Source organism: Sphingomonas sp. SKA58 (assembly GCF_000153545.1).
Lineage (GTDB): Bacteria > Pseudomonadota > Alphaproteobacteria > Sphingomonadales > Sphingomonadaceae > Sphingobium > Sphingobium soli.
In genome coordinates this window covers 500409-555376 of sequence record NZ_CH959306.1, presented here as the reverse complement: position 1 = coordinate 555376, position 54968 = coordinate 500409, and the positions used below count along the sequence as shown (strand labels likewise).

Below are 54968 nucleotides of genomic sequence, written 5' to 3'. Positions count from 1 at the left end.
AGTGGAGGCGCCTGCCTTGCTTTCAGGCCCGGCATGGACACAGTGCGCGCATGTCGAATCCCTTGCTCCGTATCCTCGCGCTTCTCGCGCTGCTGCTCGCCCCCCTGTCGCCCGCCGCCGCGCAGGAGCGCGGGCCGTTGCTGCTCGCCGCCGCGAGCATGCAGGAGGCGATGACCGCTGCGGCTGATGCCTGGGCCGCACGCGGCCATCCGCGCCCCGTCCTCTCCTTTGCAGGGTCCTCCGCGCTCGCGCGACAGATTCGCGCCGGAGCCCCCGCCGACCTGTTCCTGTCCGCCGACGAAGACTGGATGGACGATGTGGAAAAGGCCGGCTTCGTGAAGCGCGGCACGCGCGCGGACCTTGCCGGCAACCGGCTGGTCCTCGTCCGCCCGGCCGGCAGGCGCGTGTCGCTGCGTATCGGCCGCAACATGCCGATCGCGCGTGCACTGGGCAAAGGCCGGCTCGCCATGGCCAACCCCGACAGCGTGCCCGCCGGCAAATATGGTAAGGCGGCACTGACCGCGCTGGGCGTCTGGCCTTCGGTCGCACCCAAGGTCGCACGCGCCGATAATGTACGCGCCGCGCTGGCGCTGGTGGAACGCGGCGCGACGCCGCTCGGCATCGTCTATGCAACCGACGCGCGCGCCAGCAATGGCGTGTCGATCGTCGGCGCCTTCCCCACCGGCAGCCATCCGCCGATCCGCTATCCGCTGGCGCGCCTGGCCGGCAGTCGGCACCGGGATGCGGAGGCTTTCCGCCGCTTCCTCCTGTCCCCGACCGGCCACGCGATCCTCGCGCGCTATGGGTTCAGCGCACCGTAAGCCTTATTTCTGGCAGGCGATGATGGCGGCGATCACCGCCAGCGTTTCCTGCGGGTCGCGCACGCGCACCGTGTCCAGGCCCAGTTGCTTGGCCGGATAGTCATTGCCGCCCGGAAAGATGGCGTCGCCAATGAACATCATCGCGTCCAGCGCGATCCCACTGGCATCGCGCAATTTGCGCAGGCCATAGGCCTTGTCCACGCCCTCGCGCGTGATGTCGATGGACGTCGCGCCGCCCATGTTGATCGACAGGCCGGGGAGGCGCTGACGCAGATCGGCCTGAATGAGCTTGCGCTTGGCGAAATCGGGGTCCCACGATTCCTTGGCGTGGATGGGCGCCTGCTGGCCCAGCGCGGAAAAGGTGATCTGGCTGCCACGGTCCTCGATCCGCTCGCCCCAAATCTGCTCGGGCACGAACCCGGTCGCGGCCAGCGCCGCGTCGAACGCCGCCAATATCTTCGCTTTCTGCGCGGCATCGAACAATTCGGCATAGACGGCCGACCAGCCATCCGCGCCATATGTATACAGCTTGGTCCCCGTCGTCGGCATCAGCCACAGGCGTGACCGGTCCGCGCGCGCCGGCAGGCGGCTCGCCACCTGCTTGTCGAATTGCGGCCAGTCGCCGCCCGAAATGACCGCAACATGCGCGACGGTCAGCAGGTCGGCCAGCGCCTCGGCCATATCCGATTCCAGCGGCTGCTTGCTCAGCGCCAGGGTTCCATCAAGGTCGAAGGCAATCAGAGATTTCATGGCGCTGTCCCATCCAAACGGGCCTATCGTCCCGGGCGCGCTACACTAGCGCGCCGATGCAGTGCAACCGCGCTAATTATGGTTGCGCTTGCTTGACGCGCGAACGGCAATCGCCCAACCACCGACGATGAATTTTACCCTGTCACCGCAGGACTGGACGGTCATCGGCCTGTCGTTGAAGGTCAGCTTGGTCGCGGTAGCGGTCATGTTGCCGATTGCCTTCGCACTCGCCTGGATATTGGCGCGCTGGCGCTTTCCGGGCAAGCTGCTGCTTGACGCGCTGGTGCATCTGCCGCTGGTCGTGCCGCCGGTCGTCACCGGCTGGCTGCTGTTGCTGCTGTTCGGCATCAACGGCCCGATCGGCAGCCGGCTCGACCAATGGTTCGGCGTCACCTTGTTGTTTCGCTGGACCGGGGCGGCGCTGGCCGCTGCGATCATGGCGATGCCGCTGATGGTGCGCGCGATGCGCTTGTCGATTGAATCGGTCGATCGGCGGCTGGAACAGGCGGCGCAGACGTTGGGCGCTTCGCCGCTGCGCCGCTTCCTGTCCATTTCGCTGCCGCTATCCTTGCCGGGCATCTTTGCCGGCGCGATGCTGGGCTTCGCGCGTTCGATCGGGGAATTCGGTGCGACTATCACCTTCGTATCCGACATTCCCGGCGAAACCCGCACCTTGCCCATCGCCATCTATGCCGCGCTTCAGGTGCCCGGCGCCGAAGCCGCCGTGAGCCGCTTTGCGATCATTTCCGTGCTGCTGTCGTTAGGCGCGCTTTTAATCTCGGAACTGCTCGCCCGCCGCGCGACGCAGGGACGCATGCCCCATGTCCTTTGACCTGCGCCTGCGCCGCCGCCTGGGCGACCGCACCATCGCGCTCGACTGCATCGCCGACGCGCGTCTGATCGCGCTGACCGGCCCATCGGGCGTTGGCAAGACCAGCATCCTCAACATGGTCGCCGGCCTGCTCGCCCCCGATGAAGGCCATATCCGCATCGATGGCGAAACCTTGTTCGACAGCGCGAGCGGCATCGACCGGCCAGCCGCAGACCGCCATGCCGGCTATCTGTTTCAGGACCTGCGCCTGTTTCCGCATATGCGCGTGGATCGAAACCTGCGCTACGGTCGCCGTCCGGGCGGCGCGCTGTCGGAAGAGGACGTGCTGGCTTTTCTGGGCATCGGCCACCTGCTCCACCGCATGCCGTCCACTCTGTCGGGTGGCGAAGCGCAGCGCGTCGCCATCGGCCGCGCCCTCCTCTCCGCCCCCCGCTTCCTGCTGATGGACGAACCGCTGACGGGGGTCGATCGCGCTCGCCGCGCGGAAATATTGCACCTGATCGAACGCGTGCGCGACGAATTGCGCCTGCCCATTCTCTATGTGACGCATGATCTGCGCGAAGCGGAACGGCTGGCCCATCGCATCGTCGAAATGCCCGAAGGATGAGGTCGCCAGCACAAAAACACCGTGACAGCGCCCCTTTTGCCCGCCATCAGGATCGCATTTTGAACGGATCTACCCCCTCTTGAACCACGCGGACGACAAGAACGAATCTACAGCGTCCCCCGAAGCGGCGCTTGCCGCTCGCCTCGACGCCATTGAGGCCAGGCTTGCGGATAGCAGCAGTCAGCTCGATCAGGTGCAGCATCTGGTTGAGTTGGTCCTCGCGGAAACCCTGTCACGCCGGCTTGACGGCGCACCCGGGTCTGATGCGGCCATCCAATGGTCGACAGCGGGCTTCCCTGTGCTTCCCCGCAATGTCCCGGTTTATTTCGGGTCCGGCACGAAAACGTGCGAGCCCGATCCCGACGTATACCTTGCAAGCGGCTGGCATGTGCGCGAACCTTGGGGCGTATGGGGCAGCAATTCTATCCACGCATTGCGCTTCGCGCTCGACCGCTGGCATGGCGGCTATGTAACGGTTAGTCTCTCTTTATTCTGCTTTCTGGCAGACGGCATGGACCGCCCCCAAGTCGATATAAGCGCCAACGGCTATTTTCTGGGATCTCATCAGCTTGACGCAGTGCACCGGGTTGTCCGGTTGCGTCTCCCCCCTTCCTGTATCGGTAATGGAGATATTCTGCTCCAGTTCCAGCATGAGGCGCCTGTCAGCCCGGCATCTCACGGCATCGTGGTCGATCCGCGTATGCTGGGAGTCGGCCTTGTCATGCTGTCCGCAGGCTAGAGGATAAAAAGACGCACTGTTCGAGGCGTATCGCAATTGCGAATAGCGCGACTTTGCGGCAAGTGCGAAATCCGGTCGACATATATATATACCGCTTGGACGAAGCGGATCTTCATATCATCCCTGCGTCCATCGGTGGCGCGCGGATCAGCTAGGGAGCGAAAGAGAAGGCACATGGCCAATCTGATCATTACCGGGGGCGCAGGCTTTATCGGCGCGAATTTCGTCCGCCACTGGCGCAAGGTGTCTCCCAATGACGGGATCGTCGTGCTCGACGCCCTGACCTATGCGGGCAACCCCGCCAACATTGCAGACGTACCGGACGTTTCCCTGGTCGAAGGCGACATCTGCGACACCGCGCTTGTGTCGCAACTCATTGCCGATCACGATGTCGACACCATCGTCCACTTTGCCGCCGAAAGCCATGTCGACCGTTCGATCACGGGCCCCGACGCCTTCGTCACCACCAATGTCATCGGCACCCACAGCCTCCTGAAAGCCGCCAAGGCCGCCTGGCTCGACAAGGGCACCGGCCGGCCCCACCGTTTCCATCATGTCTCGACCGACGAAGTCTATGGCACGCTGGAACTCGATGATCCCGCGTTCAGCGAATCCACGCCTTATGCTCCCAATTCGCCTTATTCCGCGTCGAAGGCGGGGTCGGACCATCTGGTGCGCGCCTATCACCACACCTATGGCCTGGAAACGACGACCAGCAATTGCTCGAACAATTATGGTCCCTACCAGTTTCCCGAAAAGCTGATCCCGCTCTTCACGCTCAATGCGCTGTCGGGCAAGAATCTGCCCATCTATGGCGACGGCATGAATATCCGCGACTGGCTGCATGTCGAAGATCATTGCATCGGCATCGAACTGATCATGCGCAAGGGCCGGATCGGAGAGACCTATAATGTCGGCGGCGGGCAGGAACTGCCAAATATCGAGGTTATCAAGGAAATCTGTCGCGGCGTTGACGAAGCCTTTGCGCGCAATCCCGCACTCGCGTCGGTATTCCCCGATGCGCCGGCCGCCCACGGCCGCCCGTCGGCCGAACTCATGACCTATGTGCAGGACCGCAAGGGCCATGATCGCCGCTACGCGATCGACGAAACGAAGATCCGCAGCGAACTGGGCTATGAACCTTCGCGCGATTTCCCACAGGGCTTTGCCGATACGCTCAACTGGTTCCTGGACAATCAGGACTGGTGGCGTCCTCTGGTGGCGCGCGCCGCCCTGGCTGGCTGATCCTTCAATCGCCGGGCAGGCCACGCAGGACCATCGATGACGCTCGATATCATTCTTCCCATTTATCGAAACGTCGACATGGTCCGGGCTTGCCTGGATTCTCTTGTCCGGAATCTCGACGAGATCCGCGATCACAGTCCCCGCCTGATCGCGATCAACGATTCGCCCGATGATCAGGCGGTCGATGCCTATCTGCGTCAATGTCATGCCCAAGGCCTGATCGACGTCCACATCCGCAATCCCGAAAACCTCGGCTTCGTGCGGAGCGTCAACAAGGGATTGGCGATGGCGCGCCGCGACCGGCGTGCTGCCCTGCTCGTCAACAGCGACACGCTGACCTATCCCGGCACATTGTCGGAAATGCTGGCCGTGCTGCATGCCGACCCGCAGATCGGCTTCGTCTGCCCGCGCTCCAACAATGCCGCGCTAGCGACCTTTCCGCCCGCGCCGCATAATCTGTCGGGCATCGCGACGACGCCGGAAATCTGCCATATCGCCTGGGAATCGGTACACCGGCACCTTCCCCGCTACAGCTTCGCGCCGACCGCCGTCGGCTTCTATCTGCTCATTTCAGGGCAGGTGGTCGCCAATTTCGGCTATCTCGATGAGGATTTCGGCGTTGGCTATGAGGAGGAAAATGACCTCGTCATGCGGGCGGGCAAGGTCGGCTTTCGCGCCGTGCTCGCCAATCACGCCTTCGCTTATCATGCCGGTTCAGCCTCCTTCAAGCTGCACGACATTGACTATAAGGGCCAGCAACAGGCCAATCTGCGCATGATCGATGCGCGCCATCCTGAATTCCTGCCCCTGGTCTGGGCGCATGAAGCATCGGCTGAATATCGCGCGATCGCCCAGATGGCGAACCTTGTGCCGACTGTCGACAGCAAGCTCAAGATCGCACTCAATCTGCTCAGCGTCGGCCATCATCACAATGGCACCAACGAACTCATCATGAACTTCGTCCGCTGGTTTGATCGCCAGCCGCAGGACGGGTTCGAACTGCATATTATCTGCAAACGGTCCGTCGCAGAATTCCATGGCATCGACCGCCTGGACCATGTGCGGCTGCGTACCGATGCGACGCCGGGCTATGCCGTGTCGATCTTCTTTGGCCAGCCCTTCGAACTCGACCAGATCAGCGTCATGGAGCATCTCGCCCCGGTCAATATCTATGGCATGCTCGACGTCATTGCGCTCGACTGCGGCAATCTGCGCGCGGACAATGACGTGCAAACCCTCTGGTCCTATGTGGCGCGCAACGCCAACGGCCTCTTCTTCATCAGCCGGTTTTCGCAAGAAACATTCCGGCATCGCTTTCCCCGGCGCTTTGGCGCGCAGGTCCATACCCGCCTTCTGCCTACCCGCCCCTCGGCCTACGCGGCGCGCTATGAAGGACTGGAACTGCGCCGCGACCATGCGCTGGTGCTCGGCAATCATTTCGCGCACAAGGCATCAAGCGCATCTGCCCGTATCCTAGGCGAAGCCATCCCCAGCCTGTCGGTCCTTGTCATGGGCAAGGGCGGCGATGACATGCCCTCCAACGTGCGCCAACTTCACGCCGGCGTCATTCCCGACGTCGAGATGAACGAGATTTTCGCGTCCAGCAGCGTCATCATCCTGCCTTCTTATTATGAGGGCTTCGGCCTGTCGGTGATGCACGCGCTGGCGCTCGGCAAGCCGGTGGTCGCCCGCGACATCCCTGCCACGCGCGAAATCCTCGCGACCTTCAGCGCGGTGGAGGGCGTCTTTCTCTATTTCAACGACAGCGACCTGCCCGACGCCGTGCGCCAGGCCGTCGAATGCGAACAGGCGCGCGTGGTGGAACAGGACGGGGCTGACTGGGACGACTGGTCGCGCGACCTCTTCGCCTTCGCCACCGGCTTGCTCGACCGGTCCGACATTTGCGACCAATTGATCGCCCGGATTGAAGATGGCGACATGCTCCGCCGCCACAGCGCAGCCAAGGACGGCACGGCGCCTTCTGGCGCAAGTGGCGGTCCGGTCGCGCTCAATCTCGCGCCGGCCGCGACGGTCGATCTGCCGGCCATTCTTGCGCTCGACGGCGACGCCTTCATTGAGGCCTTCTATATCCAGATACTGGGCCGTCGTGCCGATCCCGCCGGCCTCGACCATCATCGCGCCCTCATCGCCAACGGCATGACCAAGGAAGACATGCTGCGCGCCATCATGGAATCGCCCGAGTTCAAGGACCGTCGCGCGACCATCACCGTGATCGGCGCCGACCGCCTCGACAAGAAAGCCAAACGGCGACGCAAGCTGCTGTCGCTGGGCTGAAGCCGTCGCGATTGGGCGCGCTTGCACCAGCCCAAACAAAGCACTTGACCACCCGCCTGCCGCCGCCTATCTGCGGCCTCCCGAGCGGGAAACCGCTTACGATCGGTGCCCGATCGTCTAAAGGTAAGACTACGGACTCTGACTCCGTCAATTGAGGTTCGAATCCTCATCGGGCATCCAGATTTTCCTCCTCCTGACATCCAGGCGCTTGGCTGTGGTATCCATGCGCCCGCGTCATCCCGCTGACGGCCGTCAGGCCGCTGAGCGCGCGACCGGGCGGGTTTCTGACACATCGGCAAAGGACTCAACGACGCTTCCCGCCGCTATCTTCCGTTCGGCCCTGCGAACGGGCATGACGAGAAGGTCGAAATAGGAGCGCGGCGGCCGCACATCCTCGAGTCCCACTGCAGGATGTTCGTCCGGCGCAGGAAAATGGGCGGTGCCGAACAGTTGATCCCAGATCGAAAAGACGGGCGCGAAATTCTTGTCGAAATGCCGCGTCTCGACACTGTGATGGATGCGGTGGAACCTGTTATCGACCAGCAGCCAGCGCAACGGCCCGACATGAAGCCGGGTCGAAGCGTGGATGAAGAAATTCCAGAAAGCGACCATGACCACCGCCAATGCCGGCACGGCGACGCCTTTCAGTCCCAGTAGGCTGAAGGGCAGGATCTTGAAGAAGAATTGGCAGATCAACTGCACCGGGTGTGCATAAGTATGGGCTGCATGTAGCTGCGTGGGCGCATGATGCACGGCGTGGAACGACCACAGGAAGCGGTGTTCGAACCGGTGTTCCCAATAATTGCAAAAGTCCCAGAGCAGGATAAGCGTCGTCAGCAGCAACCAGTCGGGCATCCACCGCAGGTCGATCAGGATCGGGCATTCGATGAAGCGCCAGAAGGCGTGAAAGGGCGGCACGATGAACGCGGCCGACACCGGCAGCGCCAGGACGAAGAGAGCGCCTGGCAGCCGATCGCGCAAGCTGAGTTCCTCGCTCGGAAATAGCATCTCCACCAGCACGCACAGGCACAAGGCGAGCAGGAATGGCACGGCCATCCACAGGCTCGCTGCAAGAATGAGTCCCAGGTCAGTCCATGACAACGCCATGGTTCCGCCCTATCCGCCAGACATGTAGATGGCGTTAACCCGCCCGAAGCCCCGCGAAGCCGACTTTGAAGGGCCGATAGCCAATCACTTTGAATTCGCGCGATTCACCACGCCGCCCTCATGCCGCGCTGCCGTGAACCACGTCCATGCCGCGCCGCCGGCGACGCGCGGGGCGGGTCAGGGGCAGCACTTCGGACGGGTCCTTTTCCAGCCGCTCGACCGCATTGTCGACCAGCATCTGCAAGCCCTCGTCGCTCAACAACCCGCCGCGGATCAAGCAGCGATCCTCGAGCACACGGCGGAACGCGGAATAGAGCGTCATGTCGGGCTGGCGCGGCGCACCCCAGAAACTGTCGAGGCTGGTGTGATGCACGATGCCAGGCACCTTGTAGACCGCGTGGCCCAGCACCACGACCGGCTTGGCGCTGTTAAGCGCCAGCGTGCCCACCGTGCTGTTCACCGTCACGACGCCCAGCGATGTCTGCACGACCTCGGCAATGTCCCAGTCAGAGAGATAATGAAGCCGATCGCCGACGCCATAATGGGCCGCCAGCTTGCGCGTCAGCCGTTCCCAGCCGACCAGTCCCGGATCGAGCGGATGGCGCTTGACCAGCAACGCGACGCCCTGGGGCGCATGTTCGGCAAAGCTCTTGATGACGAAGCGCAGCGCCGCGCGCATGTCGCCGAAGGGCGAATGGACGCGAATCTGATAATCGGAATTGAGCTGCAGCGGCAGGGTGAAATAGGGCTGGCCCTTGACCGCCTCCCATGTCGCGGCCGACCGCTCCGCCTCGCGCTGTCCCATCAGCAGCTTCCAGCACCAGGCGACCGATTCCAGGATGAAACTATGCGGCCTGTGCGTGCGATAATAGGGAAAATAGGGCCGCATCAGCGCCGACGACAGGCCATTGCGCATCGTGTTGCGCGCCCGCGCCTGGAATGTCGAGGGCACCGGCGGCAGCGGCTCGGTCCGCTCGGGCAGGCCAGCCGCCTGATCGAGATACCATTGCGGATCGAGCGGCAGCGTCGAATTGCCGTTCACCCCGTCATCCTGCAATGTGAGGAAGTCGGGCCGGATATAGCCTTCCTCCATGCAATGCACCCGCAATCCGCGCAGCCGCGCCATGCCATGGGCCGATGTATGATAGGGTCGGCAGTCGCCGTAGAGGATAAGGTCGGTAACGCCGTGGTTGACGATAAAATCGTCAAAGAAGAGCGGCCAGTTGCGGAAGGTCCCGCGATAATCCGCGGCTTCTCCCGGCCAGTCAACCTTGTCGCCGCCATTGATGTTGATGCGCAGGGCGCGATGCCCCCGCGCCCGCAAGGCGTCGGCCAGCATCGCGAAATAGGGTCCGTGCGGTCCCTGCAGGAAGAGAAAGGTCTTAACCTGCGGATCAGCCATGAAAAAACTCTGCGGCCAAAGTCATAAATCTGCGCAACTTCCCCTGCATGGCCCGCACCCTGATAAGCCAAGTCACAGGCGGCGTCGACCCATTGGCTAAACGCTCCACCATCACTTCAGGCCCACAAGGCAATCCGGTCACCGGATCGAGATAGCGGGGATAGAGAATGAGTGCTGCAGCGACAAGCGCATCAATGGTGCGCTGTCGCCCACGACGGGGGCTTGGCTCTGCCAGATCGCGGGTGAGGCCCCAGCCGGCATAGAAGGGCATGCCGTGCACGGTCACCGCGCGACCCCGGATCAGCGCCTCGAACCCGGTGAGCGAGGAAAGCACATGCACCGCATCGACGGCCTGCACCAGGTCCATCAGCGATCCGCCGCTGTCGATCGCATCCGCATGGGCCAGGGCCGCCGCATCGGTCAGGTGGCCCTTGCGATGCCCGGCCTGCACGTCGGGATGGGGGCGATAGAGGATGAAGGCATCGGGTTCGGCGCGTCGCACGCGCTGGAGAAAATCGAGATTGCCGACCACCCCTGCGCCGCCCAGCCGCACCGACAGGTCATCGTCCACTTGGCCCACCGCCAGCACGGTACGCCGTCCTTTCGGCAAGGCGGGCAGCCCGCCGCCCTGCGCCCCATATTTGGTGACGCCCGACGCACAGATGCGCGCGCGCAGCCGCGCCGCCCGCTCGACCAGCGCGGGCGAAAAATCCTGCGTCGCGAGCAGCTTTTCCAGGTCATTGGGGCCGAGCGCATTATAATAAATGCCGCTGCGGTCGACCACGATGGAGCCAGGTGGATGGAGAGCCGCGCCCAAGCCACGCGAACGCAGGAAGCCATCCTCCACCCGCGCGACGGGAATGCCCTCCGCCTCTGCCTGTGCGACGATGGCGGCGGGCACGCGCGAAGGCCAGACCGCCAGCGCCCCGCCCTCGCGCTGCGCCTTGCGCAGGCCGCGCCGCGCCGACACAAAGGGCGGCGATCGCTCGCCGTCCCATAAAAAGGCCCGGATCGCCTCGCGCTTCCAGAAGGCCATGCCGCTCGCCGCCGATAGGCCGCGATTGCCGTCCAGATGTCGTCGCCAGTCGGCCAATTGCGCGATCGCCTGCGTGACATCGATCGTCCCACCGGAAAATGGGTCGCGATACTGCACCGCGGTCAGCCGGGCGCGCAGCGCCGTGTGCAGCCGCGCTGGCTCTACCGCCACGCCATCCGCTCCGATCACCGGCACGCCCATCAGCCCGGCGATCAGCGACCATTCATCCTCGGCACCGGCATGGATGGCCTGCGCGCCTTCGATCATGTGCCACGGGTCGCAGTCAGCGGGGAGCATGCGTCCCGCCACATGGGCCGCGCCCTTGCCGGGCAACAGGCCGATCTGATCCGAGTCCATTTCGACAAAAACGCGCGCGTCCAGCGGCGTTCCCACCCGCACCAGCCGCCGCACCGGATCAGGCCGCGCGCCCCAGAAGCAACCGCCCACGCGCGCGACGCGAAGCTGGTCCAGCATCCCCTCGGTGACATGAACCGCGGCGGTTCTATCGGCAGGCAGGGAGACGGCGGCGACAGCCGGGTCGACATTGGGGAAAGGCGGGGATCGCAGAAACGGGGTCATGCGCCATGACGGACCGGGATCGCGCATCCGTCCCGTTCCAGTCCCAAAGCGCGCCGCATCGTCATGCCTCACCCTTGGAGCAGGGGGGATGCAAAGGTCAAGGAACAGAGGCCGTTACTTCCTCGATCAGGTCGGTCACTATGTCGAAATAGTCACGCCAGGTCGGCGCGCGCCACGCGCTGATGCGCGCCTGCTGCGCCGCGCGCTCGGGCGAATCTGCCTGCGCATAGGCGCAGATCGCCCGCATCCATCCCAGCCCGTCCAGCGGATCCAGATAGTCCGGTGCATCGCCACCCACTTCGCGATGGGCGATGATGTCGCTGCAAATCACCGGCACGCCCGCCGCCAGCGCCTCGACCACCGGCATGCCGAAGCCTTCGGCAAAGGACGGCATCAGCATCGCGCGGGCATTGGCGACCAGCGCCTGCATCCGGTTGTCGGACACTTCGCCCGCCTCGATCACATGGCCGCGCAAAATGTCCGCGCGCTCCAATATGTCGATGACATTCTCATTTTCCCAGCCGCGCCGTCCGACCAGCACCAGCACCGGGGCCGCGTCGCCCATGTCCTCCACCAGCCGCCGCCAGATGGTGAGCAGCAGCAGATGGTTCTTCCGTGGCTCGATCGTCGAAATATAGACGAAATAGGGCCGCCTGGGCAGCGACTCGTCGCGCGCGCCGAATATGTCGGGCGCGTCCGCGCCGAAATGCGCGACCCGCACAACCCGACCGTCCAGTCCGGCGCCCAGATGCGGCGCCAGCGCATCGATCGTCGCCTGGCTGTTGCCGATAATGCCGGTTGCATAGCGGTCGATCGTGCGCACGCGGCGGCGATGCTCGTCCGCACCCTGCGGCCGGGCATATTCGGGATGGCTCAACGGGATGACGTCATGCACCAGCGTCACCAACTTGGCGCCCTCCGCGCGCAGGATCGCGCCCACTTGGCCCGCGTCGTCCAGATGGTGCGGCGACACCTGCAAATAGATGCGCGGCCCCTTCGCCTTGGGCACCGGGCGCGGCCGGGTCGCGAACATATGGCGGATGACCGCCGCCTTGCCCTCGCCGCCCGCGTCGCTGCGCGTATTGCGCCACTTGGCTGCGGTAAAGGCCAGGAACTGGCGCACCGCCGCATTGCTCAACCGCCCATAATAGCCGCCAGCGGGATGCACCGCCGCGAAGGACAGGCGATGGGGCATTCGCTCCAGCAATTCGCGGGCATAGACATATTCGACCCGGTCGATCCCGGTCGGCGCGGGGTGGAAAGCGCGCGACAGCAGTCGCGACACGTCCAGCACCACTTCACTGTCGCCACGCGCGCCATCGAAGCGGGGGCTGGCCCGCTTGGTGCGCAGCGCCAGCCGCGCGCCAGGGGCGTTGAAGGGACGCAGGGCCATCGGCTCAGCGTCCGCCGCTCAGATGTGACAGGCAGGCGGACTGCATCAGAACTGCGCGCGTATCTCTTGCGCCAGCGCTTCGAGCGCGTCGGGATCGGCCTTGCCGCCCGCGCCATGGGCGGCAAAGCCCTTGGGGTCGCCCTCCCATCTCGGCAGGATATGGACGTGCAGGTGGAAAATGGTCTGCCCGGCCGGCGCACCGTTGAACTGCGCGATCTGGATGCCGTCGGGGTTCAGCGCCTTGCGGATGGCGGTGGCGACCTTTTTCGTCGTCGCCATCACCTGGGCCAGCGCCTTGTCCTCCATTTCCAGCAGGTTCCGCGCCTTCGACCATTTGGAAATCACCAGCGCATGGCCGCGCGTCTGCGGCATGATGTCCAGGAAGGACAGCGTGTCCGCATCCTCATACAGCGCGGTCGACGGTATCTTGCCCTGCAAAATCAGGGCAAAGATATTCGCGTCGTCATAGGTGCCGTCGAGGCTCATGGAGTGCCCTTAGCTGATATAATGGGCGCTCGTCTTAGCAGCGACTTCCTCCGCCGTCACGCCCGGCGCCAGCTCAATCAGCTTGAACGGACTATCATGGTCGGGGCGCTGGAACACCGCCAGGTCGGTGACGATCATGTCGACGACATTAGTGCCGGTCAGCGGCAGGGTGCAGGCCGGGATGAATTTGGGATCGCCATTTTTGGACGTATGCTCCATCACGACGATGATCTTCTTGACGCCCGCGACCAGATCCATCGCGCCGCCCATGCCCTTGATCATCTTGCCGGGGATCATCCAGTTGGCGATGTCGCCATTTTCCGCGACTTCCATCGCGCCCAGCACGGTAAGGTCGATATGCCCGCCCCGGATCATCGCAAAACTGTCAGCGCTGGAAAAATAGACCGACTGCGGCAGCTCGCTGATCGTCTGCTTGCCCGCGTTGATCAGGTCGGCGTCCTCCTCGCCCTCGAATGGGAAGGGGCCGATGCCCAGCATCCCGTTTTCCGACTGGAGCGTCACTTCGACGCCTTGCGGGATATGGTTCGCTACCAGCGTCGGGATGCCGATGCCCAGGTTCACGTAGAAACCGTCCTTGAGTTCCTTCGCCGCGCGCGCGGCCATCTCGTCACGAGTCCAGGGCATCAGTTATCCTCCTTCGCAGGCTCAGCACTCAGCCTCGCGCGTTCCTCATCAAACCCCTGCCAGATACGGCGAAGGGCTTCGTCTTCAGAAATTTGACCCACAGCAGCATAAGCCTGCGCGGCGGTACAAACGCTTTCCGTGAGCAAAGAACCCAGCAGTTCTGGCCTCCACTTATCCAACATGCCCACCAAAACATATGAGCGGCCTTCATCCGGGTTGACCCAGAACCGAGCTAATTCAAATGCACCAGCACCGAGCTCAGAGTTATCAGAGATTCTTATGGCACCCGGATGCTCCGCCTTCTTGCGAAAGCCGATCATGGCCGACGTCCTTCGGGCGCCCACCTCTTGTCCATCGGAAATATGTCGTCGAACCCGCCCTTGAGGCCGCTGCCATAGACGGGATTGGGCATGACGAACCAGCCATTGCCCCACATGCCGGCGATCGGCAGGGTCATGGTCGCAGCGCGGCGCGCGGGCACGGCTTGCCCCGCATTGAACAGGTCGGAGAAATCACCCAGTTGGTCGCCGCCCATGGCGATGACGCAATATTTGGCGGCGATCGTCGCGCGGCGGCCGTCCTTGCGTGATCCCATGGCGTCGTCGCCGCTCAGATACAGCGTCTGGCCATGCACCGCCTCGCCCAGCCCCGCCGCGCGGATCGCGCGCGCGGTCGCATCGGCGTTGGCGGCCGACCGGTTGGTGTTGAAGATCACGGTTACGCCCATCTTGCGCAGCGCGCCAAGCACATGGTCCGCGCCCGGCACCGGCGCGACCGCGCCCTCCCCCGTCTTTTCCCACGCGTCCCAGTCGGCGGCGTTATAGCCCTTGCCGCTTGTTGCATCATGATATTCATAGCCGATGTTGAGCAGCACCGTTTCGTCGACGTCGAATACGGCAGCCAGTGGCTTGTCGCCGCACGGCACGAATGAGGGCGCGTTGAGGCTCGCGCCTTGCGCCAGCACCACGCTTTCGGACGGCCGCGCCTTCACCTTGGCCGCGACATAGCCCAGCAGCCCGTGCCAGGCCTGAACCGACAGCGCCGCGCCTTCACCCGACCCGTAGAGATATTGCATTCCCGCCGGCGGATTGGCGGGAGCGGCGGCAACGGGCGCGGGCGGCGCGCTCGTCACGCTCGCGCAGGCCGCCAGAGGCAAAGCGAGGAACGCCGCGCCAAGCCGCATACTTGCGGGCATCACGCCGCCTCCCGCTCCGTCACAGTGCGGAACTCGATCTTCTTGTCATAGGGCGCCCCTACGATCATTCGCTTGACGTAGATGCCGGGCAGATGGATCGCATCGGGGTCCAGGCTGCCGGTCGGCACCACTTCCTCGACCTCGGCGATGCAGACCTTGGCCGCCGTCGCCATCGGCTGGTTAAAGTTGCGCGCGGTCTTGCGGAAGATGAGGTTGCCGCTCTCGTCGGCCTTCCACCCCTTGATGATCGCGATGTCGGCGAAGATGCCGCGCTCCAATATATAATCCTGCCCGTCGAAGCTCTTGACTTCCTTGCCCTCGGCCACCTGCGTGCCAACGCCGGTCTTGGTGTAGAAGCCGGGAATCCCCGCCCCGCCAGCACGGCACCGCTCGGCCAGCGTCCCCTGCGGGCAGAACTCCACCTCCAGTTCGCCGGCCAGAAACTGCCGTTCGAATTCCTTGTTTTCCCCGACATAGGAGGAGATCATCTTCTTCACCTGCCGCGTGCGCAGCAGCTTGCCCAGCCCCTCGCCATCGATCCCGGCATTGTTGGACGCGATGGTCAGATCCTTGACCCCGGCATCGCGGATGGCGTCGATCAGCCGCTCTGGAATGCCGCACAGGCCAAAGCCGCCCGCGCAAATCTGCATCCCGTCGAACAGCAGCCCGTCCAGCGCAGCCGCAGCATCGGGGTAGAGCTTCTTCACCATGGGCGCTTCTCCTTGAATATGAACATGGGTCTAGGCGGTCGAAAGGATCAATACCAATGATTTGTTTTTTCGGATAAGCTAAAATAATGGCTATCAATCGTATCGCCTTCTATCATCTCGAAACGCTGCTGTGGATCGCGCGGCTGGGCACATTCGCCGCAGCGGCGGCGCGCCTCAACACGACGCAACCCGCCATTTCCGCGCGTGTGCGCGAATTGGAAAGCCATCTTGGCACCGCCCTTTTCCGCCGCGAAGGGCGCGCCATGGCGTTGACCCCCGCGGGCCGCGAACTGGTGCGCGAAAGCGAACCCCTCTGGGCGCGTTTCCAGACAGTGCTGACCGGATGCAGCGACATTGGCGGCGCGCGCGGGGTCGTGCGCGTGGGATCGGGGGAGATCGCAGCGGCGATCTGCCTGCCCGACTTCGTCACCGCGCTGGGCCGCGACCTGCCCAATGTCACGCTGGCAATCGACATCGCGCTGACCGTGGACCTGATCCAGCAACTGGCGTCGGGGCAGGCCGACATGATCTTCGGCGCAGGGCCGGTTGCGCACCCGATGCTGCGCTCGACACCGATCGGCGGCGTCGATCTTCTCTGGCTCGCCAGCCCCGCCATCGCCAGCGCGCCGCCGCCGCGCCCGCCGGTCTGGTCGCTGTCCAGCGCCTCGCCGCTCTATCACATCGTCAAGGATGCGCTGGCCACATCCCCGCTGGCCGACAGCCCGGTCAACCTGTGCAACAATGTGCGCACGATGATCGATATCGTGACGCGTGGCGGCGGCGTCGGCGCCTTTCCCGAAGCGATGGTGCGCGCCCATCTGGACAATGGCCGGCTCGTCAGACTGCCCGACATGCCGCCCTTGCCGCAGATCGCCTTTCACGTCGCCGTGCGCGCGGCCGAAAGTGATCCGCTGGTCCTCGCCATTTTCGGCCGGGCCAGCGGATTGCGGCTCTAGATCAGACCGGCGAGCGGGCTCGACGGGTCGGCATATAGGCGCTTGCCCATGCGCCCGGCGCGATAGGCCATGCGGCCCGCCTCGACGCCCGCCTTCATCGCGGCGGCCATCAGCACCGGGTCCTTCGCTTCGGCGATGGCGGTGTTCATGAGGACGCCGGTGCAGCCCAGTTCCATCGCCTGCGCGGCTTCGGACGCGGTGCCCACGCCCGCATCGACCAGCACGGGCAGCGTCGTGCCCTCCACGATCAAACGGATCGTCACCCGGTTCTGGATGCCAAGGCCGCTGCCGATCGGCGCGCCCAGCGGCATGATCGCGACGGCGCCCGCATCCTCCAGCCGTTTGGCCGCGATGGGATCGTCGACGCAATAGACCATCGGCTTGAAGCCTTCTTTGGCCAGCACTTCGGTCGCGCGCAGCGTCTCGACCATGTCGGGATAAAGGGTGCGCGCCTCGCCCAGCACCTCCAGCTTGACCAGATCCCATCCCCCCGCCTCGCGCGCCAGGCGCAGCGTGCGGATCGCCTCCTCGCCTGTGAAGCATCCCGCCGTATTGGGCAGGTAGGTGATTTTTTTGGGGTCGATATAGTCGGTCAGCATCGGCGCCTTGGGGTCGCTCACATTCACCCGCCGCACCGCCACCGTGACGATTTCCGCGCCCGACGCCGCGACTGCGGCCGCATTCTGTTCGAAGCTCTTATATTTGCCCGTCCCCACGATCAGGCGCGACGTGAACGCCTTGCCCGCGACCGACCAGCCATCATCGCCCGCGCCATCGCCGCCGCCGACGAAATGGACGATCTCCAGCTCATCACCGTCCTCGACCCGGACATCCGCCAGCGTCGATCGCGGCACCACCTCCAGATTGCGCTCGACCGCCACCTTTTCGGGCGTGAAGCCCAGTTCGCTCGCCAGTTCAGCGAGGGTCAGCCCCTCGCGAACGCGGCGATGTTCGCCGTTGATGCGGATGGAAATGGTGCCGTCTATGCTCACTATGCTGTCCCGATTGGCAAAGTGTCTCGACGCGGCGAGACAGGAAAGGCTATGGATTGCCTCGCATATAGGGGCGGCCCTGCCTCCGCCGCAACATCTGAAAAAGGGGACCGGACGTGGCCGACGCGCGCAAAATCTATGTGCTCAATGGGCCCAATCTTAACATGCTCGGCACGCGCGAGCCGGAGATTTACGGCTATGACACGCTCGACGACATCGCCCAGCGCATGGAGGACGCGGCCAATCGCGCCCATGTGGAAATCGACTTCCGCCAGTCCAATCACGAAGGCCATCTGGTCGACTGGTTGCAGGAAGCCCATGCGGAAGGCGCGCATGCCGTCATCATCAATCCCGGTGCCTACACCCACACGTCCATCGCGCTGCATGACGCGATAAAAGGCATCAGCGTGCCGGTAATCGAAATTCACCTGTCCAACCCGCATGCGCGTGAGCCTTTCCGCCACAAAAGCTATGTCGGCATGGCGGCGAAGGGCACGATCGCAGGCTTTGGCCCCATGTCCTACATGCTGGCGCTGGAAGCCGCGCTGGAATTATGATCCGACGCACGAAAGTTGCGCTTTGGCGTAAATACGCATAGGCGCTGGCGCCAGAAACAATATTCACCGGCCAGGGACTTCACATGACCGATAATCAGGAAAAGGGCGCAATGCAGGTCGATGTTCAGCTCGTGCGGGACCTTGCCGCCCTGCTCGACGACACCAACCTCACCGAGATCGAGGTGGAGGATGGCGACCGCAAGATTCGCGTCGCGCGCAAGGCCGGCGGCGCGGCTGCCGCTGTCTATGCGCCCGCGCCTGCCGCCCCGGCGGCCGCTGCGCCTGCCCCCGCCGCCGCGCCGGCTGCGCCTGCCGTTGCGCCCGAAGGCGCGCTGCCGCCCGGCACCCTGGTCAAATCGCCGATCGTGGGCACCGCCTATCTGTCCGCCGAACCGGGCGCCGCGCCCTTCGCACGCGTGGGATCGCAAGTGCAGGCCGGCGACACCGTCCTGATCGTCGAAGCGATGAAGGTCATGAACGCCATCGCCGCGCCGGTGTCCGGCACGGTCAAGACGGTGCTGGTCGATAATGGCCAGCCGGTCGAATATGACCAGCCGCTGATCGTGATCGAATAAGGCGCGCGACGATCATGGGCATTGAAAAGCTGCTGATCGCCAATCGCGGCGAGATCGCGCTCCGCATCCACCGCGCCTGCCATGAAATGGGCATCAAGACGGTCGCGGTGCACTCCACCGCCGACGCCGACGCCATGCATGTGCGCCTGGCCGACGAGGCGATCTGCATCGGCCCGCCGGCGGCCAAGGACAGCTATCTGAACGTTGCGGCGATCATATCGGCGGCGGAAATCTCGGGCGCGGACGCGATCCATCCGGGCTATGGCTTCCTGTCCGAAAACGCCAAATTCGCCGAGATCGTCGAAGCGCATGGGCTGGCCTTCGTCGGCCCCAAGCCCGAACATATCCGCACCATGGGCGACAAGATCGAAGCCAAGCGCACCGCCGGCGCGCTGGGCCTGCCGCTTGTCCCCGGTTCCGACGGCGCGGTCAGCGACCTTGAGGACGCCAAGGCGATCGCGGAGAAGGCGGGCTATCCCGTCATCATCAAGGCGGCTTCGGGCGGCGGCGGGCGCGGCATGAAGGTGTGCACCTCTCCCGACAGCCTCGAAACGCTGATGCAGCAGGCGGGCAGCGAGGCAAAGGCAGCCTTTGGCGACGCCACTGTCTATATCGAAAAATATCTCGGCAATCCGCGCCATATCGAAATCCAGGTGTTCGGCGACGGCAATGGCAACGCCATCCATCTGGGCGAGCGCGATTGTTCGCTCCAGCGTCGCCACCAGAAGGTTCTGGAGGAAGCGCCCTCCCCCGTGCTGAGCCAGGCCGAACGCGAACGCATCGGCGGTGTGTGCGCGAAAGCGATGGCCGACATGGGCTACCGGGGTGCTGGCACCATCGAGTTCCTTTGGGAAAATGGCGAATTCTACTTCATCGAGATGAACACCCGGCTTCAGGTCGAACATCCGGTGACGGAGATGATCACCGGCCTTGACCTGGTGCGCGAACAGATCCGCGTCGCGGAGGGCAAGCCGCTGTCGGTGGCGCAGGAGGACATACGCTTCACCGGCCATGCCATCGAATGCCGCATCAATGCCGAAGACCCGCGCACCTTCGCGCCATCGCCCGGCACCGTCACCAGCTATCACGTTCCCGGCGGCATGCATGTCCGCGTCGATAGCGGCCTGTATCAGGGCTATAAGGTGCCGCCTTATTATGACTCCATGATCGGCAAACTGATCGTCTACGGTCGCACCCGCGAAGGCGCGATCATGCGCCTGCGCCGCGCGTTGGAGGAATATGTGATCGAAGGGATGAAGACGACCATCCCGCTGCATCAGGCGCTGCTGACCGATCCCGATTTCCTCAACGGCGACTATACGATCAAGTGGCTGGAGGAGTGGTTGGCGCGGGAAGACGCGGCATGAAGGCCACCATCTGGCACAATCCCAAATGCGGCACGTCGCGCAAGACGCTCGCCATCCTGGAAGAAACGCCGGGCGTCGATGTCGAGGTGATCGAGTATCTCAAGACGCCCTATAGCCGCGACAAAATCACGCAGTTGATCGCCGACGCCGGCATGACCCCGGCCGACGCGATCCGCACCATGGGCACTGATGCGGAAGAACGCGGTCTCCCCGCGATGGCCCCCGACGCGATCCTGGATGCAATGGCGGCCAATTCTGCCTATGTGAATCGTCCCTTCGTCGAAACCGACAAGGGCGTGCGCTTCTGCCGACCGCAGGACAAGGTGCGCGAAATACTCTAGGCGGCACGCGGGCAAAGGCACGGCATCATGGCGCAGGACGGTCCGAAAATCGACGATGATGCGCCGGTGCCGGGCGTTGCCCCCTATGACGGACCGGCGGGCGGCTGGGGCGCGCTGCGCGGCGTGGCCGTCGCGATCAAGGACCAGATGGGGGCCAGCGCCGACACCCGCGCCCTGCTTCAGATGAACCAGCCGGACGGCTTCGATTGTCCCGGCTGCGCCTGGCCCGACCCGCGCCACACATCCTCCTTCGAATTTTGCGAAAATGGCGCGAAGGCCGTCACATGGGAAGCGACGCCCAAGCGCGTCGACCCGGATTTCTTCGCGAGCCACAGCGTATCGGACCTATGGGACTGGAGCGACCACCGGCTGGAGGATGCCGGTCGTCTCACCCATCCGCTGCGCTATGATCCGGCAACCGATCATTATGTCCCGATCGGCTGGGACGAGGCGATGGCGCAGATCGGGGCAGGTCTCAACGCGCTCGACCATGCCGACAGGGCAGAATTCTACTGTTCGGGGCGCGCCTCCAACGAAGCGGCCTTTCTCTATCAGTTGTTCGCCCGCGCCTTTGGCACCAACAATTTCCCCGATTGCTCCAACATGTGTCATGAGGCGACGAGCGTCGGCCTCGCCAAATCGATCGGCCTTGGCAAGGGGTCGGTGACGCTGGAGGATTTCGACCATGCCGATGCGATCTTCTGCATCGGCCATAATCCGGGCACCAACCATCCGCGCATGCTTTCGACACTGGCGGCGGCGGCCAAGCGCGGCGCGCCGATCATCGTCGCCAATCCGATGCGTGAACGGGGCCTGGAACGCTTCAAGTCGCCCCAGCACCCCACCGAAATGCTGGCCCCCGGCGCGACGCGGCTGGCGTCGGCCTATCATCAGGTGAGGGTCGGCGGCGACCTGCCGATGGTGCAGGGAATCATGAAGGCCCTGTTCGCCGCCGATGCCGCCGACCTGGCGGCCGATGGCGCGGGCCTGATCGACCGCACCTTCATCGCCGAGCATACCGTCGGTTATGAAGCCCTGCGCGCCGAGGTGGAGGCGCAGGACTGGGCCGCGCTCGAACAGGGCAGCGGCCTCACCCGCGCGGCGATGGAAAGCATGGCGCAGGTCTATGCCAAGGCCCGCAATGTCATCATCTGCTATGGCATGGGCATCACCCAGCATCGGCACGGCACGCAAAATGTGCAGCAGATCGCCAATATGTTGCTGCTGCGCGGCAATTTCGGCCGTCCGGGGGCGGGCATCTGCCCCTTGCGCGGTCACAGCAATGTGCAGGGCGACCGCACCGTCGGCATCACCGAAGCACCCGGCGAAGACATGCTGGCCCGGCTTGATGCCCGCTTCGGCATCACCAGCCCGCGCAAACATGGCCATAACGCGGTCGATGCTCTGGCGGCGATGGCATCGGGCGAGGCGCGCGCGCTCATCGCGCTGGGCGGCAATCTCGCCGTCGCCATGCCCGACCCGCAGGCCTGTTTCGCCGCCTTCCGCAAACTCGACTTGGCCGTCCATATTCTCACCAAATTCAACCGCTCCTGCCTGCTCCCCGCGCGCGAAACCATCATCCTCCCCTGCCTTGGCCGCACCGAACTCGACATGCAGGCGGGCGGCCCGCAATGGGTTACGGTGGAAGACAGCATGTCGATGGTCCACGCCTCGCACGGGCGGCTCAAGCCAGCCTCGGACGATCTGAAATCGGAACCCGCCATCGTCGCCGCCATGGCGAAGGCGACGTTGCCCGCCAGCCCGATCGACTGGGACGGCTTGGTCGCCGATTATGACCGCATCCGCGACGGGATCGCCGCGGTCTATCCCGACTTCCATGATTTCAACCAGCGCGTCCGCGTGCCCGGCGGCTTCCGCCTGACCGTCGGCCCATCCCAGCGCCACTGGCCCACGCCCGATGGCAAGGCGCATTTACTGACCGCTGGGGACGCGCCCGCGCAGGACGACCGGCTGATGCTCGCGACCATCCGCAGCCACGATCAATATAACACAACCATCTATGGCCTCAATGACCGCTATCGCGGCATCACTGGCCGCCGGGACATCCTGTTCATGAACGCCGCCGATATGGATCGGCTGGGCATCGCTCATGGCGACCGCGTCGATGTGGTGGCTGCGCCCGACCGCATCCTGCGTGGTCAAACCGCGATCCATCATGACATCGCCGCCGGATCTGTCGCTGCCTATTATCCCGAAGCCAATGGCCTGCTGCCGCTCGACGCGCATGACCGGCAAAGCGGGACGCCCGCCTACAAGACGATACCTGTCGATATCCGCCCGGCTGCGTAACGATCATGGCAATTTGCGGCTTGCTTTGACGCACGGAGGCCCTAGCTTCCGCGCCATGGCAAAGGGCAGCACGCAAAAAGCAGCATCGGCGACGGTCGCGGTCTACAGCCTGAAGGGGGGGGTCGGAAAAACGACGGTTTCCGTCAACCTCGCCTGGGCGTCGGCCTCTATTTCCAAACGGCGCACCCTGCTCTGGGATCTCGATCCGCAAGCGGCGTCCAGCTGGCTCCTGTCGACCGACCAGACCAGCCGCGACGCGGCGCAGGCCATCTTCAGCAAGGATGTCGAGGTCAAAAAGCTGATCCAGCCGTCCACCGTTCCGGGGCTGGACCTGATCGCCGCCGACACCTCGCTGCGCGGCCTCGATCACCTGTTCCGCGAAATGGACAAGAAGAAGCGGCTGGCCAAGCTGATCGAAAGCCTGGGCCGCGACTATGACCGCATCATTCTCGATTGCCCGCCGGGCCTTACCGAAACCAGCGAACAGGTGCTGCGCGCCGCCGACCTTATCGTGATTCCGGTCATTCCTTCGCCCCTCTCCCAGCGGGCAATGGGCGAAGTCGCGCGCTATCTCGTCCAGCGCGGCGGCGCCCATGCGCCGATCCTGCCGGTCTATTCGATGGTCGATCGCCGCCGCAGCCTGCATCGCGCCGCGCTGGAAAGCCAGACCGGCTGGCCCGCCATTCCCATGGCCAGCACAATCGAGCAGATGACCGTGCGCCGCAAGCCGCTGGGTGCCTTCGCGCCGGCATCGCCCTCGGCGCAGGCCTTCGCGTCGCTCTGGACGCAGGTCGAACGGCAACTGAGCGGGCGCTAAGGCGCGACCTGCGGGTCAGGCGGCGATGTCGTAGGGCCGGATTTCACCGGTCAGATACAGGTTGCGCGCCTTCGACCGGCTGAGCTTCCCCGATGACGTGCGCGGCAAGGTGCGCGGCGGCACCAGTTCGACCACGCAGTTCATGCCCGTGATCGCCCGCACCCGCTCGCGGATCTGGTCGCGCAAGCGCGATCGTTCCTCGTTGTCCGACGTGCGGCAATGAACCAGCACAGCGGGCGCTTCCTCGCCGCCGGGCGTCGTGATCGCGAAGGCGGCGATGTCGCCCTGCTTGAAGCCGGGCAGTTGCTCGACCGCCCATTCGATATCCTGCGGCCAGTGATTCTTGCCGTTGATGATGATCATGTCCTTGGCGCGGCCGACGATATAGAGATAGCCGTCGCTCAGATATCCCATGTCGCCGGTGTCGAGCCAGCCGTCGGCCATGCAGGCGTCGGTTGCCTCCTGATCGCGGAAATAGCCGACCATCAGGCTGGGGCCAGTGGTCCACACCTTGCCGATCTGCCGCTCGTTCATCAGGCCGCCATCCTCGTCGCGGATTTCCACGACCATGTCCTTGGCCGGCTTGCCGCAATTGACGATGGAGCGGAAACGCTGCGGCCGGCCTTCGGGCGCGGCGCCGCCCGACAGGTCGGTTTCCTCGACCAGTTCGACGATGATCCCCTCGCCCGGCGGCATGATGGTGACGGCCAGCGTCGCTTCAGCGAGGCCATAGCTCGGCAGGAACGCCTTGGGGCTGAACCCCGCGTCGGCAAAGGCATCCACAAAGCTCTGCATCACGTCGGGGCGGATCATGTCCGCGCCATTGCCCGCCAGCCGCCAGCGCGACAGGTCGAACCGGTCGGCCGCCTTGGTCTGGCTCGACATGCGCCGCGCGCAAATGTCGTAGCCAAAGGTCGGCGAATAGCTGATCGAGGTGCCCTCGTTCCGGCTGATGAGGTCGAGCCACGCCAGCGGGCGACGGGCGAAATCCTCGGTCTTCATGTAATCGGTCGACACCTGGTTGGCGACGACTGACAGGAAGCAGCCGACCAAGCCCATGTCATGATACCAGGGCAGCCAGCTGATGCATCGGTCGCTGTCCTGCACCTCCATGCCGTGGCTGTGGGCCGACAGATTGGACAGCAGCGCATGATGCGTCACCGCAACGCCATGCGGGAAACGGGTCGACCCGCTCGAATATTGCAGATAGGCGATCTCTTCGGGCTGCGCCTGCGGCAAGTCGCACGGCACCGCCTCGCGCGCGATGAAATCCTCGAAAGCGATGCTTTCGACCGCCTTTTGCCGGCCCGATTCGCCCGCCATCTCCTCCAGTTCCTTGGGGAACAGGAACAGCATCGGGTCGCAGCTTGTCAGTTGGACATTGAGCTGGTCGATATAGCTTTCCTTGCCGCCAAAGCTGGTCGGCAGAGGCAGCGGCACCGGCCAGGCGCCGGCATAGACGATACCGAAAAAGAGCATCGCGAAATCCGCCCCGGTTTCCGCTACCAACGCCACCCGGTCCTGCGGCTTGACGCCATGGGCGATCAGCCGGTGGGCGCAGGCGATCGCGTCGGCGCGCAACGCGCTGAACGGATAGGGGCGCGCCAGATTGCCGCGCGCATCATGGAAATTCAGGCCCCGCTTGCCCTGCGCGGCATAGTCCAGCGCTTCGCCCAGCGTCCCGAAATCGGAGAAGCGGCGCGGCAGATCATCAGTGGTCGGCGTCGGTGCCATCATCTCTTGCGAACCCGTCATATTGGTTTCACCCAATGTCATAAAATTTGTCAAAGGGCCGCCGCTAGCAGCTTTGGCGGCCCCATGCACCGGATAGTTGCATTCCAGCCTGGCTTTCTAGCCCATAAGGCGCGGTAAAATTCCGGCCCGACTGTGGCATAAACATGGCGCATCAGCCATGCTGGCGCGGTATGACCGGCAAACGCCCCCCTCCGCCGCTCGATGAGGATGCGCTGCGCGAACTGGCGCTGCGCCATGTGGCCCGCTTCGCGACCAGCCGGGGCAAGCTGCTCGCCTATCTCAACCGCAAGCTGCGCGAACGCGGCTGGGCGGGCGAGCGCCCGGCCGACCCACAGGCGCTGGTCGATCGCTTCGCCGACCTCAACTATATCGACGATGCAGCCTATGCCGTGATGAAAAGCGCGTCACTGGTACGGCGCGGCTATGGCGCGCGCCGCGTGGGCGAGGCGCTGCGCGCCGCCGGCATAGCGGAGGAAGACCGGGAGCAGGCCGACGCGCAGACCGCCCGCGACGCCTGGGCGGCGGCCGATCGCTTCGCCCGCCGCAAGCGCATCGGCCCCTATGCGACCGCCCCGCTCGATCCCAAACAGCGCGAAAAGGCGATCGCCGCCTTTCTGCGCGCGGGCCACGCCTATGCGCTGGCGCGCCGCTGGGTCGACGCCGCCCCCGGCGAAGTGATGGAAGAGGACGAATAGGCCTCCTCCCGGCGTTTCGACCCGGCACCGGAAACCCGCCTTACCTCTCTCGCCACAGCCCCCTTCCAATGTAGGATTTTCTTTGATCTACCCTGATCGATGAAGCCCTGCCCGCCTCATATAACCACGCCCGCGCCCACGCAGCCCCGTGTCGCTTCCCTGTCGCGTCGTGGTCGCTTCGCAGGCGCGTTGTGGTCGCTTCAACCCCGAAAAGCCCGACAACCGTGTGAACTTCGCTACGCCCGTCACCATCCGGGCTCAGGCGTCGCCCTTGCGCATCTTCGCCCGCCGCGCGAAGATGTTAAGCACCTCGACCAGCGTCGAAAAGGCCATGGCCGCGTAGATATAGCCCTTGGGCACATGCACGCCAAAGCCGTCGGCGATCAGCACCGCGCCGATCATCAGCAGGAAGCCGAGCGCCAACATGACGACGGTCGGGTTGCGCGCGATGAAATTGGCCAGCGGATCGGCCGCGATCAGCATCACCGTCACCGCCACGATCACGGCGATATACATGACCGCCAGATTGTCGGTCATGCCCACCGCCGTCAGGATCGAATCCAGCGAAAAGATCATGTCGAGCAGGATGATCTGCACGATGGCGCTGCCGAAACTCATCGTGACCGCGCTCTTCTTGTCCAGCACATCGTCGCCGCCATGCGGGTCGACATTGTGATGGATTTCCTTGGTCGCCTTCCAGATCAGGAACAGGCCGCCGGCAATCAGGATCATGTCCCGCCAGGAAAATTGCGTCTCGAATGTCGGCGCGCCATGGCTGTCGAGCGGCCCGCGCCAGCCAAGATCGAATACGGGCTGCGTCAGGCCCACGATCCACGCGATCATCGACAGCAACACCAGTCGCATCGCCAGCGCCAGCCCGATGCCGATGCGCCGCGCCTTGGGCCGCTGCGCCTCAGGCAGTTTGTTGGTCAGGATGGAAATGAAGACGAGATTGTCGATTCCCAGCACCACCTCCATCACCACCAGCGCGATCAACGCGGCCAGGGCGGTGGGATCGGTAAAGGCGGTGACGAGACTGTCCATGATGCTCCCCTGATTGTCCGACAACGCCACTGTTTCGGATCGGCAACGTATCGAAACGGCGATGACGCCTTATCGTTCCTCTGTTGCTGCTTGATGCCGGAACGCCGAGTTTATAAGGCTGGCACATCATTATCCGGGGGGATTTTTCCGATGCGTTTCATGTTCACGCTGGCGGGCCTTGGCCTTGCCTTGTCCATTTCTGCGCCGGGAAAAGCCGAGGTCTTTGAGATGGACGGCCATTTTCCCGCGCCCTTCCGCGAAGTCAGCCTGGCGCGCAGCATCGGCATCGACCGGATCGGCGGGCGTGACGGCATGGCCCTGTCGCTGGCCCTGGAACGGTTGTTGAGCAGGCGCGGCCCGGACGGCCGCCCCCATTTCGACCTCATTGCCCTGTCGCGCAACGGGCCGGACGCCGAAGCCATCGTCAGCGGCATGGCAGACGCCACCATCCGCAAGAGTGACGTCAAGCGCACGGTCGAGGAATGTGCGGACAAGCAGGCCAGCATCTGCCCGAAGAAGGAAAAGGTCGACATCACCTGCACGCAGGAAGTCGTCAGCTTCTCCTCCACCCTGCGGGTCGCGCGCCCGGACGATGGCCGCATCCTCTATACCCAGACACGGCCGCAATCCGACACGATCGTTACCTGCCCCAAGGACAAGAGCCCGCGCCATCCCAAGGACAGCATCGACCGGATGGTGCGCACGGCGGCGGATCGTTTCGTGGACGATATCGTACCGCGCCACGAACGCTACCGCATCCGCCTGCGGGAAGGGCGCGACGGCATGGACAAGGCGATGGGCCAGGCGTTCAGGGACAGCATTCGCCTGTCGCAGCGCGATCCGGCCGCCGCCTGCGCGCAATGGGATGGGATGAACCGCGATCGCCCCGGCCATCCCTCGCTGCTCTTCAACCTTGGCCTGTGCGCGGAACGGGACAGCGACTATGCGCAGGCCGAGCGCCTTTATGCTCAGGCGGGCAAGGCACAGGAGGATATCGACCGGGTGCGCGATCTGACCATCGGACGCGAAGACGCGCAGGCGCGCGCGGCCGATCAGTAAGGCGCGTGCTGGACTTGAACGCGGCGCTACCGTAGCGACGGCCTGTCCGCATCGACCTTGCGGACATCGACCGATAGTCTTTCACCCCTTTGCCAGAGGCGGGCCAATGACCAGAACCACCCTCACGCGTTTTCTGATCGAACAACAGCGCAACGCCAATGCCCTGCCCGCCGAATTGCGGCTGCTGATCGAAACGGTCGCCCGCGCCTGCAAGACGATCAGCCACGCCGTCAGCAAAGGCGCGCTGGGCGAAGTGTTGGGCAGCCTGGACAGCGAAAATGTGCAGGGCGAAGTGCAGAAGAAGCTGGACGTCATTGCCAACGAACTGCTGCTCGACGCCAATGAATGGGGCGGGCACCTGGCGGCGATGGCGTCGGAAGAGATGGAAACCATCTATCCTATCCCCAACCGCTATCCCAAGGGCGAATATCTGATGCTGTTCGACCCCATTGACGGGTCCAGCAATATCGATGTCGACCTGTCGGTCGGCACGATCTTCTCGGTGCTCAAGGCCCCCGAAGCCTGCGCCGGGCGCGATGTGACGGAGGAGGATTTTCTCCAGAACGGCCGGCATCAGGTCGCTGCCGGCTACGCCATCTATGGCCCGCAGACGTTGCTGGTGCTCAGCGTCGGCACCGGCGTCTATGAATTCACGCTGGACCGGGAAGTGGGCAGCTGGGTCATGACCGACCCCGACATGAAGATGCCCCAGGGCAAATGCGAATTTGCGATCAACATGTCCAACCGCCGCCAATGGTCGCCGGGTGTCGAACGCTATATCGACGAACGGGTGATGGGCGCCAAGGGACCCTGCGGCAAGGATTACAATATGCGCTGGACCGCCTCCATGGTGGCCGACGTGCACCGCATCCTCAAGCGCGGCGGCATCTTCATGTATCCCTATGATCATCGCACACCCGGCAAAGCCAAGCTGCGTCTGATGTATGAAGCCAATCCCATGGCCTATCTGATCGAACAGGCCGGCGGCGCGGCGAGCGACGGCTTCATGCCGATCATGGACGTCGCCGCGCGAGGGCTGCACCAGCGCGTGGGCGTGGTGCTGGGCGACACGGCCGAGGTCGAGGCCGTGGTCGCTTATGGTCGTGAAACCGAAGCCTTGGTGAACTGACAGGAAAATGATGGGGGAGAGCGCTGATCGAAAAGCGCTCGATCCCCCAGCCATGCCGCGCCTGCCGGTCTTACCGGCGGCTCCTCTCCAGAAACTGTTTTAGTGACGCGGCATGTGCGGGATTCGCTTACTCCAGCGCGATGACAAAAAAAAGGCTGATCCGAAGATCAGCCGATAAGTTTTTAGGAGAGGATGCCTGAAAGGCACAGCCCTTGTGACCCTGCGAAGGATTCTTCGCAACTGCGAAGAGCGATGGGCCGGTTGCAAAGCATGCAATCATGCGCTGGCGTGAAAGCAATTGGCAGGGCTTTTGAGGATATAGGGACGCCGATGCACGGACCAGTTCCCATAGCGGCGACAGACCATCCCCAGCGCTACCGCCGCGACATCGACGGCCTGCGCGCGCTCGCCATCCTCCCGGTGCTGCTGTTTCACGCCCATGTGCCCGGATTTTCCGGCGGCTATGTGGGCGTGGACATCTTCTTCGTCATATCAGGCTATCTCATCACCGGCATTCTCGCCCGCGACATTGATTGCGGGCAGTTTTCGCTGATCCGCTTCTATGAACGTCGCTTCCGCCGGATCATCCCCGCACTGGCGCTCATGATAGTCGTGACGCTGGCGGTCTCCGCCTGGCTCTACTTTCCCGGCGATCTGGAGGGGGTGCCCCGGTCTGCGCTCGCCGCAACGTTGTTCGCCTCCAATCTATGGTTCTTCACCGACACCGGCTATTTCGCCGGCGGCGCGGACGTAAAGCCGCTGCTCCACACCTGGTCGCTTGCCGTGGAGGAACAATATTATATTGGCTTCCCGCTGCTGCTGATGCTGCTGGCCCGCTACGCACCGCGCTGGCGCACCGCCGCGCTGGCGACGTTTGCCGCCCTATCGCTGGCGCTCGCCATCCTGATGCAGCGGGATACGAGCGGTTTTACCTTCTACCTGCTGCCGACCCGCGCCTGGGAATTATTTGCCGGGGCCTTGCTGGCGATCGGCGCGGTCCCATCCATTCGCGGCCGTTTGGTTGCCGAAGCGCTGGTATGGAGCGGTCTGTTGGCGATCGCCCTGCCCGTCACGCTGTATGACCGCACCACCATCTTTCCGGGGCTCACCGCCCTGCCCCCCGTGCTTGGCGCGGCGGTTCTGCTTCATGGCGCGCCAGGCACAAGCGTCGGGCGGCTTCTTTCCCAACCGCCGCTCGTTGGCATCGGCCTTCTCTCCTATTCGCTCTATCTCTGGCACTGGCCGCTGATCGTCTTTGTCGAATATGCGACCGACGCGCCGCTATCGGGAGGACTGCGATTAGGCGTAATCGCTGCCGCCCTGGCCCTTGCCTACCTATCCTGGCGCTATGTCGAGCGGCCATTCCGCGATCGCTCGCGCATTTCGGACAAGGGAATATTTCGCTTCACCGCCGTCGCCATCCTGCTGCTGTGCCTGGCATCGGGCGGACTGATGGCGGTGGGCGGATGGCCGTCGCGCTTCTCCGCGCCGGTGCTGGCACAAATCGCGGGACGCAATGATTTCAGCCCGGCGCGCAAACGATGCCATGACACCTATATGCGCGGCGCACCGCCTTGCATATCGGGAGCGCGGGTCCACCCCGACGCCATGCTCTGGGGCGACAGTCATGGGGTGGAGCTGGCCTATGCCCTGTCGCTGGAAGCCAAGGCGCAGGGCCGTGCGCTGGTCCAGCGCACCACCTCCAGCTGCCCGCCGGTCCTGGGCTATGACGGCAGGGATCCGCGCTGCGCCGCCGCCAATCGCGCCGCCTTCGCCGCGCTGCGCGCCGATCCGGCCTTACGCCGCATCTATCTGATCGCCTTCTGGGCCAATGGCGACTTCGACGCGCCCGACTTCGTTGCCAAGCTTGACCTGACAATCGCCATGATCCGGCGCGAAGGTCGGCAGGTCGTGCTGATCGGCCCGGTGCCGCCCCAGCCCTTCGACGTTCCCCGCCACCTTGCCCATCTCGCGCGCGCCGGGCGGCTGGATGAGGCGCGCGGGGTCAGCCGCGCGGGGGTGGAGGCACGCACACCCCATCTGCGCGCCCTCTTCAGCCGCTGGCAGCAACGCGGCGTGATGCTGATCAGTCCGCTTCAGGCGCTCTGCGCATCAGGCGCCTGCGCCATCGCGGCGGACGGCAAGCCACTCTATTTCGATTCGCATCATTTGAGCGTTGCCGGCGCGCTGCGCGTGGTCCGCGACGGGGCTATTCCGCCGCCAGCGCATAGCCAGCGCGCGGCAATTCCACCGCCAGCGCCTCGGCCAGGTCGGTGACCAGAGCCTGCATCTGCGCCACGCCTGGCCCAGGGCCTTCCAGCCCCGCATCGAGATAAAGCTGGCGGTCTATCTCCACCTGCAAGCCATGCAGCCCCCGATCAGGACGGCCGTGCCGCTCCAGCAGATAATCGCCGGCATAAGGGTGGTTCTGCGCAACGCCCACGCCATGGCTTTGCGCAATCTCGGCGGCGAGCGCCATCAACTGGCTGGACGCGCTGCGACCAAAGCGGTCCCCCAGCACGATGCCCGGCGGCGTCTGCCCCGCGCCCGGCGGCGGCAGCGGCGGCATGGAATGAAGGTCGATCAGGATGGCATGGCCATACGCATCCCGTGTCGCCGTCATCAGGCGCGCAAGCGCGGCATGGTAGGGCCGATGGACAGTCTCGATCCGCCGCTGCGCCTCCAGCCAGGGCATGGGCCGCAGCCACAATTCGCTGGCGCCGGGCATCCGGCGGGGCAAAAGGCCAAGGCCACCGCGCAGTTTCGCGCTGCTGTGCCAGCCCGCATCGTGTGGCGGATCGGCGATCATCGCGGGGTCCACCTCTCGCTCGTGACGGTTGAGGTCGATCATCGCGCGCGGCGCCCGTGCAACCAGCACGGAAAAGCCCTTCGCGATCAAAGGCCGTGCAAGCAGATCAACCCCGCGATCCTCCAGCCGTCGCAGCATGGCGGGCCGCACGCGGGCGGCGGCCAAAAGGGAATCAGGGTAATCACGGCCCGAATGGGGCACAGAAAGGATGACGGGACGGTCTGGCAGGTCCGGACCGAAAAGGTCGAAGGCGGTGTTACGCACAGACGGAACTGGCAGCACGTCTTCGTTCAAGGCGGCTCCTTTCACCCGATCCGCGAAATTGGTTACCCGGCTGGATAATCTTTACACCTTGTCGCATATAAGCGGGCTTCGCGCCACCCTGTCGGCGGCGTGCACGCTGGCAATGCGCCGGACGGACCGATGTTGGGGGCAATGATTCGCATTCTACTGGCCGAAGATGATGAGAGCATGCGCGTCTATCTTGCCCGTGCTCTGGAACGATCGGGATATGAGGTCGTCGCCGTCGCGACCGGCACGCAAGCCGTGCCCTATATCGATTCCGACCGGTTCGATCTGCTGCTGACGGATATCGTCATGCCTGAAATGGACGGCATCGAACTGGCTCAGCATGCAGCACAGGTCGCGCCGGACATGCGCATCATGTTCATCACCGGCTTTGCCGCCGTCACGCTCAAGGCCGGCAAGGCGGTGCCGCAGGCCAAGGTATTGTCCAAGCCGTTCCACCTGCGCGACCTGGTGCTGGAGGTCGAGCGCATGTTTGGTAGCGAGAGCCTTTCGGGCCAGAGCTGACCCGCATCAATCGGGCACGACTTCCTGCATGTCGGGCGTTGGGTCGAGCGGGATGCCGGCCATAGCCGCGGTGAAGCGCTCGCGATCCAGCCCCTTTTCCCACACCGACACCACCACCGTCGCCACCGCATTGCCGACGAAGTTGGTAAGGCTGCGGCATTCGCTCATGAAGCGATCGACGCCCAGGATCAGCGTCATGCCCGCGACCGGCACCGACGGCACGATCGACAGCGTTGCCGCCAGCGTGATGAACCCCGCGCCCGTCACCCCGGCCGCCCCCTTGGACGAAATCATCGCGACCAGCAGCAGCAGGATCTGCTCTTCCAGACTGATATGCACATTGCAGGCCTGGGCGATGAACAGGGCGGCCAGCGTCATGTAGATATTGGTGCCATCCAGATTGAAGCTGTAGCCGGTCGGCACTACCAGTCCGACGACCGACTTGCGGCATCCCGCCCGCTCCATCTTCTCGATCAGGCTGGGCAGTGCCGCTTCGGACGAGGATGTGCCGAGCACCAGCAGCAGTTCCGCCTTCAGATAGCGGATCAGGTGCAGGATATTGAACCCCACCGCCCAGCAGACCGCACCCAGCACCACCAGCACGAACAGCAGGGACGTCAGATAGAATGTCGCGACCAGCCCCGCGAGGTTGGCAAGCGTGCCCACGCCATATTCGCCGATGGTGAAAGCCATCGCCCCGAACGCGCCGATCGGCGCGGCCTTCATCAGGAAGCCGACCAGCTTGAAGACCGCGTGGCTCGCCGATTCCAGCACCGTCATCAGCGGCGCGGCCTTGTCGCCGATCATGGTCAGCGCAATGCCGAACAGGATCGCGACGAACAGCACTTGCAATATGTTGCCGTCGGCGACCGCCGACACCATGGTCGCCGGGATGATGCTCATCAGGAAACCGGTCAGCGTGCGCTCGTGCGCCTGATGCGCGTAATCGGCGACTTTTCCGGCATCGAGCGTCGCGGGGTCGATGTTGAGCCCGGCGCCCGGCTGCACGACATTGGCGACGATCAGCCCGACGATCAGCGCCAGCGTCGAAAAGGTCAGGAAATAGCCAAATGCCTTGGCCGCCACACGCCCAATGGCACCCAGTTCCTTCATGCCGGCAATGCCGGTCACGATCGTGAGGAAAATCACCGGCGCGATGATCATTTTCACCAGCTTGATGAAGGCTTCTCCCAGCGGCTTGAGTTGGACGCCGGCGTCGGGAAAGAAATGGCCGATTGCCACGCCGAGCGCGATGGCGACCAAAACCTGGACATAGAGCTGACGGTAGAATGGCAGACGCGGCGCCGTCTGAATGGGCGAGGATGGCGATGGCATCATGATGAAGTGGCGTCCCCCTGTTTGCGTTGCAGCATATGGGACCCCCCTTCGCTGTCCAGAAGAATGTGCGCCTTGCCTAAATAACCGCTTGCGCGGCCCGACGCCCCCGGCTATTGGCCCCCTCCACGGCGGGCGTGTAGCTCAGTGGTAGAGCACTGTGTTGACATCGCAGGGGTCGCAAGTTCAATCCTTGCCACGCCCACCATGAAAAGCCTCGCGGCCATCGGTCGCGAGGCTTTTTTTATTCAGTCGCGACTGAAGCCGTATTCAGGGCACCTGCTTCTTCATCGCGTCGAGCATGAAGCGCCAGACATTGGCGGCATCCTGCGCATAGGCGCGTTCATCGCTGTCCGGACTGATATAGCGGGTGACGCCCGCCCCTGCTTCCTTCATATAGTCGCTAGGTTCATGGATGGCGTCGAGCACCGCGCGAACCTGCGGCAGGCAAGCCTGCCAATCCGCGTCATCCTGTGTTTGACCCTGCATCTGGCACAAAGCGCGGGCAGCGCGTTCGATCGGCGTCATGTCTGGCTCCTGCTGGCACTGAGGTTCTTTCGCATCTGACGCGGCGGACATGGGGAAGGCAAGCGAAAAGCCGTGCATTGGCGTTTCGCTTGGTCATCCGCCTCGCTTAAGAGCAAGCCTGATAGACGAAGAGGACGAGCATGGTGGAATGCGAGATGATCGCGGGCAGGCGCGTCCTGTTCGTCATGGCGGTGGACGCTGAATATGGCCCCCATCTCAAAGCGCGTTTCACGCCGCTGCTGACCGGCGTCGGCCCGATCGAGGCGGGGATTGCAATGGGGGCGACGCTTCATTCTCTGGAGGCGCGGGAGTCTCTGCCCGACCTTGTCGTATCGCTCGGGTCAGCGGGATCGCGCCGCTGCCCACTGGGAGAGATTTTCCAGATCACCAGCGTCTCCTGGCGCGACATGGATGCCACCCGCCTTGGCTTTCCCAAGGGCGTGACGCCGATGGTCGATCATCCGGTGGATATTCCGCTCGTGACGCCATTGCCGTTGCCGCTGGCGCGCCTGTCCACCGGGGCCAATGTCGTGGGAGGCGAGGATTATGCCGGCATCGACGCCGACATGGTGGACATGGAAAGCTTCGCCATCGCCCGGGCCTGCGCGCGCTATGACGTTCCGCTGATGGGACTGCGCGGCGTGTCGGATGGGCCAGGCGACCTCAATCACATCAACAGCTGGATGGAATTGCTCGGCCTGATCGACGAACGGCTGGCACAGGCGGTGGATTTGCTGCCCGGGGTGCTGGCCTGCACGGACGGCTGATTGGGGGGGCGCTGGCTTTCGTGCGCGCTAGTCGCCGTCGAAAGCGATCAGGGCCTGTGTCGCAACGCCGTCATCCTCCAGCAGCGCCTTGCCGCCAAGATCGGGCAGATCGACGGCGAATAGCGCCATGAGGACGGCAGCCCCCTGTTCGCGCAGCAGTTGCGCCGCTGCGAGAGCGGTGCCACCGGTGGCGATAAGGTCATCGACCAGCACGACCCGCGCGCCCGCCGGCACCTGCCCCTCATGCAGTTCCAGCCGGTCGGTGCCATATTCCAGCACATAGTCGATGCCGACCGTCTTGCCGGGCAATTTACCGGCCTTGCGCACGGGTACGAAGCCCTTGCCCAAGGCAGCAGCGAGCGCCGCGCCCAGGATGAAACCCCTAGCCTCGATCCCGACGATCAGATCCGGGTCCAGCGGCCGGGTGACTGCGACCAGCCGCTGGACCAGTTCGCCAAAGCCCGGACCGTCCGCCAGCAACGTGGTGACATCGCGAAACTGAATGCCCGGCTTGGGAAAGTCCGGGATGGTGCGAATGAGGGCGGTCAGGCTGTCGATGCTCATGGGGCCTCCATAGGCAAAGGGCGCGGCTCCCTCAAGGAACCGCGCCCTGCTTTTGTTGGCGCACTGACAACAGAAGTCAGGCCGCCTTTTTCTTGTCCGCCCAGATATTCTGGTAGGCCATATAGGCAAGGCCGGTGGCGATCAGCAGGAAGACGATCGTCGCAAGCCCGGCGCGACGGCGATTTTCCAGCTTGGGTTCCGCGGTCCAGGTCAGGAACGCCGCAACGTCCTTGGCCATCTGGTCGACCGTCGGCTTGGTGCCGTCCCCATAAGTGACCTGGCCGTCGGCTGTCAGAGGCGGCGCCATCGCCAGATTGAGATTGGCGAAATAAGGGTTGTAGTGCAGCCCCTCCGGCGTCTTGGCGTCAGGGAATTCCCTAAGCAACTCGGCCGGTTGCGGCTGATAGCCGGTGATCAGCGAATAGACATAGGCGCTGCCATGATGGCGGGCCTTGGTCATCAGCGACAAATCCGGCGGGATCGCATTGTTGTTCGCCGCCGCCGCCGCGACATTGTTGGCGAAGGGCTTGGGGAAGTGATCGGCAGGAACCGGATCGCGACCCGTCATTTCGCCCGTCTTGGGATCGACGTCGGGCGTCTTGATCGCCCACTGCTTGGCGATCGCCTTCACTTCCGCCTCATTATAGCCCAGCGCTTCCAGATCGCGGAAGGCCACGAACTTGAGGCTGTGGCAGGCCGAGCAGACTTCTTTGAACACCTGAAAGCCGCGTTGCAGCTGCTGGCGATCATAACGGCCGAAGGGGCCATCGAACGAGAAGGAAACATGCTTGGGCGCCTTGTGGAATTCATGCTCCACGGTCGGCTGCGGCGGGTCCGACACATAGGCGGCCGCGCCGAAAAGGAAGGAGATCAGCAGCCAACCCGCGAAGAAGAGGCCGACGAAAAATGCGCCGATGCGAACCATGATATCGTCTCCCCTTAACCGGCGGTCGAAGGCTGCGGATCGGCGCCCATGCCGGGCAGCGCGTCCTCTTCGCCTTTTATAGTGTGGCGATTAAGCACCGATTCGGTGATCGAGCCGGGCAGCGGCAGCGGCTTTTCGAAGCGCGCAATCAGCGGCAGCACGATCAGGAAGTGGGCGAAATAATAGGCCGCCGCGACCTGGCTGATCATCACATAGGGCTCTTCCGCCGGCGCACCGCCGCAATAGCCCAGGATCAGCACGTCGGCCACCAGGATCCAGAAGAACTTCTTGAACGTCGGGCGGTAATTGCCCGAGCGCACCGGCGAATTGTCGAGCCAGGGCAGGAAGAAGAGCAGCAGGATCGATGCGAACATCGCCAGCACACCCAGCAGCTTGGCAGGCACGAAGAAGAAGTCGACGGTGAAGGCGCGCAGGATCGCGTAGAAGGGCCAGAAATACCATTCGGGCACGATATGTGCGGGCGTCGAAAGCGGGTTAGCCTCGATATAATTGTCCGGGTGGCCCAGATAATTGGGCGCGTAGAACAGCATGATCGAAAAGAGGATCAGGAACACGCCGGCCCCGAACCCATCCTTCGCCGTATAATAGGGGTGGAAGGGCACGGTATCCTGCGGCCCCTTCACCTCGACGCCGGTCGGATTGCTCGATCCTGGAATATGCAGCGCCCAGATGTGCAGGATGATGACGCCTGCGATCACGAAGGGCAGCAGGAAGTGCAGCGAGAAGAAGCGGTTGAGCGACGCGTTGCCCGGCGCGAAACCGCCCAGCAGCCAGGTCTGGATCGGTTCGCCCACGACCGGGATCGCGCCGAACAGGCCGGTGATGACCTTCGCCCCCCAATAGCTCATCTGCCCCCAAGGCAGCACATAGCCCATGAACGCGGTCGCCATCATGAGGAGGAAGATGACGAGGCCTAGCAGCCACACCATCTCGCGCGGCGCCTTGTAGGAGCCGTAGAACAGGCCGCGGAAGATATGGAGATAGACGACGATGAAGAAGAAGCTGGCGCCGTTGGCGTGCGCGTAGCGCATCAGCCAGCCCGAATTGACGTCGCGCATCGTCTGTTCGACGGTGGCGAAGGCGACCAGGTCGTTGGCGCCATAATGCATCGCCATGATGACGCCGGTGACGATCTGAATCATCAGCGCGAGGCCGGCCAGAACGCCGAAATTCCAGAAATAGTTGAGGTTGCGCGGCACCGGATAGCCAGCGCCCACCGCATTGTAGACGAGCCGCGGCAGCGGCAGTTTCTCGTCCATCCACTGCATCACGGGATGCTTGGGAGTATAATGTTCAGCCCATGGAAAGCTCATGACGGTCCCCCCTCAACCCACAAGAATGGCAGTGTCGGAAGTGAACTTGAATTCAGGCACTTCCAGATTCTTGGGGGCAGGCCCCTTACGGATACGGGCGGCGGTGTCGTAGGATGACCCGTGGCAGGGGCAGAAATAGCCGCCATATTCGCCGCGATTCTCGCCCTCGCCCGCGCCCAGCGGCACGCAGCCCAGATGGGTGCAGACGCCCATCGTGATGAGCCACTGCTTCTTGCCATCGACGGTGCGTTCTTCCAGCGTCTGCGGATCGCGCAGCGTGGCGACGTCAACCTTGTCGGCTTCGGCAATTTCCTTGGGCGTCAGATGCCGCACGAACAGCGGCTGCGACCGGAAGGTGGTCTTGATCGCCTGTCCCGGCTGGATCGCCGACAGATCGACCTCGGTCGATGCAAGCGCCAGCACGTCGGCACTGGGGTTCATCTGGTCGATGAGCGGCACGACCACCGCCACGGCGCCCATGCCTGCGAAGCTGACCGCAGCGATATTGATGAAATCGCGGCGGCGCACCTCTTCTCCACCGGATAGAGTTTGTCCGTCAGAATGATCAACGCTCGCCATGCACCTCTACCCTTGCAAGACTTCCCTGTCACACCGCATGCCGTTACCGACGCTGATTATCAAGGGATTTGGGTTGTCAGCCATGGCCGCCCCCACCTTCCCCCCGGTGTGGTTCGCGGGCCTGATAACCGGGAAGCGCGCGCTTTGCCAACCGCTATCTTACTTAGTCTGTTACAAAAGCTTGCGCTGCTCTATGCCGCTGGCCATGCGTATCGCCCTTTACCAACCCGAGATTGCAGGCAATGTCGGCGCGATCCTGCGCCTTGCCGCCTGTCTCGCCGTGCCTGTGGACATCATCATGCCGACCGGATTCGCCTTTTCCGACGCGCGCCTGAAACGGGCCGCGATGGACTATGGCGCGGCGGCTGACGTCACGCGCCACGCCAATTTCGAGACGTTCGACGCCGTTCGCCGCGCGGGGGGGCGACGGCTGCTGCTGATGAGCGCCCATGCCTCACAGCGTTTGCCGGACGTGCGGTTCAAATCCGATGACGTGCTGCTGATGGGATCGGAAAGCGCGGGCGTCCCCGACGATGTGCGCGATCTGGCCGATATTCGCGTGCGCATCCCCATGGCGCCGGGCTTCCGGTCCTTGAACATCGCCGTATCGACCGGCATCGCGGTTGCCGAAGCATTACGCCAGACCGAAGGGTTTCCCGCATGACCAATCCCGTGCCCATCGTCCCCTTCGCGCTCGACGATCGCCAGCAGGCGGCGCGCGGCTGGTTCGAATCGCTGCGGGACCGGATCTGCGCCGAATTTGAATCGATCGAGCGCGAAGCCGACAGCGACGCCGCCTTTGCCTTCATGCCTTGGGACCGCGAGGCTGAAGGCCAGGCGGCGGGCGATGGCGGGGGCGGCGTGCGCGGGGTGATGAAGGGAAAGGTATTCGAAAAGGTGGGCGTCAACGTGTCCACCGTGGGCGGTGAATTCGCCCCCGGCTTTGCCCAGACCATCCATGGCGCGGACGAAAACCCCGCCTTTTTCGCCACCGGCATCAGCCTGGTGGCGCATATGGCCAACCCGCATGTCCCGGCCGTGCACATGAACACGCGCTACCTTGTCACCACGAAAAGCTGGTTCGGCGGCGGCGCGGACCTCAACCCGCCGCTGCCGCGTGAAGAGGATACGGCCCATTTCCACGCCGTGCTGAAAGACGCGTGCGACGCGCATGATCCTGATCATTATCCCCGGTTCAAGGCATGGGCGGACGACTATTTCTTCATCCCCCACCGGGGCGTCCATCGCGGCGTGGGCGGTATTTTCTACGATCATCTCGAATGCGTTGACGACGCAGCGTTCGACGCGAATTTCGCCTTCACCCGCGCGGTCGGCGACGCCTTCCTGGCCGCCTTCCCGCCGATCGTGCGGCGGCGGATGGGAGAGCCATGGAGCGATGCGGACTATCGAACCATGCTGGAATGGCGCGGCCGCTATGCCGAATTTAACCTGGTCCACGACCGGGGAACCTTGTTCGGGCTCAAGACCGGCGGCAATATCGACGCGATCCTGATGAGCCTGCCGCCGATGGCAAGTTGGAGCTGAACGGCATGCCGCTGATGCGGGTCGAACCGGGCATGGTAGCGACGATCGTCACCCATATGGAGATGCGCGCGCGGCCCCGGCCAGCGCCGATCCCGCCCGCGCCGCTGCGGCTCGTCCGCTGGAAGACGCCGGATGCGCAGGCCTATCGCACCCTGTTTCGCCGCGTCGGGACGCCATGGCTGTGGTTTTCACGGCTGGTGATGGCGGACGCGCAATTGCTGGCGATCATCCATGATCCCGCCGTGGAGATTTATGCGGTGACGGACCCGCGCGGGACGGAGATCGGCCTGCTGGAACTCGATTTCCGGTTGATGCCCGATTGCGAGCTGAGCTTCCTTGGTCTCGTCCCCGAACGGACCGGCAAGGGACTGGGTCGCTGGCTGATGGCGCATGCGACGTCGCTCGCCTGGCGCAAGGGGGTCGAACGTTTCTGGGTCCACAGCTGCACGCTCGACAGTCCGGGAGCGCTAGGCTTCTACATGCGCTCAGGCTTTACCCCCTTCGCGCGCGAGATCGAGACGTTCGCCGACCCGCGCCTGGCGGGCATTTTGCCACGCGACGCCGCCCCGCATGTGCCGGTGCTGGATCAGGCCGCCGACGCCTGACGATAGATGCGCGCCAGCATCACTAGCAGATAGACCTGCACCACGGCCGACACCGCCGCCGCAGCAATGCCGCCCGCCAGCCGCGCCCCCTCCGGCCCGGCCAGCAGGCTGCCAAGCAAGCCGAAGATCACCTGCGCCGCCGTCCCCACCAGGGTCGAGAGCAGCATCACGATCACCAGGAAGCCGAAGAGCCGCCAGAAATGGCCGCGCGTCAGCGCCCAGGCGCGGCGCAGCGATTCGACCACGCCGCCGCGCGTGTCGATAACGACCGCATTGAGCAGCACCAGCCGGATGCTGGCAAAGAAGACGATGATCACCGCCGCCAGCCCGAGCAACAATCCCATCACATGCGCCGCCTGTTGCGAGGCCATGGCGAAAATCACACTGACCAGCGCGATCACGACAATGAAAGCGACAATGGCAACGACCACCAGCACCGCCGTGCCCAGCAGCACCGGCAGGCGCGAAAAGCTGAGCCTCAACGCTTCGCCCACGCTGATGCCGGGGCGAAGCGCCAGCGCGAAAAGGGCAAGCGATCCGAACCAGATGATGACGATGCCCAGCAGCATCGACAGGGCAAAGCCGGGCGGCATGGCGGGAATGGCGTCCGCATTGGGCTGGGCGAACCAAGCCTGCAATTGCGGCGGCGTCATTTCCTGAACGATCAGGCCAGGCAGCGCCACGAACAGCAGGGCGACGGGAAACAACAATGTCGCTTCGCGGCGGATGAAGGCGACGGCTTCCTCCCACGCCTTGCCGATGGAGATAGTCGCCATATCTAATCTGCCTGCCTCAAAAGGGGGAAATGCGGGTGGGAGACTTGATCGCTCGCCCGGCCCAAGTCAAGGAAACGCCATGGATCACTCCCTCCCCTTTCCCGACCACATCGAATGGCGCGTCGATGCAGCGCCGGTCGATTATTCAGAGGCGCTGGCCGATATGGAGGCGCGCGCTGCCGCGATCCATGCCGGGGATGCGGGCGAGCGGGTCTGGCTGCTGGAGCATCCGCCGCTCTATACGGCCGGAACCAGCGCCGACCCGGCCGAACTGATCGACCCGCGCTTTCCCGTGCACGATGCCGGGCGCGGCGGGCGCTACACCTATCATGGACCGGGGCAGCGGATCGGTTATCTCAACATCGACCTGAGCGCGCGAGGCAAGGATGTGCGCAATTTCGTCCATCATCTCGAAGGCTGGATGATCGCGACGCTCGGCGAGCTTGGCATTGCGGCGCGGCGGGCGGAGGGCCGCATCGGCATCTGGACCGACGACCGCGACGGACGGGAAGCAAAGATCGGCGCGCTCGGCATCCGGGTCCGGCGCTGGGTGACGCTGCATGGCTTTTCCATCAACGTCGATCCTGATCTGTCGCATTTTGCCGGCATCGTGCCCTGCGGCATCAGCGATTATCCCGTGACCAGCATCGCCGCGCTGGGTGGCAACGCGTCCATGGCTGCGCTCGATGGTGCGCTCAAAAGCCATTTCCCGGCCTTTCTCAGCCGCTTGTCGCGCTGCGGCTCAGGGCTTGAGCAATGCGAGGCCGCCCGCTAGGGTCCTGTGCTTTCACCGGCGGGGGATGCCGGGTATCGACGCGATGTTCAAGGAGACCCGGATGCGCGTGAATGCATGGATCGTCTGCACCGCCGCTCTGTTGTCGCTGACCGCCTGCGGCGGCGGCGACAAGGGCGGCAGCAATGTGCAGATGAAGGACATGGAAGTGGTGGACGGCACCGCGACAGACGCGATGACCGATCTGGACGGCGTGCAGAGCGAAGGCACAGCCATCGCTGCCCCCGGCAATGATGGCGGTGCCAATCAGAGCGCTTCCGCGAGCGACACGCCGGCCTCCGCGCCTGCTGAAGATGCCGAAGTGGTCGCGGATCAGTAATTCAGCCGCTGATCCGGGCTATATGCGCGAATGGTTATGAGTTTCAGGATGCGCCGTGCCGCATCCTTCTGGAGAGACAAGACGATGAGCTTCCGTTCCGCCCTGCGCACCAGCCTGTGCAGCCTGTCGATCGCCCTGATGCCGCTGGCGGCACAGCCGGCCGCCGCCCAATTCTACTGGTCGCCGCCCGACATGAGCGCGCCGGCCTTCACCGACAGCAATGCCGCCATCGCGCTTGGCTTGCCGGGCGCCACGGCCGACGAGATCAAGGCCGGGCTGGCGTGGAACCTGCGCGCCGCGCTCAACGTCGCGGCGCTGCAATGCCAGTTCGAACCCACGCTGCTGACGGTCGATAATTACAACGCCATGATCGCCCATCATGACGCGGAACTGGACGCGGCGCAGGCGACGCTGCTCGCCTATTTCCAGCGCACCGCCGGCAAGGGCCGCGCCGGCCAGTCGGCGGCTGACATGTATAATACCCGCATCTATTCGGGCTATTCGACGGTGCAGGCGCAAAAGGGCTTTTGCCAGGAAGCCGGCGTCGTCGGCCGCCAGGCGATCTTCGCCGATCGCGGCACGCTCGCCGACGTGGCACGCACGGGCCTCGCCTCGATCAAGAAATCGCTCATCCAGGCGGGCGAACAATATTATGGCATGCCCGGCGACGATTATGCCGTGGCCCTGCCCTCTTTCGACCCCAAATGCTGGAAAAAGGGTGTGCTGGAGCCGGTCTGCCATCAGGCCTATAATGAGAAGGTCGGGATGAAGCCGTAAGGCTGGCGAGCGGCTTGCTGGAAATTCGGGCCACGTCTTGTCATCGTCACCCCGGCCTTGAGCCGGGGTCCGGCTTCTTCCGTTCAAGAGAGCGGGATGCCGGATCTAGTCCCGCATGACGACGTGTCCGATGGTCGCCAGAACGAAACAGGATAGCGTGCGGGACAAGGTCGTATTTCGACCATTTTCGGTCGGTGAACCAAGCGTCATGGGTTCCCGGTTTTAGACGTTGTTATCGCGCTTCTGGCGTTTCAATCGCAGAAATATAAAAACCGCATACGCGATAAAATAAAAATCGAAAATTGCTAAGGCCGCACGCGCCGCCAAATAAGGCCGATGAACGCGCCCTAAAAACATATCAAAATAGCTCTGCGAAAAGAATATTTTTAGAGCGTATTCATTAACAACATCAAACGGGAAGGTAAAACTAAATAGAAATGCCGATCCGTAATAACTTGTTGCGGTCAATGACTTCCATAGGCCAAAACCTACTAGGACAGTATATACGCTGACAAGCGCGAGGATTGTCTTTTTCATTTCGCCATCGATGATTGAATGCCGATGTTTGTAGGGTAGATTCGATCTAGTTCAAGACAAAAGCTGCCTGTCCCCTACCCCCAACCCCGCCATTCCCGCCACACGAAGGGCGGCCGCTGGCCACTGCGGAACCCCTCTCCCGATCTCACGCAAGGCGCAACGCTGAAAAATGGAGCCCTGCCAACGCAGTGATGACGGGTGGGCGTGGCCCACACTGCCGGCCCCGCATCCTATCGCAGCCCCAGATATTTATGCGCCTGCACGGTCAGTCGCCATTGCGGACGATCCATGACCAGGGCGATGGCGGCGCGGGCGTTGTCGGGGGCGTGGGCGTCGTCGAGGGGCTGGATCAGATGATGAGCGAACGCCCATCGGGCCATCGCATCGACGTCCGCCAGGCTATGGCCACCGCCCGGCTGCGGCCAGACGAGCTTTAGTTCATGCCCAGATCGCTGCACCACGTCGCTGCCGGCTTTGGGACTGACGCAGATCCAGTCGATGCCGGGATGGGCGGCCAAGGTGCCGTTGCTTTCGATCGCGATGGTGAAGCCCCGATCATGCAGCGCATCGACCAGGGCGTCGTCCACCTGCAACATCGGCTCCCCGCCGGTCAGCACGATATAGCGGCCTTCCGCCCCTTCCCCCCAGAGGCCAAGCGCGGCGTCGGCCAGAGCCTCGGCATCGGCGAACTTGCCGCCGCCAAGGCCATCGGTGCCGACGAAGTCCGTATCGCAAAAGCGGCAGACGGCGCTGGCGCGATCCTGTTCGCGACCGCTCCACAAATTGCAGCCGGCAAAGCGCAGGAACACCGCGCGCCGCCCCGCCTGCACCCCTTCGCCCTGGAGCGTCAGGAACATCTCCTTGACCGCATAGCTCATCGTTTAGGCCTTGGGCGGCTGCACGGCATAGATGGTGGGATCGGGCAGGCCCGCTTCCTGATAGCCCTTGGAGCGCAACCGGCAGCTGTCGCACAGTCCGCAATGCTTGCCATCGGGCGTGGGATCATAGCAGGACCAGCTGATCCCGGCGTCCAGGCCCAGTCGATCGGCCTCGCGCGCGATGTCCGCCTTGGTCATATATTGCAGCGGGGTGTTGATGCGGATCGGATGCCCCTCCACCCCCGCCTTGGTGGCGAGCGTCGCCATCTTCTGGAAAGCGTCGATAAATTCGGGCCGGCAATCGGGATAGCCCGAGTAATCGAGCGCATTGACGCCGATGAAGATGTCGCTCGCCCCCGCGACCTCCGCCAGCCCCAGTGTCAGCGACAGGAAGATCGTGTTGCGCGCTGGCACATAGGTGACGGGGATGTCGCTGCCCACCCCACTCTTGGGCACGGCTATGTCGGCCGTCAGCGCCGATCCGCCAAAGGCGGTGAGGTCGAGCGGCAGGACGATGTGACGGATCGCGTTGAGCGCCTGCGCCACGCGCGCGGCGGCGCGCAATTCGACGCGATGGCGCTGGTTATAGTCGATCGACAGCGCGAAGAGGCGATAACCCGCCTCGCGCGCCAGCGCACCCGCCACCATCGAATCGAGACCGCCCGACAGCAGGACGACGGCAAATTTTTCTTGTCTGGCAACCATCGCGCCCCGCTACGCCTCCCGACGCACCAGCGCAAGCGGTCGCGCCTGCCGAGCCGATGCGCGGGTCAACGCTTGCAGGGGCCGAGACGACGCGCTTCGGCGTCGAAGGCAAAGGGCGCGCCATCGGCGACCCCCTGCGATCGGATCTGCACCAGGCGATCGGTTTCGACGCGCAGGTCGGTGCGGCCATTGCCCGCCGCAGCGCAATCATAGGTGATCGATACGGCCTTCGCGCCGTCATCGACCGTGAACGCCGGACAGAGGCGCGGGCCATGCTGCAACTGGAGCAATTGGCGCAGGTCGCTGACGCAGATGCGGCGCGTATGGGCGTCCTCGCCGCGTTCGCGCACTTCCCACTGTCCGGTATCGAGCGCACGCAAAGCCTGGGCCGACGGTGCGTCCCGCCCGCTTTTCTCCACGCCGTGCGCCGCACTTGCCGCGCCGATCAGCGCGATCGCGACGCCCAATATGCGCGCTGCTGCCATGGTCGATCCGCCTTTTCATTCGTCGCAAAAAGATGATGCGGAACCATTGCCGGACAATTGCGGCAATTTCATAGCGCAAACGGAACGGCTGGCCTCAATTCGCGGCAGAGGCCGATGCCGGCGAATCCGTGTCGAAGCTGTCGAGCGCCAGGGGGAAGATGCGCGAGCAAAAGGCGCAATCGACGCCGATCACACCATCATCGCCCGCCATTTCCGCGCGTTCGTCGGCGGGGAAGCGGCCGATCACGTCGCGGATATGCGCCAGATCGCACCGGCACCCCTTGGCGAGCGGCGCGCCTTCGCTCACGCGCACTTCCTCTTCCTCATGGAACAGGCGCCACAGGATATCGGTCAGCGGTAAGGCCGGGTCAGTCAGTTCGTCGGGCCGCAGCGTGTCGGCCAGCACCTGCACATGCTCCCATTCGGGATGATCATGGCGCACATGCAGCCTTTCGCGCCCGACCTCGCCCTCTGGCAGATGCTGGAGCAGCAGACCGGCGGCAACGCAGCCCTCACCCGCATCATGGCGGGTCGCGATGCGGATCAGGCTGGGTATCTGTTCGGACTGGAAGAAATAATGCTCCGCCGCATCGGCCAGCGATTCGCCCTCCAGCGGCACGATGCCCTGATAGCGCTCGCCGGTTTCTGCAAGGTCGAAAGTGATGGCAAGGAAACCCTTGCCAAACAGTCCGAACAGCGACGGGTCCGGCCCCAGTTCGGCCAGCCGTTCCGAATCGAACTTGGCATAACCGCGCAGGTCGCCATCCTTGTAATCGGCCACCAGCAGGCTGATGACCCCATTGTCGGTCTGCGCCTGGAGCGTCAGCTGGCCCCCTTCCTCCTTGAGCGTGCTGCCGAGCAAGGCGGCCAGCACAAGCGCGGAGGCTAGCGTGCGCTCGATCGCGGGCGGGTAGGCATGGGCGGCGAGCACCGCGTCCAGCACGGGACCCAGGCGCACCAGACGGCCGCGCGCATGGCGCTGCGTGATGGTGAATCCAACGGCTTGGTCGAGGGTGGCGGCAGGCGTCAACATGATACTCCGGCAGCCGGCGGAGATACGCCGGCCAAAGATTTCAGCATCCAGCGATGCCGGCAGGTTGCCTAGATAGGAAGCCTGCCCGAAATCTCAACCAAGCCGACCCAGCGCCCAGAGCAGCACCGATTTCTGGCCATGAATGCGGTTTTCCGCCTCGTCCCAGATCAGTGATTGCGGCCCGTCGATCACCGCCTCCACCACTTCCTCGCCACGGTGGGCAGGCAGGCAGTGGAGGAATTTCGCATCGGGCTTGGCCTGGCGCATCAGGTCGGGTGTGACCTGAAATGGCATCATCGCCGCCAGCTTTTCGTCGGCATGCGCCTGACCCATGGAAATCCAGGTATCGGTGACGATGATGTCCGCGCCGGCCACGGCCTCGGCCGCGTCCCGCGTCAGCATGATGGCCGATCCCGCCGCGCGCGCCGCTTCGGCAAAGCCGGGATCGGGGTCATAGCCATGGGGAATCCCCATGCGCACATCGAATTTCAGCAGCCCGGCCGCCTCGACAATGGAATGCAGCACATTGTTGCCATCGCCCAGCCACGCCCATTGGCTGCCGGGAAGCGCCAGGCCATGTTCCACCACGGTCAGCAGGTCCGCGACAATCTGGCAGGGGTGCGACAGGTCGGTGAGGCCGTTGATGACCGGGACCGTCGCATAATGCGCCATTTCCTCGACCTTGGCATGATCGTCGGTGCGGATCATGATGGCGTCGACCATGCGGGACAGCACGCGGGCTGTATCCGCAATGCTTTCGCCGCGGCCCAGCTGGCTGGTCGCGCCATCCAGGATCAGTGAGGTGCCGCCCAATTGGCGGATCGCCATGTCGAAGCTGACGCGGGTGCGGGTGCTGTTCTTTTCAAAGATCATCGCCAGCGTATGGCCGGCGAGCGGCGCGTCGGCATCGGCCGCGCCCTTGGGCTTGCCCGCCCGCGCGGCCTTCCGGTCGATGGCGTCGGCAATCATCGCGGCGATCGCATCACCGCCTGCGTCGGAGAGATTGAGAAAATGCTTGGTCATGGGTTTCCCCTCTACTCCCCTCCCGTTCGGTTCGAGTAGCCTTCGAGCTTGTCAAGAAGGCGTATCGAGAACAGTTCCCGACAAGCTCGAACCGAACGGGGTTGGAGAAATTATGTCAGGCTGCCTTCGCCTCCTTGAAGCTCCGCGCGCCGGCGGAAATCTTCTCGATGGCTTCGGCGATGTGGCTTTCCTCGATCACGAGGGGCGGCAGGATGCGCAGCACATTCTGACCCGCCGACACGGCGAGCAGCCCGTGATGATCGCGCAGATGCCCAACAAAGGCACGCGCATCATAGGCGTCCTTCATCCTGACGCCCAGCATCAGGCCCATGCCGCGCACATCCGCAAACATATCGTCATGATTGGGGATGAGCTGCTCCAGCGCCGCGCGCAGGCGCGCGCCCATGGTCTTCACATGGTCGAGGAAACCGTCGGCCAGCACTTCGTCCAGCACGGTAAGGCCCACCGCCATGGCGAGCGGATTGCCGCCATAGGTAGATCCGTGGGTGCCGAACACCATGCCCTTGGCTGCTTCTTCGGTCGCCAGGCACGCGCCGAGCGGAAAGCCGCCGCCAATGCCCTTCGCCACGGCCATGATGTCGGGCGCGACGCCATATTGCTCATGCGCGAAGAAGGTGCCGGTGCGGGCATAGCCGCACTGGACTTCGTCGAGGATGAGCAGCAGCCCCCGTTCGTCGCAAAGCTGGCGCAAGCCCTTGAGGAAGTCCTGCGTCGCGGGGGTCACGCCGCCTTCGCCCTGCACCGGCTCCAGCAGGAAGCCGGCGGTATTGTCGTCCACCGCGGCGGTCGCGGCCTCAAGGTCGTTGAAGGGCACGACCTGGAAACCGGGCAGCAGGGGTTCGAAGCCGTCGCGCATCTTGGGCTGGCTGGTGGCCGAAATCGTGCCCAGCGTCCGCCCGTGAAAGGCGTTGTCGAAACTGATGATCTTGTGCCGGTGCGCCTCGCCATTGGCAAAATGATAGCGGCGCGCGGTCTTGATGGCGCATTCGACCGCTTCCGCGCCCGAATTGGTGAAGAAGACGGTATCGGCGAATGTGTTATCGACCAGCTTCTGCGCGAACTCCTCCCCCAGCGGCATGCCATAGAGGTTGGATGTGTGCATCAGGGTCGCGGCCTGATCGGCGATCGTCTTGACCAGCCGGGGATGGCCATGACCCAGAAGATTGACGGCAATGCCGCTGGCGAAATCAAGATAACGCTCGCCGCGCTCGCCGATCAGATAGCAGCCCTCGCCTCGCACCGGACGCACATCGCACCGGGGGTAAACGGGCATGAGCGGCTTAATCGACATGGGCCTTACCTTTCTGGACTGATGTCTAAATCGTCAGATGCGCGGGGTTGCGCGAAACGCAAAAAGGCGGCCCCGCCGGACCGCCCTCGTGCGAGCAACGCCTATACAGACGCCAATGAAGGGGTGCAACCCCGCCTCCATGGCCAGTGGCGCGACGCTGGCCCTGACCCGCCTTGGCCTTGGCGCTGGCCTTAGCCGATCTGGTTCCAGGCCTCGGCGATTTCCGCAACGATCGCGCGCGCTTCATCAACCGGCGCGGCGGAGCGCTCCTTGGCCCCGACCAATAGCAGACGGCGCGCCTCACGATAGATTTGCGCCAGACCCGTGGCGACGTCGCCGCCCTTGTCAAAATCCAGGCTGGATTCCAGCGCAAACAGGATCGACATAGCGCGGGCCTGCTTGTCAGACACCTTCATCCGGTCGCCATTGCGTTCGGCAAGCGCCGCAGCGTCGAGCGCCAGCAGCAGTTCGTCGAACAGGATCTTGACCAGCCCGTGCGGGGTCGCCCCTTCAGTGCGGCTGCCCGAATGCACCGCTGCATAACGCCGCGCCGCCGAATTGCCTGCATAGCCCTGATTGTAGAACATCGTAGTCTTCCGTCCCGAATTAGTTGTCGCTGTTGTTCCAGACCTTGATCTGCTGTTCGAGGTAGCTTTGCGTCGCCTTAAGCGCGCTGAGGCGTGTTTCCATCGCCGCGTAAACCTTGGTCAGATGCTCCTGATAATTGGTCATCTGATCATCAAGCTTGCTCAGCTGCTCGGTAAAGTCCTCGGCCAGCGCCCCATAGCGCTCCTGCGCCAGCTTGAGCGGGCCGTCATCTTTCTCGATAGAGTCGCGCACGCTGTCCATCAGGCTGGCGAGCCCCGGATTGGCGGCGGTCGACACCTTGGGGTTGACCATGTTGGTCACGCCTTCGGGATCCGCTTCCATGGCTTTTGCGAGCATGTCGGTGTCGAGGCTGAGCGTGCCGTCGCGATTGGTGGCGACGCCGATATCCGCCAGCGTCTTGTAGGTGCCGGTGCTGCCGAGCGGGGTCGAGGTGATGGCGGCAAGCTGGCGCTTCATGTCGCGCACGCCCGACACGCCGTTCAAGACCCCTGCGCTCGACGAATCCGCGCCCGTCGCGGTCGCGGTGTTGAGCGCGGTCATCAGCGTATTATAGGCGCTGACAAATTCCTTGAGCAGATCGGACAGGCCGGCCGTCGGCTGCGTCATCGACAGGGTGACGGTGGTGCCGGGCGACGCCTTGTTAAGGTCGATCCGCAGATAGTCGATCGCACCGTCGACGGTGTTGCTGGCATATTCATAGGCGACGCCATCCAGCGTGATCTTGGCGTTCTGCGGCGCCGACGTGCTGGACATGGTGGCGCTGTCCGCGCCGCTCCAGCCCAGGCCCGCGAGCACGCTGCCGCTATCATCGGCGCTGGTGCTGACGGAAAAATCATTGGCCGCGCCGGTTTCCCCCTTGAACACCAGCCGCGTGCCGTTGGTATCGGTCACGACGCGCGCGGTTACGCCGGTTCCCGCAGCGTTGATCGCTGAGGCGAGGCCGGCAAAGCTGTTGTTGCTGGAATCGATGGTGATGGTCGTCGCTTCGCCCGCCGCGTTGGTGATGGTGAAGCTACCGGTGCCGACCGCGCTGCTGCCGGTCGCGCCGGCGGTGGCGGTGGAGGACAGGACACGGGCTGTCGCCAACTGGTCGACGATGAGCTGCGCGGGAAGACCCGCCGGGCTTCCGCCGCTCAGCAGAGTGACCGACGCGATGCTGCTGTCGTTGGAGGCGGCGGTGCCGGTATAGGCCGCGCCCGAGAGGACTTCTGTGAGCGCGTCGGCGAAGGTATCGAGCGAGCTCACTGCCGACGCCAGCGCGGAAATCCGTGAACTGTTAAGCGACTGACGGCTGGTGATCGCCGATTCCTTCGGGTCGCGCGTCGCGCTGACCAGGCTGGACACGAGCGAGGAGGTGTCGATCCCCGATCCCGCGCCGAGCGCTGTCAAGATGCTGCTGCCTACCGAAGTCATTGGGCCGTCCTTTCAAGAGGGTAGAACGGCGGTAGCGGGAAGACCTTTAGGAAAGATTTGCAGCAGGCATGACCCGGCCCGCGACCGGCCGCTTATCCTGCGGAAACCGCGACCTGCTCGACCGTTGCGCGCTGCAGATGCGCCTGGCCGGCATGGGCATGGGCGGCGCGCGCGACGATGCGCCTGGCGACATCGGCGGCATGTTCCACCGCCTCCTTGCTGGCGGGCGGCAGGGGGACCAGCACCATGGGCTTGGGGATCATCGCCTGCACCGCATCCTGCGCACGCGCAAGGTCGGTCGACCCGGCGTCGAGGTCGGCCAGGATTTCGGCGATGCGCGCATGGACCTCGACATATTCAGCAAGGCTGGCCAGTTCCTCCTGGCTGCTCCCGGCCACATCGGGCTGCGGCAGGGCGCTTCGCTTTTCCTGCGCCATCGCGTCGTTGGTCCGGCGAGCGGACACTGACTGGATGGCGGGCACGGGCGAAGATGCGCGGACGACCGCGCGATCGACCGGCGACAATTCAGTTCGCGATACAAAATCGTCCATGACGCACCATCCTTACGGGTCCCCGTGAACAGAGAACGGACCGGGGTCCTGATGCTTTAGGGCGTTCAGCGAAAAAATTCGTCGCTCGATAAAAAGGACTGCAAAGGCGACATTTGCAGCGCGTGTCAGAGCTTGCGCCCGTCCGCGTCGAAGCGCAGGTCGTCGGGCACGGTGATGAAGGGGCGGTCCATTTCGCCCGCCATCTTGTTTTCCACGCGGAAGACGAAGGCGAGGACGGTCGCCACCGCCATATACAGGCCTTCATTCACGATCTGCCCCGCGCGGCTGGTAAAATAGATGGCGCGCGCCAGTTCGGGATATTGCAGCACGGTGACGCCATGCGTGTCGGCAAGGTCGCGGATCGAGGCGGCGATGGCGTCGCACCCTTTGGCGACGACCACGGGCGCGGCGTCCTGCCCCGGCTTGTAGCGCAGCGCGACCGCGAAATGGGTGGGGTTGGTGATGATGACGCTGGCTTCAGCGACGGCCTTGCGGGTGGAGCCGCTCAGCACTTCGAACTGGCGGCGGCGGATATGCCCTTTGAGCTCGGGCGAGCCTTCGCTTTCCTTATGCTCGTCCTTCACTTCCTGCTTGCTCATGCCCAGCCGCTTGGCGCGCTGCATGATCTGGGCAGGCACGTCGATGCCCGCGATCAGGAACAGACCGCCCGCCATGACCAGGCAGGTGAAGATGAAAATATTGCCAACGTCGGCGATGGCCGGCGCGATGCCCGCCTTGCCCAGGCCCGTAATCTCGGTCAGCCTGTCCCAGATCAGCCAGACGCCGATGCTGCCGAGGAGGCCGACCTTGGCGATGGACTTCAGCAATTCGATCAGCCCCTGCATCCCGAAAATGCGCTTGAGGCCGGACAGAGGATTGAGCTTTTCGGGCTTGGGCGCGAAGGCGCCGGGCCGGAAGCCCAGCGACCCCAGCAGCGCGGGCGCGGCGATGGCGGCCAGGAAGGTAGCGAGCATGACGCCCGCCACCGGCAGCGCGATACTGGCGAGCAGGTCGAGTCCACGCTTGGCCGGGGAAAAGTCGACAATATCCTCGCGCCGGATGCGCAGCGCCTCCACCAGCATGTCGCGCAGCGCGTCGATCAGCGACGGGCCGATGACCGCCAGGCAGCCGATACCGGCCATGACGACCAGCGCCGTGCCCAGTTCGCGCGATTGGAGGATGTCGCCCTTCTTGGCGGCGTCCTGCAACTTCTTGGGTGTCGGCTTTTCAGTCTTTTCGCCGCCCTCGCTGCCGCCGGCCATGTCAGCGGCCCTCCGCGATGTGGCCGGCTTGCGTCAGCCCTGCCTTCAAGGCGGCGGTCATACCTTCGGCCATGATCGGCGCGGCGATGGCGAGCAGGATCAGGCCCGCCATCATCGCCATCGGCATGCCGACCGCGAACAGGTTGAGCGAAGGCGCCGCGCGCGACAGTATGCCCATGACGATCTGCACCAGCACCAGCGCAAAACCGACAGGCAGCGCGACGGTCACCCCCATGCCCAGCAGCGACCCGCCAAATTCGATGAGCCGCCAGATGGTGTCATTGGCCAATATGCCGCTGCTGGGCGGAATGGCGACATAGCTTTGCACGACGAAGCTGGCGAGCAGCAGATGGCCGTCCATGCCCAGCAGCAGGAAGGTGGCGAGGATCGAGAGGAACTGGCCCAGCACCTGCGTCCCCTGCCCCGATGACGGATCGACCATGGCGGCGAAGTTGAGGCCCATGGCGTTGCCGATCGTTTCCCCCGCGACGAAAGCGGCGGCATAGCCGATCTGGACCGCGAACCCCATGGCGAGGCCGGCCAGCACCTCGCCCGCGACCATCAACACACCCTGGAAGCTGGCGACACCATCGGGCGGAAGCTGGATTGTGACGCTGTTGAGCGCGGCCAGGCCCAGCGCGAGCGCCAGGATCAGGCGCAGCTGAAGCGGGACGGCGGGCGCGCCGAACACGGGCGCGGCGATGAAGGCGGCGCCCGGCCGGATCATCGCGATCAGCCAGACCCATAGCTGGGTTTCGACGCCCGCGAAGCCCGGCGCGATCATCGCGCGCCCCTCATTGCAGCAGGTCCGGGATGCGTTCGAAGATTTCGCGCGTGAAATCGGCGACCAGCACCATGATCGACCCGCCAAACAACACCAGCATCGCGCCCACGACGATCAGCTTGGGAATGAAGCTGAGCGTCTGCTCGTTGATGGAGGTCGCCGCCTGGATCATCCCGATGATGAGGCCTGATATCAGTGCCGGAATGAGAATGGGCGCAGCGGCAAGCGCCGTGATCCACAGCGCCTGCTGCGCAAGGCCCAAGAAGAAATCGGCGTTTTCCATCCCCTATCGCTCTTCAACCATTCGGTGCGTTGCGCTCATGTCGCGAACGATCCCGCCAGCGACCCCATGGTCAGCGCCCAGCCATCGACCAGCACGAACAGCAACAGCTTGAAGGGCATGGAAATGATGGTGGGCGACAGCATCATCATGCCCAGCGCCATCAGTGTCGATGCCACCACCAGGTC

General features: G+C 64.1%; 60 protein-coding genes and 2 tRNA genes (1 of these 62 only partly in view). 27 read left to right on the top strand and 35 right to left on the bottom strand.

Going from position 1 to position 54968, the window contains the following annotated elements:
- The first annotated feature begins 50 nt into the window (after positions 1-50).
- Positions 51-821: a molybdate ABC transporter substrate-binding protein gene (modA, locus tag SKA58_RS03150; RefSeq protein ID WP_009820897.1), complete on the top strand. Its 771-nt coding sequence runs from the start codon at positions 51-53 to the stop codon at positions 819-821.
- A gap of 3 nt (positions 822-824) precedes the next feature.
- Here modA and SKA58_RS03145 read toward each other — a convergent pair whose 3' ends face one another.
- Entirely contained in the window at positions 825-1571 is a 747-nt protein-coding gene (locus SKA58_RS03145) for an HAD-IIB family hydrolase (protein WP_009820896.1), read from the bottom strand.
- A gap of 127 nt (positions 1572-1698) precedes the next feature.
- Here SKA58_RS03145 and modB point away from each other — a divergent pair, with 127 nt between their 5' ends.
- The 6 genes from modB (at position 1699) to SKA58_RS03115 (ending at position 7469) form a co-directional block, all read left to right on the top strand.
- Positions 1699-2403 carry a molybdate ABC transporter permease subunit gene (gene modB / locus SKA58_RS03140; RefSeq protein WP_009820895.1) on the top strand — a complete coding sequence of 235 codons (705 nt, stop codon included), beginning with the start codon at positions 1699-1701 and terminating at the stop codon, positions 2401-2403.
- Complete coding sequence (locus SKA58_RS03135; protein WP_009820894.1) at positions 2393-3010, top strand: ATP-binding cassette domain-containing protein; 618 nt, start codon at positions 2393-2395, stop codon at positions 3008-3010. Before modB ends, SKA58_RS03135 begins: the two co-directional genes overlap by 11 nt.
- Before the next feature lie 79 nt (positions 3011-3089).
- A complete protein-coding gene (locus SKA58_RS03130) occupies positions 3090-3749 on the top strand; it encodes a hypothetical protein (protein WP_009820893.1) in 660 nt (219 codons plus the stop codon).
- A 174-nt stretch (positions 3750-3923) separates the two neighbouring features.
- Entirely contained in the window at positions 3924-4994 is a 1071-nt protein-coding gene (gene rfbB / locus SKA58_RS03125; RefSeq protein ID WP_009820892.1) for a dTDP-glucose 4,6-dehydratase, read from the top strand.
- A gap of 36 nt (positions 4995-5030) precedes the next feature.
- Positions 5031-7289, top strand: a complete 2259-nt coding sequence (locus SKA58_RS03120; protein WP_009820891.1) for a glycosyltransferase — start codon at positions 5031-5033, stop codon at positions 7287-7289.
- 106 nt (positions 7290-7395) lie between these two features.
- Positions 7396-7469, top strand: a tRNA-Gln gene (locus SKA58_RS03115).
- Between the two features lie 72 nt (positions 7470-7541).
- Here SKA58_RS03115 and SKA58_RS19090 read toward each other — a convergent pair.
- The 9 genes from SKA58_RS19090 to SKA58_RS03070 all read right to left on the bottom strand — a co-directional run bounded on the left by SKA58_RS19090 (position 7542) and on the right by SKA58_RS03070 (position 15842).
- On the bottom strand, positions 7542-8345 hold the full coding sequence (locus SKA58_RS19090; protein ID WP_009820890.1) for a sterol desaturase family protein: 804 nt from the start codon (positions 8343-8345) through the stop codon (positions 7542-7544).
- Positions 8346-8514: 169 nt separating this feature from the next.
- On the bottom strand, positions 8515-9798 hold the full coding sequence (locus SKA58_RS03105; RefSeq protein WP_009820889.1) for a capsule biosynthesis protein: 1284 nt from the start codon (positions 9796-9798) through the stop codon (positions 8515-8517).
- The gene (locus SKA58_RS03100) at positions 9791-11413 is read right to left on the bottom strand and encodes a capsular polysaccharide export protein, LipB/KpsS family (protein ID WP_037542502.1); all 1623 of its coding nucleotides are present in this window, start codon (positions 11411-11413) and stop codon (positions 9791-9793) included. Before SKA58_RS03100 ends, SKA58_RS03105 begins: the two co-directional genes overlap by 8 nt.
- A 97-nt stretch (positions 11414-11510) precedes the next feature.
- On the bottom strand, positions 11511-12806 hold the full coding sequence (locus SKA58_RS03095; RefSeq protein WP_009820887.1) for a glycosyltransferase family 4 protein: 1296 nt from the start codon (positions 12804-12806) through the stop codon (positions 11511-11513).
- A 45-nt stretch (positions 12807-12851) separates the two neighbouring features.
- Positions 12852-13292 (bottom strand): HIT family protein, encoded by a 441-nt coding sequence (locus tag SKA58_RS03090; RefSeq protein ID WP_009820886.1) that lies wholly within the window; start codon positions 13290-13292, stop codon positions 12852-12854.
- 9 nt (positions 13293-13301) lie between these two features.
- Complete coding sequence (locus tag SKA58_RS03085; RefSeq protein WP_037542062.1) at positions 13302-13937, bottom strand: CoA transferase subunit B; 636 nt, start codon at positions 13935-13937, stop codon at positions 13302-13304.
- Positions 13937-14257, bottom strand: coding sequence for a DUF5076 domain-containing protein (locus tag SKA58_RS03080; protein ID WP_009820884.1), 321 nt, complete (start codon positions 14255-14257; stop codon positions 13937-13939). Before SKA58_RS03080 ends, SKA58_RS03085 begins: the two co-directional genes overlap by 1 nt.
- On the bottom strand, positions 14254-15132 hold the full coding sequence (locus tag SKA58_RS03075; protein WP_009820883.1) for an HAD family acid phosphatase: 879 nt from the start codon (positions 15130-15132) through the stop codon (positions 14254-14256). Before SKA58_RS03075 ends, SKA58_RS03080 begins: the two co-directional genes overlap by 4 nt.
- Positions 15132-15842 carry a CoA transferase subunit A gene (locus SKA58_RS03070; RefSeq protein WP_009820882.1) on the bottom strand — a complete coding sequence of 237 codons (711 nt, stop codon included), beginning with the start codon at positions 15840-15842 and terminating at the stop codon, positions 15132-15134. Before SKA58_RS03070 ends, SKA58_RS03075 begins: the two co-directional genes overlap by 1 nt.
- A gap of 86 nt (positions 15843-15928) precedes the next feature.
- On the opposite strand from SKA58_RS03070, the gene SKA58_RS03065 reads away from it, so the two are divergent.
- Positions 15929-16798, top strand: a complete 870-nt coding sequence (locus SKA58_RS03065) for a LysR family transcriptional regulator (RefSeq protein WP_009820881.1) — start codon at positions 15929-15931, stop codon at positions 16796-16798.
- Here the strand turns inward: SKA58_RS03065 and thiS are convergent.
- A complete protein-coding gene (gene thiS, locus SKA58_RS03060; protein WP_009820880.1) occupies positions 16795-17790 on the bottom strand; it encodes a sulfur carrier protein ThiS in 996 nt (331 codons plus the stop codon). The two genes, SKA58_RS03065 and thiS, sit on opposite strands and share 4 nt — an antisense overlap.
- A gap of 116 nt (positions 17791-17906) precedes the next feature.
- On the opposite strand from thiS, the gene aroQ reads away from it, so the two are divergent.
- The 6 genes from aroQ to SKA58_RS03030 all read left to right on the top strand — a co-directional run bounded on the left by aroQ (position 17907) and on the right by SKA58_RS03030 (position 23757).
- Complete coding sequence (gene aroQ / locus SKA58_RS03055) at positions 17907-18347, top strand: type II 3-dehydroquinate dehydratase (RefSeq protein ID WP_009820879.1); 441 nt, start codon at positions 17907-17909, stop codon at positions 18345-18347.
- Between the two features lie 83 nt (positions 18348-18430).
- Entirely contained in the window at positions 18431-18922 is a 492-nt protein-coding gene (accB, locus tag SKA58_RS03050) for an acetyl-CoA carboxylase biotin carboxyl carrier protein (protein WP_009820878.1), read from the top strand.
- Positions 18923-18936: 14 nt separating this feature from the next.
- Positions 18937-20289, top strand: a complete 1353-nt coding sequence (gene accC / locus SKA58_RS03045; protein ID WP_009820877.1) for an acetyl-CoA carboxylase biotin carboxylase subunit — start codon at positions 18937-18939, stop codon at positions 20287-20289.
- Positions 20286-20630: an arsenate reductase family protein gene (locus SKA58_RS03040; protein ID WP_009820876.1), complete on the top strand. Its 345-nt coding sequence runs from the start codon at positions 20286-20288 to the stop codon at positions 20628-20630. The genes accC and SKA58_RS03040 overlap by 4 nt, the downstream gene beginning before the upstream one ends.
- Positions 20631-20657: 27 nt before the next feature.
- Positions 20658-22940 (top strand): FdhF/YdeP family oxidoreductase, encoded by a 2283-nt coding sequence (locus tag SKA58_RS03035; protein ID WP_009820875.1) that lies wholly within the window; start codon positions 20658-20660, stop codon positions 22938-22940.
- Between the two features lie 55 nt (positions 22941-22995).
- Complete coding sequence (locus SKA58_RS03030) at positions 22996-23757, top strand: ParA family protein (protein WP_009820874.1); 762 nt, start codon at positions 22996-22998, stop codon at positions 23755-23757.
- A gap of 15 nt (positions 23758-23772) precedes the next feature.
- Here the strand turns inward: SKA58_RS03030 and SKA58_RS03025 are convergent, their stop codons facing one another.
- Positions 23773-25533, bottom strand: a complete 1761-nt coding sequence (locus SKA58_RS03025) for a fatty acyl-AMP ligase (RefSeq protein WP_009820873.1) — start codon at positions 25531-25533, stop codon at positions 23773-23775.
- Positions 25534-25682: 149 nt separating this feature from the next.
- On the opposite strand from SKA58_RS03025, the gene SKA58_RS03020 reads away from it, so the two are divergent.
- Positions 25683-26207: a regulatory protein RecX gene (locus SKA58_RS03020; protein WP_037542060.1), complete on the top strand. Its 525-nt coding sequence runs from the start codon at positions 25683-25685 to the stop codon at positions 26205-26207.
- A 258-nt stretch (positions 26208-26465) separates the two neighbouring features.
- Here SKA58_RS03020 and SKA58_RS03015 read toward each other — a convergent pair whose 3' ends face one another.
- On the bottom strand, positions 26466-27251 hold the full coding sequence (locus SKA58_RS03015; protein ID WP_037542498.1) for a TerC family protein: 786 nt from the start codon (positions 27249-27251) through the stop codon (positions 26466-26468).
- 150 nt (positions 27252-27401) lie between these two features.
- Here SKA58_RS03015 and SKA58_RS03010 point away from each other — a divergent pair, with 150 nt between their 5' ends.
- The 3 genes from SKA58_RS03010 to SKA58_RS03000 all read left to right on the top strand — a co-directional run bounded on the left by SKA58_RS03010 (position 27402) and on the right by SKA58_RS03000 (position 31716).
- A complete protein-coding gene (locus tag SKA58_RS03010; RefSeq protein WP_009820870.1) occupies positions 27402-28310 on the top strand; it encodes a tetratricopeptide repeat protein in 909 nt (302 codons plus the stop codon).
- Between the two features lie 106 nt (positions 28311-28416).
- Positions 28417-29439 (top strand): class 1 fructose-bisphosphatase, encoded by a 1023-nt coding sequence (locus tag SKA58_RS03005; protein WP_009820869.1) that lies wholly within the window; start codon positions 28417-28419, stop codon positions 29437-29439.
- A gap of 330 nt (positions 29440-29769) precedes the next feature.
- Positions 29770-31716, top strand: coding sequence for an acyltransferase family protein (locus SKA58_RS03000; protein WP_009820868.1), 1947 nt, complete (start codon positions 29770-29772; stop codon positions 31714-31716).
- On the opposite strand, the gene SKA58_RS02995 is transcribed toward SKA58_RS03000, so the two are convergent.
- Positions 31649-32542: an N-formylglutamate amidohydrolase gene (locus SKA58_RS02995; RefSeq protein WP_009820867.1), complete on the bottom strand. Its 894-nt coding sequence runs from the start codon at positions 32540-32542 to the stop codon at positions 31649-31651. The two genes, SKA58_RS03000 and SKA58_RS02995, sit on opposite strands and share 68 nt — an antisense overlap.
- 141 nt (positions 32543-32683) lie before the next feature.
- Between SKA58_RS02995 and cpdR the strand changes: the two genes are divergently transcribed.
- Positions 32684-33061 carry a cell cycle two-component system response regulator CpdR gene (gene cpdR, locus SKA58_RS02990; protein WP_009820866.1) on the top strand — a complete coding sequence of 126 codons (378 nt, stop codon included), beginning with the start codon at positions 32684-32686 and terminating at the stop codon, positions 33059-33061.
- A 6-nt stretch (positions 33062-33067) separates the two neighbouring features.
- Here cpdR and SKA58_RS02985 read toward each other — a convergent pair whose 3' ends face one another.
- Positions 33068-34399 (bottom strand): dicarboxylate/amino acid:cation symporter, encoded by a 1332-nt coding sequence (locus tag SKA58_RS02985; RefSeq protein ID WP_009820865.1) that lies wholly within the window; start codon positions 34397-34399, stop codon positions 33068-33070.
- A 130-nt stretch (positions 34400-34529) separates the two neighbouring features.
- Here SKA58_RS02985 and SKA58_RS02980 point away from each other — a divergent pair.
- Positions 34530-34604, top strand: a tRNA-Val gene (locus SKA58_RS02980).
- Between the two features lie 62 nt (positions 34605-34666).
- Here the strand turns inward: SKA58_RS02980 and SKA58_RS02975 are convergent.
- Positions 34667-34924, bottom strand: coding sequence for a hypothetical protein (locus tag SKA58_RS02975; protein WP_037542493.1), 258 nt, complete (start codon positions 34922-34924; stop codon positions 34667-34669).
- 140 nt (positions 34925-35064) lie between these two features.
- On the opposite strand from SKA58_RS02975, the gene SKA58_RS02970 reads away from it, so the two are divergent.
- Positions 35065-35691 (top strand): 5'-methylthioadenosine/S-adenosylhomocysteine nucleosidase, encoded by a 627-nt coding sequence (locus SKA58_RS02970; RefSeq protein WP_009820863.1) that lies wholly within the window; start codon positions 35065-35067, stop codon positions 35689-35691.
- 27 nt (positions 35692-35718) lie between these two features.
- Here SKA58_RS02970 and SKA58_RS02965 read toward each other — a convergent pair whose 3' ends face one another.
- From SKA58_RS02965 to petA, 4 genes are all read right to left on the bottom strand, one after another.
- Positions 35719-36255, bottom strand: coding sequence for an adenine phosphoribosyltransferase (locus tag SKA58_RS02965; RefSeq protein ID WP_009820862.1), 537 nt, complete (start codon positions 36253-36255; stop codon positions 35719-35721).
- Positions 36256-36331: 76 nt separating this feature from the next.
- A complete protein-coding gene (locus SKA58_RS02960; RefSeq protein ID WP_009820861.1) occupies positions 36332-37180 on the bottom strand; it encodes a cytochrome c1 in 849 nt (282 codons plus the stop codon).
- 14 nt (positions 37181-37194) lie between these two features.
- Positions 37195-38514, bottom strand: a complete 1320-nt coding sequence (locus tag SKA58_RS02955; RefSeq protein ID WP_037542058.1) for a cytochrome b — start codon at positions 38512-38514, stop codon at positions 37195-37197.
- A 12-nt stretch (positions 38515-38526) separates the two neighbouring features.
- The gene (gene petA / locus SKA58_RS02950; RefSeq protein ID WP_021228750.1) at positions 38527-39093 is read right to left on the bottom strand and encodes a ubiquinol-cytochrome c reductase iron-sulfur subunit; all 567 of its coding nucleotides are present in this window, start codon (positions 39091-39093) and stop codon (positions 38527-38529) included.
- Positions 39094-39286: 193 nt separating this feature from the next.
- On the opposite strand from petA, the gene SKA58_RS02945 reads away from it, so the two are divergent.
- Genes SKA58_RS02945 through SKA58_RS02935 form a run of 3 tightly spaced genes read left to right on the top strand, consistent with a single transcriptional unit; the run spans position 39287 to position 41243 of the window.
- Positions 39287-39757, top strand: a complete 471-nt coding sequence (locus SKA58_RS02945) for a tRNA (cytidine(34)-2'-O)-methyltransferase (RefSeq protein ID WP_009820858.1) — start codon at positions 39287-39289, stop codon at positions 39755-39757.
- Positions 39754-40638, top strand: a complete 885-nt coding sequence (gene hemF, locus SKA58_RS02940; protein ID WP_009820857.1) for an oxygen-dependent coproporphyrinogen oxidase — start codon at positions 39754-39756, stop codon at positions 40636-40638. Before SKA58_RS02945 ends, hemF begins: the two co-directional genes overlap by 4 nt.
- A 5-nt stretch (positions 40639-40643) precedes the next feature.
- Positions 40644-41243, top strand: a complete 600-nt coding sequence (locus SKA58_RS02935; protein ID WP_037542488.1) for a GNAT family N-acetyltransferase — start codon at positions 40644-40646, stop codon at positions 41241-41243.
- On the opposite strand, the gene SKA58_RS02930 is transcribed toward SKA58_RS02935, so the two are convergent.
- Positions 41225-42019 (bottom strand): glycerophosphoryl diester phosphodiesterase membrane domain-containing protein, encoded by a 795-nt coding sequence (locus tag SKA58_RS02930; RefSeq protein WP_009820855.1) that lies wholly within the window; start codon positions 42017-42019, stop codon positions 41225-41227. The genes SKA58_RS02935 and SKA58_RS02930 overlap by 19 nt on opposite strands.
- Positions 42020-42098: 79 nt before the next feature.
- Between SKA58_RS02930 and lipB the strand changes: the two genes are divergently transcribed.
- The 3 genes from lipB to SKA58_RS02915 all read left to right on the top strand — a co-directional run bounded on the left by lipB (position 42099) and on the right by SKA58_RS02915 (position 43908).
- Complete coding sequence (lipB, locus tag SKA58_RS02925) at positions 42099-42794, top strand: lipoyl(octanoyl) transferase LipB (RefSeq protein WP_009820854.1); 696 nt, start codon at positions 42099-42101, stop codon at positions 42792-42794.
- A 61-nt stretch (positions 42795-42855) separates the two neighbouring features.
- A complete protein-coding gene (locus SKA58_RS02920) occupies positions 42856-43131 on the top strand; it encodes a hypothetical protein (RefSeq protein WP_037542486.1) in 276 nt (91 codons plus the stop codon).
- 84 nt (positions 43132-43215) lie between these two features.
- Positions 43216-43908 (top strand): hypothetical protein, encoded by a 693-nt coding sequence (locus tag SKA58_RS02915; RefSeq protein ID WP_009820852.1) that lies wholly within the window; start codon positions 43216-43218, stop codon positions 43906-43908.
- A gap of 222 nt (positions 43909-44130) precedes the next feature.
- Here the strand turns inward: SKA58_RS02915 and SKA58_RS19770 are convergent, their stop codons facing one another.
- The 14 genes from SKA58_RS19770 to fliP all read right to left on the bottom strand — a co-directional run.
- A complete protein-coding gene (locus SKA58_RS19770; RefSeq protein WP_156784129.1) occupies positions 44131-44445 on the bottom strand; it encodes a hypothetical protein in 315 nt (104 codons plus the stop codon).
- A 230-nt stretch (positions 44446-44675) separates the two neighbouring features.
- Positions 44676-45323 carry a 7-carboxy-7-deazaguanine synthase gene (gene queE / locus SKA58_RS02910; protein ID WP_009820850.1) on the bottom strand — a complete coding sequence of 216 codons (648 nt, stop codon included), beginning with the start codon at positions 45321-45323 and terminating at the stop codon, positions 44676-44678.
- Positions 45324-45326: 3 nt separating this feature from the next.
- Positions 45327-46028: a 7-cyano-7-deazaguanine synthase QueC gene (gene queC / locus SKA58_RS02905; protein WP_009820849.1), complete on the bottom strand. Its 702-nt coding sequence runs from the start codon at positions 46026-46028 to the stop codon at positions 45327-45329.
- A 65-nt stretch (positions 46029-46093) separates the two neighbouring features.
- Complete coding sequence (locus SKA58_RS02900; RefSeq protein ID WP_009820847.1) at positions 46094-46513, bottom strand: DUF3617 domain-containing protein; 420 nt, start codon at positions 46511-46513, stop codon at positions 46094-46096.
- Between the two features lie 94 nt (positions 46514-46607).
- On the bottom strand, positions 46608-47546 hold the full coding sequence (gene hslO, locus SKA58_RS02895) for an Hsp33 family molecular chaperone HslO (protein WP_009820846.1): 939 nt from the start codon (positions 47544-47546) through the stop codon (positions 46608-46610).
- Positions 47547-47639: 93 nt separating this feature from the next.
- Positions 47640-48569, bottom strand: coding sequence for an ornithine carbamoyltransferase (gene argF, locus SKA58_RS02890; RefSeq protein ID WP_009820845.1), 930 nt, complete (start codon positions 48567-48569; stop codon positions 47640-47642).
- A 115-nt stretch (positions 48570-48684) separates the two neighbouring features.
- The gene (locus SKA58_RS02885) at positions 48685-49881 is read right to left on the bottom strand and encodes an aspartate aminotransferase family protein (RefSeq protein WP_009820844.1); all 1197 of its coding nucleotides are present in this window, start codon (positions 49879-49881) and stop codon (positions 48685-48687) included.
- Positions 49882-50072: 191 nt separating this feature from the next.
- The gene (locus SKA58_RS02880) at positions 50073-50468 is read right to left on the bottom strand and encodes a flagellar export chaperone FliS (protein WP_009820843.1); all 396 of its coding nucleotides are present in this window, start codon (positions 50466-50468) and stop codon (positions 50073-50075) included.
- A gap of 19 nt (positions 50469-50487) precedes the next feature.
- Positions 50488-51903: a flagellar filament capping protein FliD gene (fliD, locus tag SKA58_RS02875; RefSeq protein WP_009820842.1), complete on the bottom strand. Its 1416-nt coding sequence runs from the start codon at positions 51901-51903 to the stop codon at positions 50488-50490.
- A gap of 92 nt (positions 51904-51995) precedes the next feature.
- On the bottom strand, positions 51996-52454 hold the full coding sequence (locus SKA58_RS02870; RefSeq protein WP_009820841.1) for a hypothetical protein: 459 nt from the start codon (positions 52452-52454) through the stop codon (positions 51996-51998).
- A gap of 125 nt (positions 52455-52579) precedes the next feature.
- Positions 52580-53716: a flagellar type III secretion system protein FlhB gene (gene flhB / locus SKA58_RS02865; protein ID WP_009820840.1), complete on the bottom strand. Its 1137-nt coding sequence runs from the start codon at positions 53714-53716 to the stop codon at positions 52580-52582.
- A 1-nt stretch (position 53717) separates the two neighbouring features.
- Entirely contained in the window at positions 53718-54500 is a 783-nt protein-coding gene (gene fliR / locus SKA58_RS02860) for a flagellar biosynthetic protein FliR (RefSeq protein ID WP_009820839.1), read from the bottom strand.
- Positions 54501-54510: 10 nt separating this feature from the next.
- On the bottom strand, positions 54511-54783 hold the full coding sequence (fliQ, locus tag SKA58_RS02855) for a flagellar biosynthesis protein FliQ (RefSeq protein WP_009820838.1): 273 nt from the start codon (positions 54781-54783) through the stop codon (positions 54511-54513).
- A gap of 35 nt (positions 54784-54818) precedes the next feature.
- A protein-coding gene (fliP, locus tag SKA58_RS02850) for a flagellar type III secretion system pore protein FliP (protein ID WP_009820837.1) crosses the window boundary here: on the bottom strand, positions 54819-54968 show its final stretch. 618 nt of this gene lie beyond the right edge of the window; 150 of the gene's 768 nt are visible here — the last part of the coding sequence; the start codon falls outside the window, past its right edge; its stop codon occupies positions 54819-54821.

Bases quoted from the DNA above. Each gene is read 5' to 3' on its own strand.
- modA (WP_009820897.1), top strand. From the start codon at position 51: ATGTCGAATCCCTTGCTCCGTATCCTCGCGCTTCTCGCGCTGCTGCTC.
- SKA58_RS03145 (WP_009820896.1), bottom strand. From the start codon at position 1,571: ATGAAATCTCTGATTGCCTTCGACCTTGATGGAACCCTGGCGCTGAGC.
- modB (WP_009820895.1), top strand. From the start codon at position 1,699: ATGAATTTTACCCTGTCACCGCAGGACTGGACGGTCATCGGCCTGTCG.
- SKA58_RS03135 (WP_009820894.1), top strand. From the start codon at position 2,393: ATGTCCTTTGACCTGCGCCTGCGCCGCCGCCTGGGCGACCGCACCATC.
- rfbB (WP_009820892.1), top strand. From the start codon at position 3,924: ATGGCCAATCTGATCATTACCGGGGGCGCAGGCTTTATCGGCGCGAAT.
- SKA58_RS03120 (WP_009820891.1), top strand. From the start codon at position 5,031: ATGACGCTCGATATCATTCTTCCCATTTATCGAAACGTCGACATGGTC.
- SKA58_RS19090 (WP_009820890.1), bottom strand. From the start codon at position 8,345: ATGGCCGTGCCATTCCTGCTCGCCTTGTGCCTGTGCGTGCTGGTGGAG.
- SKA58_RS03105 (WP_009820889.1), bottom strand. From the start codon at position 9,798: ATGGCTGATCCGCAGGTTAAGACCTTTCTCTTCCTGCAGGGACCGCAC.
- SKA58_RS03100 (WP_037542502.1), bottom strand. From the start codon at position 11,413: ATGACCCCGTTTCTGCGATCCCCGCCTTTCCCCAATGTCGACCCGGCT.
- SKA58_RS03095 (WP_009820887.1), bottom strand. From the start codon at position 12,806: ATGGCCCTGCGTCCCTTCAACGCCCCTGGCGCGCGGCTGGCGCTGCGC.
- SKA58_RS03090 (WP_009820886.1), bottom strand. From the start codon at position 13,292: ATGAGCCTCGACGGCACCTATGACGACGCGAATATCTTTGCCCTGATT.
- SKA58_RS03085 (WP_037542062.1), bottom strand. From the start codon at position 13,937: ATGCCCTGGACTCGTGACGAGATGGCCGCGCGCGCGGCGAAGGAACTC.
- SKA58_RS03080 (WP_009820884.1), bottom strand. From the start codon at position 14,257: ATGATCGGCTTTCGCAAGAAGGCGGAGCATCCGGGTGCCATAAGAATC.
- SKA58_RS03075 (WP_009820883.1), bottom strand. From the start codon at position 15,132: ATGCCCGCAAGTATGCGGCTTGGCGCGGCGTTCCTCGCTTTGCCTCTG.
- SKA58_RS03070 (WP_009820882.1), bottom strand. From the start codon at position 15,842: ATGGTGAAGAAGCTCTACCCCGATGCTGCGGCTGCGCTGGACGGGCTG.
- SKA58_RS03065 (WP_009820881.1), top strand. From the start codon at position 15,929: ATGGCTATCAATCGTATCGCCTTCTATCATCTCGAAACGCTGCTGTGG.
- accB (WP_009820878.1), top strand. From the start codon at position 18,431: ATGACCGATAATCAGGAAAAGGGCGCAATGCAGGTCGATGTTCAGCTC.
- accC (WP_009820877.1), top strand. From the start codon at position 18,937: ATGGGCATTGAAAAGCTGCTGATCGCCAATCGCGGCGAGATCGCGCTC.
- SKA58_RS03040 (WP_009820876.1), top strand. From the start codon at position 20,286: ATGAAGGCCACCATCTGGCACAATCCCAAATGCGGCACGTCGCGCAAG.
- SKA58_RS03035 (WP_009820875.1), top strand. From the start codon at position 20,658: ATGGCGCAGGACGGTCCGAAAATCGACGATGATGCGCCGGTGCCGGGC.
- SKA58_RS03030 (WP_009820874.1), top strand. From the start codon at position 22,996: ATGGCAAAGGGCAGCACGCAAAAAGCAGCATCGGCGACGGTCGCGGTC.
- SKA58_RS03025 (WP_009820873.1), bottom strand. From the start codon at position 25,533: ATGACATTGGGTGAAACCAATATGACGGGTTCGCAAGAGATGATGGCA.
- SKA58_RS03020 (WP_037542060.1), top strand. From the start codon at position 25,683: ATGACCGGCAAACGCCCCCCTCCGCCGCTCGATGAGGATGCGCTGCGC.
- SKA58_RS03015 (WP_037542498.1), bottom strand. From the start codon at position 27,251: ATGGACAGTCTCGTCACCGCCTTTACCGATCCCACCGCCCTGGCCGCG.
- SKA58_RS03010 (WP_009820870.1), top strand. From the start codon at position 27,402: ATGCGTTTCATGTTCACGCTGGCGGGCCTTGGCCTTGCCTTGTCCATT.
- SKA58_RS03005 (WP_009820869.1), top strand. From the start codon at position 28,417: ATGACCAGAACCACCCTCACGCGTTTTCTGATCGAACAACAGCGCAAC.
- SKA58_RS03000 (WP_009820868.1), top strand. From the start codon at position 29,770: ATGCACGGACCAGTTCCCATAGCGGCGACAGACCATCCCCAGCGCTAC.
- cpdR (WP_009820866.1), top strand. From the start codon at position 32,684: ATGATTCGCATTCTACTGGCCGAAGATGATGAGAGCATGCGCGTCTAT.
- SKA58_RS02985 (WP_009820865.1), bottom strand. From the start codon at position 34,399: ATGATGCCATCGCCATCCTCGCCCATTCAGACGGCGCCGCGTCTGCCA.
- SKA58_RS02975 (WP_037542493.1), bottom strand. From the start codon at position 34,924: ATGACGCCGATCGAACGCGCTGCCCGCGCTTTGTGCCAGATGCAGGGT.
- SKA58_RS02970 (WP_009820863.1), top strand. From the start codon at position 35,065: ATGGTGGAATGCGAGATGATCGCGGGCAGGCGCGTCCTGTTCGTCATG.
- SKA58_RS02965 (WP_009820862.1), bottom strand. From the start codon at position 36,255: ATGAGCATCGACAGCCTGACCGCCCTCATTCGCACCATCCCGGACTTT.
- SKA58_RS02960 (WP_009820861.1), bottom strand. From the start codon at position 37,180: ATGGTTCGCATCGGCGCATTTTTCGTCGGCCTCTTCTTCGCGGGTTGG.
- SKA58_RS02955 (WP_037542058.1), bottom strand. From the start codon at position 38,514: ATGAGCTTTCCATGGGCTGAACATTATACTCCCAAGCATCCCGTGATG.
- petA (WP_021228750.1), bottom strand. From the start codon at position 39,093: ATGGCGAGCGTTGATCATTCTGACGGACAAACTCTATCCGGTGGAGAA.
- SKA58_RS02945 (WP_009820858.1), top strand. From the start codon at position 39,287: ATGCCGCTGGCCATGCGTATCGCCCTTTACCAACCCGAGATTGCAGGC.
- hemF (WP_009820857.1), top strand. From the start codon at position 39,754: ATGACCAATCCCGTGCCCATCGTCCCCTTCGCGCTCGACGATCGCCAG.
- SKA58_RS02935 (WP_037542488.1), top strand. From the start codon at position 40,644: ATGCCGCTGATGCGGGTCGAACCGGGCATGGTAGCGACGATCGTCACC.
- SKA58_RS02930 (WP_009820855.1), bottom strand. From the start codon at position 42,019: ATGGCGACTATCTCCATCGGCAAGGCGTGGGAGGAAGCCGTCGCCTTC.
- lipB (WP_009820854.1), top strand. From the start codon at position 42,099: ATGGATCACTCCCTCCCCTTTCCCGACCACATCGAATGGCGCGTCGAT.
- SKA58_RS02920 (WP_037542486.1), top strand. From the start codon at position 42,856: ATGCGCGTGAATGCATGGATCGTCTGCACCGCCGCTCTGTTGTCGCTG.
- SKA58_RS02915 (WP_009820852.1), top strand. From the start codon at position 43,216: ATGAGCTTCCGTTCCGCCCTGCGCACCAGCCTGTGCAGCCTGTCGATC.
- SKA58_RS19770 (WP_156784129.1), bottom strand. From the start codon at position 44,445: ATGAAAAAGACAATCCTCGCGCTTGTCAGCGTATATACTGTCCTAGTA.
- queE (WP_009820850.1), bottom strand. From the start codon at position 45,323: ATGAGCTATGCGGTCAAGGAGATGTTCCTGACGCTCCAGGGCGAAGGG.
- queC (WP_009820849.1), bottom strand. From the start codon at position 46,028: ATGGTTGCCAGACAAGAAAAATTTGCCGTCGTCCTGCTGTCGGGCGGT.
- SKA58_RS02900 (WP_009820847.1), bottom strand. From the start codon at position 46,513: ATGGCAGCAGCGCGCATATTGGGCGTCGCGATCGCGCTGATCGGCGCG.
- hslO (WP_009820846.1), bottom strand. From the start codon at position 47,546: ATGTTGACGCCTGCCGCCACCCTCGACCAAGCCGTTGGATTCACCATC.
- argF (WP_009820845.1), bottom strand. From the start codon at position 48,569: ATGACCAAGCATTTTCTCAATCTCTCCGACGCAGGCGGTGATGCGATC.
- SKA58_RS02885 (WP_009820844.1), bottom strand. From the start codon at position 49,881: ATGTCGATTAAGCCGCTCATGCCCGTTTACCCCCGGTGCGATGTGCGT.
- SKA58_RS02880 (WP_009820843.1), bottom strand. From the start codon at position 50,468: ATGTTCTACAATCAGGGCTATGCAGGCAATTCGGCGGCGCGGCGTTAT.
- fliD (WP_009820842.1), bottom strand. From the start codon at position 51,903: ATGACTTCGGTAGGCAGCAGCATCTTGACAGCGCTCGGCGCGGGATCG.
- SKA58_RS02870 (WP_009820841.1), bottom strand. From the start codon at position 52,454: ATGGACGATTTTGTATCGCGAACTGAATTGTCGCCGGTCGATCGCGCG.
- flhB (WP_009820840.1), bottom strand. From the start codon at position 53,716: ATGGCCGGCGGCAGCGAGGGCGGCGAAAAGACTGAAAAGCCGACACCC.
- fliR (WP_009820839.1), bottom strand. From the start codon at position 54,500: ATGATCGCGCCGGGCTTCGCGGGCGTCGAAACCCAGCTATGGGTCTGG.
- fliQ (WP_009820838.1), bottom strand. From the start codon at position 54,783: ATGGAAAACGCCGATTTCTTCTTGGGCCTTGCGCAGCAGGCGCTGTGG.